Source organism: Nannocystis punicea (assembly GCF_026965555.1).
In the GTDB taxonomy this organism is placed as follows: Bacteria; Myxococcota_A; Polyangia; order Nannocystales; family Nannocystaceae; genus Nannocystis; species Nannocystis punicea.
Window position 1 is genome coordinate 8,925,182 of sequence record NZ_CP114040.1, and the last position, 57,671, is coordinate 8,982,852.

The window sequence follows — 57,671 nt, forward strand, 5'->3', positions numbered from 1 at the left end:
TCGATCCTGGCCGCGGCGATGACCCGTGACCTCCAGGACTACGTCGGCTTCGAGCTGCCCCAGAACATCGCCGCTCGCCACCCGACGATCGACGCGCTCGCGCAGGCGCTCGCCGATCCGTCGCTCCAGACATAGAGCGACCCGTCCGCCACACCGACCCCACGGGGCACGTCGTCCCGCCGCCGACCCCAGCCTGCGAGGGCGACCCCGACCGACCCCCTCGGCCACGTCGTCCTGCCTGCCGCCCCATCAGGCGGTCGCAGGCCACCACCGGTCGGACTCCGCCGCCCGGGACCTGTGATACGCTGCGACGAGCATGTGGGACGAGGACGGCGTCCCCGACGACGGGCGGGATGCGATCCAGTGGCTGAACGCCACGCCGTGGATGCGCGCGGCGTTTCCGGGCATGGCCGAGCGGCGTCGTCGCCTGTTGCAGGCGGTCGACTCCCGGCTGCAGGCCAGTGCCCCGGCGCTGGCGAGGCCGACGCGCGCGATCGTGGGTAGCGCCCTGGCCGACCTTCCGGGGGTGCATCACGACGCGGTGGCGCTGCTGATCCGGCGGCTGTCCGAGATCCGCCGGATCGGCGATTCGCTCGAGCTGCAACTGGTGCACTGTCTTATCGCGGCGCTCGACGCATGCACGCCTTCGGACGACGCTCATCCGCTGCTCGCGGGCCTGCGCGCGGCCGGGTGGACCGCCGTCCCGTCGCCGCTGGTCGGTGTCGTCGTCGAGCTGGCGCTGGCGCTGCTGCAATGGCGACAGGGGCGACGCGATGCGCCCGACGACGCGGCCGACGGCTTGCTCGACTTTCGAGGCTTCGAAGTGCAGCTGCATCGACTCGCCGGCGCGGCCGCGGAACAGGTCGGCGCGCCGCCGGGGCTGGCGTGGATCCGCGAGGTGCCCGCGGAGCCCGCCGCGCCCCGCCTCGTCCGCGACCTCCCGCCGGCGGCGCCGTTCCTGGCCGCGGCTCTGCGCGTCGTCTCGCCCGAGGACCCGAGGGCGCTGCCGCTGCTCGAGGCCTACGCCGACGAGTGCCTCCCTGACGAGGCCGAGTTCATCGAGGCGGCGGTGCTCTCGCTCGCGCGGAGCAGCAGCGCCGGCGAGGGCGACCCCTACCTGCGCGCGGCGTTGCGGGCGTGGCAGCGCGGCGACCCCTCGCGGGCCGACGCCCGCAGCGAGGCGGCCTTCTTCGCCGGCGAGGACCCGGCTCGCCGACAGACCGCCGCGGCGCTGCTCGGGCTGCTGCGGCGTCGGTCCGACCCGCAAGCGGCGCGGGCGTGGTGGCTGACGGCGAAGGCCCTGTCCGACGACCGCGACGACGCCTTCGTGCGGGGCCTCCGCGAGCTCCTCGAGGACCCCATGGCGCCGCTCGGGCTCTATTACCTGAGCAGGCCCGATTGGCGCGAGTTCGTCGTTTCGAGCTCGCCGGTTCCCGAGCCGCCCCGGTTCGTCGCCGACGACGGCGAGCTGCGCGAGATCTGGACCTCGCTGGTGCGGGAAGACCTGGGGGTGGCCTACCAGCGCTTCTCGGAGGCCCTCGCGCGGGTGATCGAGGCGCGCGACGTCGCCGAGACGGCCGTGATCTTCGAGGCCCGGCGCGCGACGTGGACGCAGGTGATGCGGGGCCTGGCACCCGATCCGGACGTCGCACTCGACGCCCGGACGCTGACGGCCACTCTGGCGAGCTGGCTGTGCGGCGCGCTCGCCGATCTCCACGATCACACCGGCGATCACGAGCGGTGGTGCAAGTACAAGCGGCGCCAGCTGGCGCTCGAGGACGAGGAGTGGGCGGCTCCCGAGGCGACGCAGAAGGACGCCGGCGCGTGGGTCATGATCAGCGTGGGGGACAAGGGCTTCGATCTCGCGGCGCGCGCTCGCCACTGCATCGAGGAGGCCCAGGACGCGCTGGCGGACGGCCGGTCGGACAAGGCGAGGTTCTGGACCTCGCAGGCCTCGCGTTACCGCGAGCGGTTGCGACGCGGCCCCTGACCACGGCGCCGGCGAGCGCGACGATTCGCCGGCCAAACGACATTACGGTCCGAAGATAGCAAACGACCCGGCGCCGACAACGGGCCGCGCCTGCGCCGGGGCGCACGCCGCCCCGTCGCACCGTATCGACGACATCCGACGAATCGTCGAGTGGTCCGAACGGTGGGCGGGGCGCCGTCCTTGACCGGGGTCCGGCAGCACACGCGGCTCGCTAAATCTCCGTCGTCCAACCGACCGTCAGTCGGAATCGCTCGTTCGATAATGCGCGGTCGACCGCTCGTTTGACCGCGGCAAATAGCCGATCCAAGTGATCCGACGCGGCCATGAACCGGCCGGGTGGAATAGGAGCGAAAATGGAGTTCAGGATCGAGAAATGTGGCGCGGTCGATCTTACTCGGCAGGGGCGCAGCATGGGAACCGGCCTTCTCTTCCGGCTCGACGGGCGCATCGATGCGGGAGGCGGTGACACTCGGCTGTTGCTCCGCCCGAACGACGCTCCCGAGAGATACAGGGGCTTCGTCGCCATGAGCGGGGACGCCGAGATGCGCGAGTGGGAGCAGACGGGCTTCTACATCGGTCGCAACGGCTGGGGCCTCGACTCGTACTTCAGCGTCACGCTGATCCTCTCGCTGTTGCCCGGCCGGAAGCGCACTGCGGTGGCGATGTCGACCTTCGCGCACACGGACGAGAGGGTCCTCGGCTACCATTATCACGGCTTTTGGGCCGACACTTCGACCCCGATCGACTTCCTCGGCATCTGGACCGTCGGGCCTGGCCGCGCGGTGGTCGAGGCGAAGTTCGACATGCCGGAGAACCCCTAGAGCCCACCCTCCCAATGCGGTGACGGGGAGTCGAGGCAGTTCACCGCCCGAAGCGCGCCGCTCTTTACCCGTCGAGGACCATCTCATGAGCCGTCCATCGCAAGGCCCGCCGTCGTTCGTCGGCCCGCTGACGCCCGGACCGGAGCTCGAGGGTGGCGACGGCGGAGACATGACCGTCGTGGACGCGCTCGTGCAGTGTCTGCGACAGCTGGGTGTGAGGCAAGCGTTCGGGGTCGTGGGCGCCGCGGTCGCGCCGTTCTGTGAGGCGCTCGCGCGCAGCTCGATCGAGTACCTCCACTTCCGGCACGAGGCGGGCGCCGCGTTCGCGGCGACCGAGGCCTCCCTGGCGGGTGACCGCGCGACGCTGGTGTTCGCAACCACGGGTCCGGGGCTGACGAACGCCCTCACCGGAATGGCGGCGGCGCGCGCCGAAGGGGCCACTGTGGTGCTCGTCTCCGCCAGCACGTCGCCTCCGCAACGCGGCCGCGGTGCGGCCCAGGAGACGCATGCATCGGTGGGTCCGGTGCCGGGGCTGTGCAGTGCAGGGCCGCTGTTTCACTACGCGCTCGCCCTGGAGCACCCCTCGGAGCTGCACCAGGCGGCGAGCAGGCTCGCGTGCGGCGTGCGGCGGGTCCAGGGGTTCGTCGCGCACCTGAGCCTGCCGGTCTCGATGCAGCGAGTCGCGGCCCCGGCGGCCCCGCACGTCGGGCTGGCGTCGTGGCACTGGCCGACGGCGCCCGGCGCTGCGATCGACGAATGCGTACGGCTGCTGGCACGCTCGCCGTTCGTGATCTGGGTCGGCCACGGGGCGCGGCGCGCGAGCGACCGCGTCCGTCAATTGGTCGACCTCACGGGTGCCCCCGTGATGTGTTCGCCGCGCGGCAAGGGCATCTTCTCCGAGAAGGACCCGCGCTTCATCGGAGTCACCGGCCTGGGCGGCCATGCGGAGCTCGAGAGCTTCATGCGCGAGGCTGCGCCGCAGAACGTCCTCGTGCTCGGGACGCGAATGGGCGAAGGCTCATCGTCGTGGTCGGCGAGCCTGGGGCCCCGGGGCTGCTTCGTGCACGTCGACGTCGACCCGGAGGCTTTCGGCGCCGCGTACCCCGGCGCCCGCACCGTGGCGGTCCAGGCGGAGATCGACGCGTTCCTCCGCGCCCTGCTGGCGGCGTGGCCCGCGGACGCCGAGCGGCAGCCATCGCGGCCGACTCGGCGCGGCGAGCCGAGGAAGAGCTCGGAGCGTGCGCCCGCGGGCGCGGTGCGTCCGCGCGTTCTGATGGCCGAAGTGCAGCACGTCGTCATCGACCGCAGCGACGCCGTGGTCCTGGCCGAGAGCGGCAATTCATTCGCGTGGGCGAACCACTGCTTGCAGTTCGAGAGGCCCGGGCGGTACCGGACCAGCCCGAGCTTCGGCGCGATGGGGCAGATGGCGACGGGGGTCGTCGGAGCGGCGCTCGCTCGCCGCGGCAAGGCGGTCGCGCTCGTCGGCGACGGAGCGATGTTGATGCTCAACGAATTGAGCAGCGCCGTGCAGTACCAGGCCGACGCGGTATGGGTCGTACTCAACGACGCACGCTACAACATGTGCCATCAGGGGATGCAGGCGGCGGGCTGGGAGCCGTTCGGTACGGCGCTCCCCCCGACAGACTTCGTCGCCTTGGCGCGCGCCGTGGGGGCCGATGGCATGCGGGTCGAGCGCGAGCCGGAGTTGCGCGCGGCGTTGGAGGCGGCGATGCGGGCCCGCGGGCCGTTCCTGGTGGACGTACGGATCGAAGTCGACGAGCTCGCGCCGCTCGGAGCGCGCAACCGGACGCTCTTCGGTGCGCCGGGGGACCTGACGTGGGATCGTGCGAGGGGAGCGCCGTGAACCGACGCGCGAGGTTGACAGCGATCGCCGTGGCAGTCCCTGACGCGGTGCGACGCAACGACTACTGGCGCTCCCGGCACGCGGATCTGGTCGCCGCCGCCGAGCGGGAGTTCATCAGCACCCCCTGGCGCGACGACGACGGCTCCGACGCGACACGAATCTTCGACGAAGAGATGCAGCCGTACCTCGGCGACCCGTTCCGCGGCGCCAGAGTTCGCCGCGTGCTGGGTCGCGGGGAGACGGTGCTGGGCCTCGAGTGCCGGGCGGCTCAGCGCGCGCTCGCCTGCGCCGGGGTCGCGCCGCGGGACGTCGACCTGCTCATCGCGTCGTCGTTCCTCTCCGATCAGATCGGGGTCGGGAACGCCGCATTCCTGGCGCGCGAGCTCGGGATGCACGGAGCAGCGTGGAACCTGGAGGCCACCTGCTCGAGCGCTCTGGTCGCCCTGCAGACGGCGTCCGGACTCGTCTGCGCGGGGCAGTACCGGCGCGTGCTGGTGGTGACGTCGTGCAGCTATTCGCGCACGATCGAGGAACGCAACATCCTGGCGTGGACAGTGGGCGACGGCGCGAGCGCTTTCCTGGTCGAGCCCGCCGGCGCCGGCGACGGACTGCTCGGGTTCCACACCATGCACACCGGGGCGACCTGCGGCGCCTTCTCGTACGAGCTGACGCTCGACCCGAGCGGAGCTCCGAGGATCACGATGACCGCGAGCCGCGTCGCCGGGCGAGTGTTGCGAGAGACCTCCGAGTACTATGTCCGCACGTGCTGCGCCCGCGCGCTGCGGGCCGCCGGCGTGGCGGTGCGAGACGTCGCCCTGCTCGTGTGCAACACGCCGACCGCGTGGTTCGCCCGGTTCGCCGCGCGCGTCCTGGGGATCAATCCGGACCACACGGTCGACACGTTCCCGCTCTACGGGAACCTGGGGCCGTCGCTGTGGCCGGTGAACCTGCATCATGCGGCGGCGACGAGGCGCCTTCGCTCCGGGGACCTGGTGCTCCTGTACGCCATCGGCAGCGCCTCGGCCGCGAGCGCGGCGGTGCTCCGTTGGGGTGATGTGCGCGTGGGACCGGCGCCGCAACCGGCTTGAGCCCGAATGCCGCGGCTGTCCGGACGTGAGGTCGACGCGGTGCTGGAGGCGCGACGAGGTCGACGGCTCGGGGCTCCACCAGGAGCCGACGAATGTGCTGAACGACCGCCCTCCCGCCGCGGAGGACGTGCCACGCCTCGCCTACACCCGACAGGTGCTCGAGGAGGTACTTCGGCTGCGTCCGCCGACCCACAGGCCGATCAGCAGCGGCAAGAACCCGTTGAGCACGTTGATGGCCAGCATCGCCTCGTGCGACAGCAGGCCGCGGCCGACCAGCAGGAGCGAGGCCATCAGAATCGCGTGCATCAGCACGCCGGTGACGACGACCCACACGCACTGCGCCGGCCGGATCACGCCCGCGCGGACGGCCGTGCGCAGCGCCCACAGGCTGAGCGGCAGGAACAGCACCACGCTGGTCAGCAGCCCGGGGCCGTAGGCCCGCTGCGCCAGCGAGCTGCCGATGTGGATGAGCCCGTTGATCAGCGGGACGCCCCACGCGCACGCGGCCACCAGCGGGTTGCGCCGGCGGAACACCCACGCGGTGACGAAGGCGATCTGGCAGCCGCCGACGTTGACCGCGCACATGGCCGCCTCGTCGGCGGGGCAGTGCGCCAGGTCGCCGCCGTACCCGAGAGTGCGACACAGCTCGGCGAGGAACGCGTAGCGCCGGCCGAGCAGATCGATCCCGTGCTCCTCGAATTGGTGCACCAGGTACATCGGCCACAAGAGCGCCAGCACCCACGCCGGATCGTGCCAGCGCGGGCCGCGGGCCGCGGGTCGCGGGAGCGCCAGCCAGACCACCAGCACGAGGGCGAGCCCGAGCCCGACGAACGGCCAACCGCGGAGGAACAGCTCCATGCGAAGATCCTCGCCCGCGGGCGAGGGCATGTCGAGCGACCCTGGCGCCCGAATCTCGGACCGATCGAGATTCGCGCGCGGCCAGGGTCTGTGGAGAGGTCTCGCCGCGCTCTCGGCCGCCCGGTCTTCGGCGAGCGGCGCCGTCGAGGTTGCGAAGAATACGCGAGGACCGTCCTTCGATCGCGGCGCGCGAGTCCGCGCGAGCGGCACTCTCACGGCACGTTGGCGGCCGCCGGCGTGAGGTTCTTGGTGAATTTCCAGTCGGTGGCCGAGTTGTTGCCGTCCTGGCCGTTGGGCAATCGCGCGAGAGAGCCGGCCCCCGAGGGGTTGTCGATCACGTTGTTGGGCAGCGCCGCGCCCTCGACCAGGCTGACGTTGCCGAGGCCGGCGATGTTGACCGAGGTGATCGGCCCGTCGTACGACAACGCGTCGACCAGCGTCTGGCCGCTCTTGTCGACGATGGCGATCCCGTCGGGGCTGGTGCCGCCGTTCTGGACGATGCCGTTGGCGATCGTGACCTTGAGGGCCGGCGCCGGGACTGCGAAGTTGGCGTTGGCGAGCACGAGGTACTGGCCGGGCTGGATGGTGCCGGCCAGGTTGATGGTCGCGTAGGTGGAGTTGTTGGCGCCGTTGACGAGCACGACCGCGTGGTTGCTCAGGTCGATCGGCGCGGCCGAGGTGTTGAGCAGCTCGATGAACTCGGCGTTGTCGTTGCTCGGCTGGTCGTAGTCGACCTCGTTGATGACGAGGCCGGAGGTCAGGCACGGCGCGCAGTCCGGCCCGCCGCAGTCGATGCCCGTCTCGCCGCCGTTCTTGACGCCGTCGTCGCAGCTCGAGCCGACGCACGTCCCGCCGGTACAGTCGTGGCCGACGCAGTCGCCGTCGACCTCGCACTGGAGTCCGTCGCCGCACGGGTCGCACGAGTCGCCGCCGCAGTCGACATCGGTCTCGTCGCCGTTCTCGGCCCCGTCGTCGCACAGCGGAATGGCGCACTGGCCCCCGTCGCACACGCCGCTCTCACAGTCCGGCCCGACCTCGCAGCCTAGCGCGTCGCCGCACGGGTCACACTCGGGCCCGCCGCAGTCGACGTCCGTCTCCTCGCCGTTGGCCACGCTGTCGTCGCAGGTCGGCGCCGCGCAGGAGCCGTCGACGCAGCTCTGCGTGGCGCAGTCGACGTCGACCTCGCACGCCTGCGACTCGCCGCAGGCCGGGCAGTCGGCGCCGCCGCAGTCGACGTCCGTCTCGGCGCCGTTCTTGGCCTCGTCGACGCAGGTCGCCGCCGGCGGCCCGCAGACCTGGTCGACGCAGCTCGCCCCGGCGCAGTCGGAGTCGGCGGCGCAGGCCGAGCCGTCGGCGCACGCCGGGCAGCCCGGGCCGCCGCAATCGACGTCGGTCTCGCTTCCGTTGTGCTGGCCGTCCTCGCACGATTCGACGACCCCCGTGGTCGTGCCGGTCGTCGCGTCCGTGCTCGCCTCCGTCGCCGTGGAGGTCGTGCTCGTCGCTTCGTCCTCGGTGGTGGCGACGCCCGTGGTGGGATCGATCGCGGTCGTCGATTCGTCGGACGTCGCCGACATCGAGGTCGTGGTCTGCGTCGCACCGACCGAGGTGATCATCGGCGCGGTCGCGGACCCCTGCGTGGAGTCCATGGAATCGTCGGTGCAGGCCGGCACGAGGAGTAACAACACAGCGAGGCGAGGGGGGAGCGTCGACATGCGCGCGAGCCTAATGGAAGCCGCGCGGCGACGCCCAAGCGCGAGCGCACGCCTTCGCTTCGAGACGACGTCGTGACGCCGTCGTGACCCGTCCTGCGATTGTGTGTCGCCCGGGAATGTGGCCTGTGAATTGCGCCAGCATCGTCGCGTCCGCCCGGGTCTCGCGAATCGGTCGGGCCCCGGGGGAGGCACCCGCGAGCGGTCGAGCTGCCCCGCAGAACGCCGCGAGGACCCGCTGCAGAGGGTCTTCCGGGCCGTCGGCGAGGCGCCGGTCTAGACTCGAAGTCGACGACATCCCTCGCATGTCCGACCTCGAGCTGCACATCCCACCGCCCCGAGAGCTCACGCGAGCGTGGCACCGCTCGGTGACGCTGACCGTCCCTCCTGCCGACGTGCTCGAGCACCTGCGGCAGGTCCTGCCGACCGTCGCGGACGGCCGCTACCGGCCCGTCTTGACGGTCGACGGCGAGACGTTCCGCTGGCAGCTGAGGCCCACGAAGGAAAAGCAGCTCGGGCTGGAGATCTTCGGCGTGCTCCACAAGCGCGACGACGGCGGCTCGCGGCTCGATCTCCACTGGGAGGGCCTGCTCCCCAAGCCCCTGCAGCTCCTCGCCGACCCGCTCCTGATGGGCGCAGCGCTGGCCGTGTTCCTGTTCCTCGCCCTGTCCTGGCCGTTGGCCATCGTGTTCGGCCTGCTCCTCCTCGTGCGAGCCGTGGTGGTGCTCGATCAGGACCGCAGCGACGTCCGCGCCGCGATCGCCGAGATGGTGCGCACGCTCGCCGTCGCAGTCCGACCGCTCGAGCTCCCGGCGGCTCCCGGCTCGTACCGCGAGGCGCACGAGGTCGGCCCCGAGAGCGAGCGAGCGCAACCTTGAAGAAGCTCGCCGGCGACGCGCAGGCCCGGCGGCCCGCGACGCACCAGCGCCGCTAGAACGTCTCCCCGAGGCCGAAGTGCACGGCCCACCGCTGCTGATCCGGCGCGTACTCGGACTCGTTGAGCCGCACGCCGAGGTCGAGGCGGAAGGTGCCGATCGGCGTGGTGAGGCGGACGCCTGGACCGGCCGAATAATTGAGGTGATCGAGGCGGAACTCGTTGATGCCGGCGCGGACGTCGCCGATGTCGAGGAAGGCGACTGCGCTCAGCATGTCCGTCACCTGGACGCGCGCCTCGAGGTTGGCGAGGATCATGGTATTGCCGCCGACGGGGATCGATCTGCAATCCGCTTCGCCGGGGGTGCACCCGACCGGGTACACCTGCGGCGACAGCCGTCGCAAGCCCCAGCCCCGGACGGTGTCGGCGCCGCCGAGGTAGAAGCGCAGGTCCAGCGGAGCGCCGCCCCGGGGGCCGAACGGAAAGATCCATCCGAGCTCGATCCGCCCGGCGAACGTCAGCCGCCGGTGAGGCGTCCAGTACAGGCGCAGGCTGGGGCGCACCCGGTGCGCAGTGAAGTCGCCGCCGAGCCCGCTGAGGTCGTAGATCAGGCCCAGGATCGCGCCGTTCTTCGGTTGCAGGACCGAGTCCGTCAGATAGAGGCGGACCGACGGTTCGATGTAGCTCAAGAAGTAAGGGTCGCGGAAATCGAGGCCGAGGATCGTGTCCTGGGAAGAGATCGTCGGAGAGACGTTGAAGAAGTCGACGAAGCGGAAGTTGTAGGAGATCTCGGTCTCGACGAAGCGGCTGAAGAACCGCGACAGGCCCGCCCGCAGCGTCGGGCTGTAGAACTGATATCCCTCCCAGATCCCGAGCTCGAAGGCCGGGGTCAAGGTCGCGGTCGTACGCTTCTCGATCAGCCCCTTCTGGCGGAAGCTCAGGTCCAGCTTGGCGATCGGGCCGTGCTCGCGCGGATTGAGCATGCTCGGGAGCTCCGCGTAGCCGGCGCGCGCGTTGAGGTCGAATCGCGTGAGGTTGGCGCCGAGGTTGCGGTGGGTGTAGAGCAGGCTGCCGCGCTGCTCCCACCGGACCGGGTCGAGGCCGAAGCCCGCGCCCAGCTTGATCGACTGCGGCCGGCTCGGGCGCGCCTCGACCACGAGGTCGAGCTTGTTCGTCCCCTGCGGCCCGTCGCGGGTGTGGACAGTGACGGTGTCGAACACGTCGAGGGCGTACACGGCCGACTCGACCTTGCGCACGAGCTGCGGCGAGTAAGGCCTGCCCGGCGCATAGTCGACTTCGTTGCGGACGAAGCGCTCGGGGATCGGGCCGAGGCCCTCGAAGCGGAGCTTCCCGACCCTGAAGAACCGCCCCGGACGCACGACGAACCGGACATCCGCGGAGCTGCCGGGCACCACGACGGCCGACTCTTTCACCTCGGCGTGCGCGTAGCCGGCCGCCTGAAGGGTCTGCTGCAGGTGATCGACCGAGCGGTTGAGGGCGGGGATCTCGAAGGTACGATCCTCGCGGAGCTCGATCTGCTTGCGCAGCGCCGACTCGGTGACCCTCCGGTCGCGCGGACCGGACGGCGGACCGGCGGGGAACTCGAGGCGAACGCTGCGAACCGGCGTCGGCTGCCCCTCCCGCACCTCCACCCGGATCGTCACGGCGTCGCGCCGTCGACACCGCCGGTGCCGTCGTCGCGGCGTGATCGAGACGACCTGGGCCTCGTAGTAGCCGTACGCGGCGTACACCGCGACGATGCGCTCGGCGTCGATCGGCAGGTTGGCCTCGAGGAACTCGAAGCGCTGCCTCCACGGCAACCGCGAGGTCTCGCCCATGTACAGGTATTTGAGGAGCTCCTTCTTCTTGAATCGCTCGACGCCGACGAACTCGATCGCGGTGATGTCGGCGGTCGAGCCGCGGACATCCTCCTTGTGCGCGCACGCCCCGAGCACGAGCGCCGCGCCGGCGAAGCAGGCCGCGATCGTGCGGTCCGCTCGCCTGCGTGGAGCCTCCGGCGAGCAGGCGGACGAGTTCGTCGCGCGCGACGGGGTCGTGGCTGTGACGCGATCCATTCGCTCGGTTGAACGCCCGGTCGAGCGGATACCTCGGCCCGGCCGTTTCGCAAGCGTGCGCGCGCCCCCGCGGTCGGGACCGACTTCGCCGAGCCGGTGACACCTCGGCGATGCACGAGGACGGCTCGGCTCGCTGCCTCATTCGCATGGCGCGCCGCTCTCCGCTGTGCGTAGCGCCGGCAGTGGGAGCGGCCGGCGCCGGCGCGCGGGCCCGAATGCGCAGCCACGAGGGAAGCCACCAGCCGCCGGGGAGGCCTGACGTGGCTTCATGATCGGGTCGATGTTCCTCATCGTTGCGTGCGCCGCGAATGCCGTCGAGCGCGACGGCCTTGTCCTCGAGCGGGACAACACGGAAGCGCTGCCAAGTGCGCTTATTCGCCGCGCGGCGTTCGACTTCAACGGCTACTGGATGCACCCGGACTTGCGGCCATCCAGCTCGTTGTCGGTCTCGAAGCGTGCGCTCTTCCAGCTGTTCACGCAGGTGGGGTTGGAGTCAGCCATGTCGAAGATCATGTTGCCCAGGGCAAAGTTGGCCAAAAGATCGTTATCGATGGCACCAGCGGCCAAGTCGATGCCAATGGCGCCGTTCTCCTCGGCGGTGTTGGCCTGGAGGACGTTGTCATCCCCGTCCACCTCGATCCCGTCATACCCATTGTTGCGGGCGAAGACGGCGTGAATCACGTTGTCGTGGCTGTGCTCGTCGACGAGGATTCCGTCGGCGCCGTTGAGGTCGTACGTACCGTTCCGGATGAGGACACCACTGCTGCCGAACAGAGCGATCCCGTTGAGTCCGTTCCCGGACGCGGCGACGGGTCCGAAGGTGACGTCGACGGAGCCGAACACGTCGATGCCATCCATGGCGCTGTCTTCGACCCTGGTGTTCATGACGGAGACGTGGCTCGCGTCCTCGATACGCATGCCGGTGTTGAAGCCCTGGACGAACATGTTGTGGATGACGACATCCGCCAGCGGCCCTTGCAGCACGATGCCGGCGCCGGTGCCCGTCGTGCTGGTAATCCGATGGTGGCCTCCGTTGAGCTGGACGTTGCCCACCGTGATGACGATGCCGTCCCCCTCACAGCTCAGGTCGTCGGTGAGCAGGTAAATCCCTGCCGTGTCGATCGTCGAGCAGCTCTCGATCTTCGTCACCTTTGCGCTGGCTGGGGCCGCGCTCAGCAGGATGCTCGCAAGCCCGGCGAGAATCGTCAGTCGCGGCGTGGTACGGTGGATGGCATTTCGTGCGCTGGTCCTCATTGCTTTCCCCTCCCTGTTCGCGGAGCCCGTAGTGACAGCATTCCGAGCCCTCCGCTCGCGGGTAGCAAAAGTTGTAGCCCCTCCGCTCGCCGTCAAGCCGGTTTGCCCGGAGTCTCCGGGAGCGAGAGATCGATGCATCCGTCAAGCATTGCGCCGCGAGTTCGACACGCGCGGACGTCAGGTGCGTGGTGCCCGCCGGGATGCGACCGGCCACGCGCACGTCATGATGGCGCGAGCGATCCAGCGGATCCGGCTCGGCGCGAGAAGACACAGATCCCGCGCCGGCACATGACATCGCGCACAGCCAGAGAGCGTCGCGCTGACGCCGTCCGCTTCGAGGCCGAAGTGCAACGCTCGCCGTGCGGGTGGCGTGAATGTCGAGAGCGGCATTGCGGCGACTGCATCACCGAAAGTCGCAGGCCGGGCGTTCGACGTCCTGCCATGACACCCGCGAGCCGTGAACGCGAGCCTCGCCGTGCTCGCGAGCGAGTCGTCGCCCGAGCCGTCGTCGGCGCTTCGCGTGGACCTCGCGGCCCACGCGTTCTCCGCCGCGCGGACGTCTCGGCGGCTCTCCGCCGCCCCGGCCGTCTGCCTGCGCACGCGCGGGCGACGTCGGCCGCGCCGCCGATCGCGGCTACCCTCCTGCCAGCGATGCCACGGCCCGACGACCTCGCCGCTGCCCCCTCCGCCATGCGCTGCGTCCGTGTGCGCGGCGCCCGCGAGCACAACCTCAAGAACGTCGACGTCGACGTCCCGCGCGACGCCTTCGTCGTCTTCTCCGGCGTGTCGGGCTCGGGCAAGTCCTCGCTCGCGTTCGGCACCCTCTACGCCGAGGCGCAGCGGCGCTACTTCGAGTCGGTCGCGCCCTACGCCCGCCGCCTCATCGATCAGGTGGGCGTCCCCGACGTCGACAGCATCGACGGCTTGCCGCCCGCGGTGGCCCTGCAGCAGCAGCGCGGCGCGCCGAGCGTGCGCTCCTCGGTCGGCAGCGTGACGACGATCTCGAGCCAGGTGCGGCTCCTGTATTCGCGGGCCGGCAGCTATCCGGCGAAGCAGCCGATGCTGTACGCCGAGGACTTCTCGCCCAACACCAGCCAGGGCGCGTGTCCCCACTGTCACGGCCTCGGTCACGTCTACGACGTCACCGAGCGTGCCATGGTGCCCGACGACAGCAAGTCGATCCGCGAGCGGGCGATCGCCTCGTGGCCGCCGGCCTGGCACGGCCAGAACCTGCGCGACATCCTCGTGACCCTCGGCCACGACGTCGACCGGCCGTGGCGCGAGCTGCCGAAGAAGGACCGCGACTGGATCCTCTACACCGAGGAGCAGCCGACGGTGCCGGTGTACGCCGGCTTCTCGCCGGCCGAGACGCGGGCGGCGCTGCGCAAGAAGCTCGAGCCGAGCTACCAGGGCACCTTCATGGGCGCGCGCCGCTACGTGCTCCACACCTTCGCCACCACCCAGAGCGCGCTGATGAAGCGGCGCGTCGCGCGGTTCATGACCGGCACGGTCTGCCCGGTGTGTCACGGCAAGCGCCTCAAGCCCGAGGCGCTGGCCGTGACCTTCGCCGGGCTCGACATCGGCGAGCTGTCGCAGCTGCCCCTCGATCGCCTGGCGGAGGTGCTCGCACCGGCCGCGGAGGGCCGCTTCGACGAGGCCCCTGCGGGCAAGAAGTCCGGCGTGAGCCGGGCGGCCGCGCGCCGCGACACCGCGCGACGTGTCGCCGCCGGCGGCTCGGCCCACGCCGGCGCGCCCGACGTGCGCCGGACCCCTGATTCGTCGCCCGAGAAGCGGCTCGCCGCCCAGCGCATCGCCCACGATCTGCTGGGGCGGATCGCCACGCTGCAGCAGCTCGGCCTCGGCTATTTGGCGCTCGATCGCAGCACCCCGACCCTGTCCTCCGGTGAATTGCAGCGGCTGCGGCTGGCGACCCAGCTGCACTCGAACCTGTTCGGCGTGGTGTACGTGCTCGACGAGCCGACCGCCGGCCTGCACCCGGCCGACAACGAGGCGTTGCTGCAGGCGCTCGAACAACTTCGACGCGCCGGCAATTCGTTGTTCGTCGTCGAGCACGACCTCGACACCATGCGGCGCGCCGACTGGTTGGTGGACGTCGGGCCGGGCGCCGGCGAGCACGGCGGCGAGGTGCTCTACAGCGGGCCGCCGGCGGGCCTCGCGGGCGTGTCCGGCTCGCAGACCGCCCGCTACCTGTTCGCGCCGCCGGCGGCGGAGACGAGGACGCCGCGCGAGCCGGTCGGCTGGCTCGAGCTGCGCGGCGTCACCCGCAACAACCTGCGCGGCCTCGACGTCCGCTTCCCGCTCGGCGCCCTGACTGCGGTCACCGGCGTGTCCGGTTCGGGCAAGTCGAGCCTCGTCAGTCAGGCGCTGGTCGAGCTGGTCGGCGAGCGCCTCGGCCAGGCGGTGGCCGCGGAGGAGGACGAGGACGACGCCGCGGGGCCGCGCGTGGCGACCGCGACGACCGGCAGGATCCACGCCGGCCTCGAGGGCCTGAAGCGGCTCGTGCGGGTCGACCAGCGGCCGATCGGTCGCACCCCGCGCTCGAACCTCGCCACCTACACCGGCCTGTTCGACGCGGTGCGCAAGCTGTTCGCCGCCACGCCGACGGCGCGATCGCGGCGCTACGACGCCGGGCGCTTCTCGTTCAACGTCGCCGGCGGCCGCTGCGACACCTGCGAGGGCGAGGGCTTCGTCAGCGTCGAGCTGCTGTTCATGCCGAGCGTGTACGCCCCGTGCCCGACCTGCCAGGGCGCGCGCTACAACGAGAAGACGCTGCAGGTGACGTGGGGCGGCAAGAACATCGCCGAGGTCCTGCGCATGACCGTCGACGAGGCGCGCGACTTCTTCGCCGAAGAACCCTCGGTGCACCGGCCGCTCGCGCTGCTTCACGACATCGGCCTCGGCTACCTCCGGCTCGGCCAGCCCGCCACCGAGCTGTCGGGCGGCGAGGCCCAGCGGATCAAGCTGGCGACCGAGCTCCAGCGGGCGCAGCGCGGCGACACCCTGTACGTCCTCGACGAGCCGAGCACGGGCCTCCACCCGGCCGACGTCGACAAGCTGATGGCGCGCCTGCAGGGCCTGGTCGACGCCGGCAATACGGTGGTGCTGGTCGAGCACGACCTGCGGATCGTCGCCGCCAGCGACTGGGTGATCGACATCGGCCCCGGCGCGGGCGAGGCCGGCGGCCGCGTGGTCGCCAGCGGGCCGCCGCAGGTCGTGTGCGCGGTGAAGGAGAGCCGCACTGCCCCCTATCTGCGGCGGCAGTTCGGCGAGGCGCGCGAGCGCGGCTGAAAGCGCCTCGCGGCCGCGCGGGCGATGACTCGGAGGACCTGGGGTCGTCGACACGCGGCCAGTTCCGCGCGGGACGACCGCGCCGGGCGATCGTATCGATGGATCCCGGCAGCTCCATGAAGCATGGCGCCGCCGAATCGACCGGTCCCCGGCAATTGTGCCGAACATTCAGCGAGTGGTCGAACGATCACGCCCGCTCGCGCATAGGGGGTCGATCCTGACGACGACGGCACCTCATCGAGATGCCCGGGCACCGGCGATTGTCGGGCGGAATGCAGCGAACGGTCGAACGATCGCGCCAGTAGGAGTAACGCCATCGGCGGCCTCCGAGACGCCCCGAGCGAATGGCGTGAGACGATCTGCAGGCGGCGGCGCGGCGATGCCTTGACTATCGTGCGTCGTCTGAAATAATCAATAAACCGTCGGGCGCGAATGGGTCGAGTCCGACGGCCTGACAGTGAATCTGGAGGTTATCATGCGTTTCCTTTCTCTCGTGTTGCCCGCTCTGACCATGGTGTTGGCTTTCGGCGCCCTCGGCCCGACGGAGGGCTCGGCCTCCGCGGCGATCTGTTGCGGCGCGACGGTCTGCCAGAGCCTCGATCCGCCCCCGATCTGCGAGACCTGCACCCCGACGTGCACCGACGACGAGCCGATGCCCGTCGCCAGTGAGATGGTCTACGACGCGGTCGAGGGCATCTGCTACGAATCGATCGATTCCGGCCCGACCCCGTGCGACTCCGCCGAGGGCGCGCAGAGCGACGAATCCGCCGAGTAGCCTCGCCGCCATCGGCCGAGAGCGCGGCGAATGACGCGTAGAAACTGACCTCGACCAGGCGCTCGTGCCTGCCGAGGGACGGTCGATCGTTCACAATGGCTGCGCCGGCGGGCCCTACACGACGTAGAGCCCGCCGGCCGCTTTCCGCTCGACGCTCGCCCGCCCTGGGCCATGGCCGGCCGTCACCCGTTCATCCTCGCCCGGCTTCGACCGCTCGCTCGCGGGCGCCGGGCCTCGCGATCCGTACAATAGACATAGCCGCACGGGCGCGCTCGACATCATGCAGTCGCACGAATTCTCGAGCCCGCGGTGGCCAGATCTGGACATCTGCTGGTCGTGTTCGAACTTGCGGCTCACCTCCGATCGGCCGTATCTTCTCCGCGATGAGGGTGGCTCGCAGTGATGTCATTGCGCTCGCGTCGCTGGCGGCCGGCGAGCGGCGGCGATTGTTCGACGACCTGTTTCGCGTCCACGAGGCGTGCTTCGCCGGCGCCAGCCGCGAGGCATTCGCCGCCCGGATCGGCGCCGCGAGGGGCGAGCGGCCCGTGATCGTCGTCCACCGCACCGCCGCCGGCGAGGTCGTCGGCTACTTCGCCGGGCATGAGTTCCGGCGCGAGCTCGGCGGACGCGGCTGCGCGATCCTCTGCGGCGACGGCGGCCTGCTGCGCGAGTACGGCGACGGCCTCGCGTTCGGCCTCGATCTCAAGACCGCGCGCACTCTGGCCCTGCAGGCCCCGCAGCGGCCGCTGGCCTACCTCGGCTGCCTGGTGCATCCGGCCGGCTACGAGCGGCTGGCGCGGTCCCTGGGCCCGATCCGGCCGGGCCCGGGGCGCGCGCCGGACGACGCGACGCGGGCGCTGATGGCCGAGCTGGCCGAGGCTTGCGGGCTCGCGCGGGTCGGCGACGATCCGCTGGTGCGCCGCGTCGGCTGGGCCGCGCGCGAGACCGAGGCCGAGCGGACGTTCTGGCGCCGCAGCGCGCGCCCCGACGTGCGCTTCTTCGTCGCGGCCAACCCCGACTACGACCAGGGCCACGGGCTGCTCGCACTGGTGCCGCTCGGCGTGAAGGACATCGCGGCGGCGACGGTCCGGTCCGCCGCGCAGGCGAGCTCGCGCGAGCTCGAGGCCGCCGCCGACCGGGCCCGCGGCCTGCCGCTGCTGTCGCGCTGGCTGGTCCCGGCCGCGATCGTCGGTCGGCTGCGCGCAGTGCCGCTGTTCGAGGGCCTGACGCCGGCGCAGCTGGAGAACCTGGCCGAGCGCGCGGAGCTCGTGCAGGTGCCGGCCGGGCGGGTGCTGGTCGAGCGCGGCGACAGCAGCGGCGACCTGTTCGTGATCGCCGGCGGCGAGGTGCTGATCGTCGCGCCGGGCGCGGCGAGCGAGGCGCAGGTGCTCGACCGCCTCGGCTCCGGCGAGGTGTTCGGCGAGATCGCGGCGCTCACCGGCGAGCCGCGCTCGATGACCGTGCGCGCCGCGACGCCGGCGACTCTGGTGCGGATCGCCCGCGCCCAGCTGCACGCGGTCATGGCCGCCGATCCCGCGCTGACGGCGAGTCTGTGGGGCCGCCTGAGCGAGCGCCGCTTCGACGACGTCACCGCCGGCGAGGCGGCGTTCGCCGGGACCACGCGCGAGTCGCGACGCGAGCACCTGCGCCGGGGCATCCCCGCGATCGTGGCCGCCGGCGAGTCGCAGGCGTGGCGCGGCGTCGGCCACGTGTTCGTCGCCGGCGGCGAGGTCGACTGCGAGCGCGGTCCGACCCGCATCCGCGGCCGCGCGCCGCTGCTGCTCGCGGTCGGCGACGAGCTGCGACTCACCGCACTCGCAACCGCGCGAATCGTCCGCCTGCCGGCGATGACCGCCCCGGCGGCGGAGTCCCGGCAATTCCGCGTGCACCCGCTGCTGGCACGATTGAGCGACGAGACCTTCGCGGCGCTGCTGGCCGCTGCGCGGCCGCTCCGGGCGCTGCGCGGCCAGAGCCTGTTCGCCGCCGGCGACGTCGCCGACGCGTTCTATCTGGTGCGCTCGGGCGCGGTGGAGATCTGCGTCGACGATGTCGTCGTCACCACCCTCGGCGCCGGCGAGTGCTTCGGCGAACGCGGCTTCGACCCCGCGCACTCGGGGCGACGCACCGCGAGGGCCCGCGTGGCCGCCCCGAGCGACCTGCTGCGCGTCCCCGGGCCGGTGTTCGCGACCCTGGCCGGACCGCAGCTGTTCGCCGCGGCACCGCCCGCGGGCGGCGTGCGCGACGATCTGGCGCCGCAGCTGCGCGCCGCGTGGGCCGACGCGCCCGCGAGCGCCGTGGCGATCCACCACCTGCCCGCCGGCGCGGTGATCATGCGCGAGGGCGAGGTCGGCGACGCGGCATGGTTCGTGGTCGAGGGCGCCCTGCGGATCGATCGCGGCGGGGTGACCGTCGATCGCGTCGGCCCGGGCGAGTGCGTCGGCGAGCGGGCGCTGCTGATGCACACGCCGCGCACCGCGACGGTGATCGCCGAGACCGCGGTGGTGGCCCACCGCGTCGACGCCGGCGAGTTCGCGGCCTGGACCGCCGGGCATTCGCGCCTGCGCGATCTGTTGGCGACCGTCTCCGCGGTCCACGGCGCCGGCGGGACGACCGTGCACTGCGGCTCGTACGAGGGACGCGCGAGCATGACCGCGGTGACTCGCTTGCCCGACGGCCGCCTGTTCACCGCGACCAAGCTGGTCGACGAGCCGCTGCTGCTGCTCACCGCGCACGACGGCGGCGGGCCGCCGACCGGTCAGCTCGAGCACGCGCGCGCCCCCGCAGGCTCGCGGCGACGGCTCGAGGTCCGCGGCGATCGCCCGCTGTCGCTGCTGCTCGAGGGCGACCTCGGGCCCGCGGCCGCGTACGGCGAGCGCCTGCGCAGCGACCGGCCGCTGACCCTCGGCGAGCTCGAGCGCTTCCGCTGGACCGGCGAGCTCGGCGCCCCGAGCTCCGGCCCGCGCCGGCTGCTGTGCGGCTGCGTCGGCCTCACCCGCGCCGATCTGCAGGTGCTTCAAGGGACAGGTTGCGACAGCGCCGAGGCGGTGTGCGCCCGCACCGGCGCGGGCGGCGTGTGCGGCGGCTGCGTGCCGCTGGTGCGCCGACTCCTCGCCGACCCGGCCACCGAGGCTCCGGCGGCCGCCGACGAGGTCGACCTCGACGGCCTCGAGGCCTCGCTCGACGCGCCGCGCCACGTCGACGGCGCGCGCAGCCTGGTCGGCCCCGAGTCGGCCACCTGGTCGGTGTACGGCGAATCGGTGGCGATCCTCGGCGGGGCGCGGGCGCTGCTCATGCAATTCGCCCACCCCGCCGCGCAGGGCTTCGCCGAGCACTCGAGCTTCCTCTCCGACGCCGGCCAGCGCTATCACAGCACCCTGCAATCGATGTACAGCCTCGCGTTCGGCGACGGCGCGACGCTGCTGCGAATGGCCCGCACGATCCACGAGAAACACGCCCGCGTGTCCGGCCGCTACGCCCGCACGTCCGGCCCGTTCCGCGCCGGCGATCGCTACTCTGCCAACCAGATCCCGCTGCTGCTGTGGGTCGCGGCCACGGTGACCGACACCACCGTGCACACCTACGAATCGCTGGTCGGCCCGCTGTCGCTCGCCGACAAGGACCGCCTGGTCGCCGAGGCGGCGCGGATGTACGGCCTGTTCGGGATCCCGCGCGACCGCCAGCCCGCCGACTGGCGAGCCTTCCGCGCCTATGTCGACGGCGTGCTCGCGTCCGAGATCCTCCATGTCAGCGAGCACTCGCGGAAGCTGGCGCGCGCGGTCCTCACCGCGCCGACGCGGGCGAGCGAGCCGGCCTTCGCGGTCCTGCGCCGGCTCACCGCGCGCTGGCTGCCGCCGACCCTGCGCACCGCCTACGGCATGGACGAGGGGCCGCTCGAGCGAGCCGCCGGCGCCGCGCTCGAGCGGGCCCTGCGAGCCGCGGTGCCCCGCCTGCCGCCGTCGCTGCGGATCTGCCCGGCCCGCCTCCACGCCGAGCGCCGCCTCCGCGGCGAGGACGGGCCCGATCCGGCCGGCGTGCGCGTCGAACAGCTCCTCGCCGCGGCGCTCGGCGTCCGCTGAGGCGCCGCTCACGGCGCAGCGGCGACGCCGAAGACCGCGGCCATCCGCTCGACGTCGAGGCGATCGACCAATCGACTCAGCGCGCGATGGATCACGAACGCGGTCGGCAACGACAGCGGCCGCCGCCACAGCGGGCGCGCCAGCGTGGCGAACGAGGGCGGCCGGCGGTGCTTCAGCAATTCGTCGTAGAAGGCGTGGCAGAGCTGAAACCCCAGACTCGACGCGCGCAGGCTGGCGAGCGAGTAGCGATCCAGCGGCGCGTCGAAGCCGGTCTGGAGCGCCTCGGCGATCGCCTCGCCCGCGATCCGCCCCGAGTGCAGCGCGATCGGGATGCCGGCGAAGATGATCGGCGTGTTGAGGCCCGCGGCGTCGCCGATCAAGATCAGCCGACCGTCGCGGAGGCGCGAGAGGTGGCGATAGGGGATCCGCGCCCCGTGCACCGCGGCGACCGGGAGGTCGCCGACGAGCGCCCGATAGCGCGGGCGCGCCAGCAGCTGCTCGAGCACCGCGCGCGGCTTGTCGACCGCGATCCCGGCGATACCGACGACCAGCAATTCGGGGTCCTTGGGGAACACGTAGGCGTAGCCGGTGCCGAGCAGGTCGGGCTCGACGTAGAAGTCGAGCGAGGTGATGCCGTGCCTCGTGCGATACCAGTGCTCGACCGCGATGCCGCACATCGACTCCGGCAATTGCTCGGGGAACAGCTTGCGCCGCACCGTCGACATGCAACCATCGGCGCCGACCAGGAACTTCGCCCGCGCCGCGCCCTTCGAGGTGCGCACGGTGAAGCCGTCGGCGTCGCGCTCGACGTCGAGGAGCATGGTGTCGAACAGCACCTCGGCGCCGGCCGCCCGCGCGGCCTCGGCCAGGTGCTCGTCGAAGCGGTTGCGATACACGGTGCGGTAGCGCATCGGGATCGTCAGCAGCCGCTGGACCGCGTCGCGCACCCGCACCTTCGGGGTCGAGAAGCCGAGCGCGCCCGGGATCCCGTAGGGCTCGAACAACACCTCGGGGATGCCGCCGCCGCACGGCTTGTGCCAGCCCGGGCTCTTCTTGTCGACGAGGAGGACCGAGGCCCCGCGCGCCGCCAGCTCGCGCGCGCAGGTGGTGCCGCTCGGGCCCCCGCCGACGAGGATCACGTCGTACTGCGCGCGCATCACGAGGCCTCCGCGGTCGGTCGCGCCTCCTCGAGCCGCGGCACGTGGACCGTGCGCGCGCGCGTCGTCGCCTTGACGACGGTCGACGGCGTCACCTCGACCACCACCGGCGCCTGCGCCGACAGCTGCGCCCCGCCCTGCTCGACCAGCACGTCACCGCTGGCGACGATCACGAACGCAGCGTCGACCACGGGCAGCCGAACGCCGGCCTCGAGCTCGGCGGTGCGGCCGCGCCGGGCCCACGCGAACCGCTCGTCGCGGCCGAGCTGGCGGTGACGGCCGACCGCGCGCAGGTGGTCGTCGAAGATCCGGGCCGCGAAGACCTCCCAGATGGCCTCGCCGAGCGGCGCGCGCTGCATCGCCGCGCGCAGGGCGGGCCCGGGGATCCGCACCAGAGTGGTGGGAATCACCGTGCGCACGGTGGCCCGGCGACGGCCGCCGGCCAGCACCGCGATCTCGCCGAACAGCGAGCCCGAGCCGAGCTGGTCGATCATCCCCTCGCCCTCGGCGGCGGTCGCCTGCACCGCCACCGCGCCGCGGGCCACGACGTACAGCTCGTCGCCCGCGTCGCCCTCGCGGAACAGGGTGTGCCCGGCGGGCAATGCCACGACCGACGCCAGCTCGACCACGCGTTGCAGGTCGGCGCCGTCCAGCGCGGCGAACAGCGGCACCGCCTGGAGCTGCCGCCGCACCGCGCGCGGTCGCAGCAATCGATCGACGAGCGGCAGCCGCTGCACCACCGCCAGCGTCCCCTCCATCAGCAACCTGGCCCGCTCGCGGGCGATCCGCGAGGCGATGCCCGTGAGCATCGAGGCGGTGATCGGGAACATCGTCACCAGGCCGTTGCCCTGGCTGTACGCCGGGTTCATGGCGATGAAGAAGCGCACCGCCGGCTTGTCGGAGCGCCGCCAGTAGTCGCGCTCCGCCTCGCTCTCGCGCGTCGGCATCGACCCGGCGCGGATCAGCGGCTGCTCCGCGTCGATCCGCCGCATCTGGAATTCGTCGGCCAGCTCGACGATGAAGTCGTGCATGTCCGGCGGCACCGGCTCCTCCGGCCGCGGCCAGAACACGTCGACGTAGCGCGCCACCTGCAAGTAGCTCGACGGGTGGACGAAGGAGCCCATGCCGTACATCGGCCGCCCCGGGTGCGCCAGCCGCTGCTTCAGCAGCACGCCGAGCGCCCAGCCGATGTTGGCGTTGCGCCCGCGATAGGCGCGGAGCATGCCGACCGACGAGCGGACCACGGTCGTCGGCACGCCGCGGAATCGACGCTCGAGGAAGTGAATGGCGAAGTAGCCGACGATCCGGTCCTCCGCGTTGCGGTGCAGCAGGATCGTGGTGAACTCCGACTTCGGCGAGACCATCCCGTGGACGATGTACTCGCGGGTCGCCCCGGCGAAGATCTCGGCGTAGACCGCGAGCAGCGCGTCGGCGAGCGCGTCACGCTCGGCCGCCGACATCGTCGCCGGGACCACCGCCTCGCTGCGGACCACCCGCTCGCGCCGCTTTCCGACCGGCGCGTTCACTGCCCGCGCCCCTTCGTCTTGAGCAGCTCGCGGTACACCTTGGCGCTGAGCGGCGCGAACATCTCGAGCACCCCGATCTCCTCGACCGTGAGCTCCGGGTGGTACGCCTTGAGCAGCAGGACCGCGCGCTGCTGGTCGGTCCGGTTCCAGGCCTCGTGGTCGAAGGTGTCGTCGAAGATCACCATGTCGCCGCTGGCCCAGCCGCGCGTCTCGTCGTCGACGCGGATCGCGGTGTCGCCCGGCGGCACCGCCAGCGGCAGGTGCAGCGTCAACTTGGCGTTGCTGCCGCCGAAGTGCGGCGGGATGTGGGTCCCGGGCTCGAGGACCGAGAGGAACAGCTCGAAGCGGTCGAGCTGGGCCGGGCCGAAGCGATCGGTGATCGCCTTGATCGTCGGCACGCGCTCCAGCAGCTCGAGATCGGGCTGATAGTCCTTGAAGAAGAACAGGTTCTTCCAGCCGCGGATCCGCTCCGGCTCGACGGACAGGTGATCATACGGCACGCCCATGCGCGAGGTGTCGAGCTCGCGGATCTCGGCCGCGATCGCCTCGCGCCCGGCCTCGAACGCCACGATCATCTCCGTGAGCCGCCCGCACTGCTCGCGCGTCCAGAACGGCCGCGCGGTCAGCCCCGGCGTGTGCACCCAAGTCGGCCGCTGCCGCTCGTCCGCGACGGCGGCCGATTCGAAGCTGGAGAGGGTGCTGGCCGCGATGCGGGCGACCGCGGCGGCGCCGTAACGCTCCGCTGCGGCGGCCGCGACCGCGGCGATGCCTCGATCGACCTCGGGAATTCCTGTTTTCATACGGATGATCGCCTGCTGACAGTTGTCTCGCGCGGGTGCCCAGCAACAATCGAGCCACCGCGGCCTGGACTCTACGGCGACGCCATTCTCGAGGCAAGCGGCGCGTGCAGCCCCGCGTTCGCTCGCGGCCGATCGGCGAGTCGGCAAAATCGGCCGGCAAAACTCGCCGGTCGATCCTGCCGACCCGGAGAAACACCCTTATCCGCGCGGCATGTCATTCGCGTCGAGCCAGGGCCGCGGCCCCGCCGACGCGGACGTCGACGGCACGCCGGCCGCGAACGCGCGCGAACGATCGGTGATGCTGCCGCTAGCGACGACCCGGCGGCCGTCCGCACTCGCTGAACCTCGCCAGCGCGGCGCGAACCCGCGGCGCTCCGCCGGCCGAGTGAGGACGGCTGCACGTGGCCGACCTCGTCACGAGCACGCCACGGTCCAGCGTCGGGTCCGTGCGCTTCGACGAGTCGCTCTCACGAACTTCGGCCGAGCCCCGCTCCCACCATTCGGGCGAGGCCTGCTCCCATGAATAGGGTGATTGCATTGTCGCTTCGCGGCGCGGGAGGTCTCCGGCGCGGAGGAGATTCGCCGAAACGAACACCTGTCCTATCGGCCAGCTTCCGCCTCGCCGGCGAACGACCGGCCATTTCGCGGCTCGCGCTCGGGGGGCCGCTGTTCGTCGCGTCATGGCGGGTCGCGGTCCGCGCGGCGCGAGAGGGAGCCCACGTTCACCGCGAACGCCGCGATGTCCGGTCGTGAGGCGAACCGGGATAGGGTCGCGCCGCGTGTCCCTCTCGACCGCCAACCTCGCGATCTTCACCGCGATCACCGCGGTGCTCGACGGCGTCGATCGCCGACCCGCGGCGCTGGCGACGGTGATCGGTCGCAGCGGTTCGGCGCCGCAGGTGATCGGCGCGCGGCTGTTGCTTCACGACGACGGCCAGATGTGCGGCACCGTCGGGGGCGGAGCGATCGAGGCCCAGGTGCTGGCGGCGTGCCGCGCGGTCCTGGACGACCGGCGTCCGCGGCGGGTCGCGGCCAACCTCGTGCGCGACCTCGGCATGTGCTGCGGCGGCAGCATGGACGTGTTCGTCGAATACCTGGCCCCGCCCGGCGCGGAGGACCATGTCTGAGCGCCGGTCCGCGCGGCTCCTGCGGCTGCTCGCCTGTCCGCAGCACTGCCTGACCTTCGCGGCCCTGACTGTCGGCGAGGCGTGGCTCTGCGTCCGCGCGAGCGCGCTCCCGTTCGTCACGTCCGCGGGCGCGTGGCTCGTCGGGCTCGCGCTCTGGACCCTCCTCGAGTACCTGCTGCACCGATTCGCCTTCCACCTGCCGCCGGCGCACCCACTCGCGCTGTTCGGGGCGCGCCAGCACTTCGACCACCACGCAGCGCCGGAGCGCACGCCGATCACCAAGCCACTCGTGCTCACCGCGCCCGCGCTGCTGGCGGGTCTCGCCGCGGCGAGCTGGCTGACCGGCTCCGACCTCGTCGCGCCGCTGTGGGCCGGCCTCGTCGCGGGTTACCTCGGCTACGAGGTGATGCACGTCGCCGCCCACGTGCTCGCGCCGGCGGAGCACCCGCTGTCGTCGTTCCAGCGCGCGCACCTCGACCACCACGTCGACATCCGCAGCAACTTCGGCATCACCAGCCCGCTGTGGGACGTGCTGCTCGCGACGCGCCGGCGCTGAGCCGTCACGTCGGCCGCCTGCGCCGCGGTCGCAGGTCGAAGCGATAGCCCGCCTGCACCACCCCGCGGGCCAGGAACGGCGCGCCCGCCAGCGGCGCCTGCAGCTCGACGGACAGCTCGAAGCCGCGGGCCGCGAAGGTGAGCCCCTGGCTGACGATCACCCGCGTCACGCCGTTGGTGTTGGCGTTGCCGACCGGCATCGCCCCGTACACGCCGAGCCGCAGCCACAGCAGGCGGTGCAGCTGGACCTGCGAGAACAGCGACGCCTCGACCTCGGACCGGTTCATCGGGTTGACGATCGGGGCCGGGCCGTGCGCGTGGTGGTCCCCGCCCGAACGGGTCAGCGCGCGGCCGAAGCCCGCGGTGCCGGAGAACTGCACGCGGCCGCGATCGACGAGCCACCAGAACTCGGGCATGAGCATGACGTGCCCCATGCCGAGGCCGGCGTCGGCGCTGCCGGTCGGGAAGGTGGCGCCGAGGCCGAGGCCCGCGGTGAGGTGATGATGCGACCACGAGGGGATCGGCGCGCGCACTGCGAGCGCGAGGTCGCCGATCCCGACGTGAGCCAGGCCGTTGCGCACCAGGCGATAGGCCGGCAGCGTCAGCTGGACCGAGACGCGCCGGTGGCTGTAGCCGAGCATCGGCGCGAGCCCCTCGAAGTCGCCCTCGTAGCTGCGGTTGCGATAGCCGGCCGCGTCCATGCGCACGCCGACGCTGAGGCCCGGGTTGCGCCAGGTGGTGCCGCTCCAGCCGTGACACTGCTCCGCCCGCGCCGGCGTGGCCCACAGCAGCGCCGCCGCGACGATCAGGGCGCGCCGCACGCGATCCACTCACCCAGCTGGCGCCGCTCGTCCTCGGTGGGCTGCGGATCGCCGATCGGCATCGCGGTGTTGACCGCGTCCGGGCCCGCGGCGGCCCCCTCGTCGATGTGCTCGAGCTGCTCCCGCACCAGCGCCGCGGTCTCGAAGTTGTGATCCGACGGCGCCCCGCTCCGCTGCGAGCCCGACAGCGAGGTGCTGTGACAGCGCGTGCAGTAGTTGCTCATGAAGTCCTTGCCGAAGCTGTCCCAGGTGAGCGTCGAGTCCTCGGGGCAATCGGCGCCCGACGGGGTGCCCTCGCCGTGATCGTGGCCGTGCTCGCAACCCGAGGTCACGAAGAGGACGAGCGCGGCGGTGAGGCCCAGCAGGAGACGGCAGCTTCGCATGACGCCAGGATGCCGAGGTCTCGCGCAGCGGCGCACGCCTGCGTCACCGTGTCGCACGTCGGCGCCTCCTCCACGAGCGAGGCCCATGCGGCAGATCGTCGCACTCCTCCTGGCCAGTCCCGCGGATGCGGTCGAGCGGGAGGCCGGGAATTCGCGGCCATCCTGTCCTCGCCGGGCCGGCGCCGCCCGCGGAGGGGTCTGCGGAGGTGACCGCGCCGGACGCGGTGGCGCGGACGACGGAGCGACCGCCGCCGCCCGCTCACGCCGAGCCATGAGCCCTGCCCCGAAACGCATGGCGAACTGGCGCAGCCCCTGCTCGGCCGGCCGCTGCAGGGAACATGTCTCGAGGGACAACCCCCGAGCGAGGGCGCAGCTCCGACGGACGTCCGCGGCGGGGCGCAATTCGACGGGTACCCTGGCGCGGTGTCCTGCTTGCGAGGAGCTCGTGCGAGCGTCGAGGTGGCGTTCTCGGTGAAATCGGGCGAGCGGGCGCGCGTGAGGCTGCCTCTCGACCCCGAGGATCCGGCCCCGCAGAGAATCACCCTTCTCGAGCGCACTCACGGGCGCTGCCGGCCGCTCGTGGCGACCGAGGACGAGCGAATGCGACGTCGATCGAACGAGCGCCCTCGGTGAGTGGAATCGCCGCTCCCTCGTCGCATTCGCCAGGTCGCCGTCACCCCGCTCAATTCGCGGCCCGCCGCCGCCAGGCCTGCGGCGAATGGCCGGTCCAGCGCTTGAATGCGCGGTGGAACGCGCTCGGCTCGGAGAACCCCAGCAAATAGGCGACCTCGGAGATCGACAGCCGGCGGTCCTCGAGGTAGCCGCGCGCCAGCTCGCAGCGCAGGTCGGCGAGCTGCTGCTGGAAGCTGGTGCCCTCGCCCTGCAGGCGGCGGTTCAGCGTGCGCACCCCGATCGCCAGGCGACGGGCGATCTGCTCGCAGGTCGGCGTGCCGCCGCGCAGCTCCTCGCTCAGCGCCTGCCGCAATTGTTGAGTGAGATCGCTGGCCGGCGGCAGGCGGGCGAGCACGGCCGCGGCGGCCCGCTCGAGCACCAGCCGCAGGCGGGCGTCGGCGCGCGGCTGCGGCAGCGCCAGCACCGACCGCGGGAAGCGGACCAGCGTCTCCTCGGCCTCGAAGCGCAGCGGGCACGCGAACACGCGCTCGTACTCGGCGAGGTGACCCGGGGCCGGATAGTCGAACCGGATCTCGGTCGCCGCGAAGCCGTCCCCGACGATCCCGCGGAAGCGGGTGAATATGCAGCCGAGCGTGAACTCCGTGGTGTACGGCACGACCAGTCCGAAGCTCGGCGGCAGCTCGAGCCAGAGGCGGCCCTCGTCGTCGTCCTGCTCGAAGCGCAGGTGGAAGTCGGCGCGGATGATGCGAAAGTAGCGGGCCAGCGCGGCGATCCCCTCGCCGAGGGTCGGCGCCTCGTTGGCGACGTAATCGACGACGTCGAAGTGGCCGAAGGGGACGGCCTCGGCGGCGTGCAGCGCCAGCGCGGGGTCGCGGCTGCGCTGCAACGATTCGCGCCACAGCGCCGCGCGCAGGGCCGGCGCCAGGCTGTAGTCGGCGTCGTCGGCGGCCTCGCGATCGATGCCGATGTCGGCGAGCAGCGCCTCGACGTCGACCCCGGCCAGCGCCGCGCCGATCAGCGGCGGGCAACAGGCGGTATTGAGCGGCACGTCGAAGTCGGCCGGCGGTCGCGACATGACCGCGGGTTTGTCGGACTCGGTCAAGTCTTTGACGCGGTCGGTCATCGCTGGGTTTGCCGCGCCCGGCTACGGTAACAGCATGCCCACGACCGATCCAGCAGCGCCTCGCGCTCCTTCGCTCGTCCTCGCGCTCGCGCTCGCGACTGCGAGCTGCGGCGTCGCCGATGCCAGCCCCCAGCACCAGGCGCCCGCGGCCGCACCGAACCCATTCCTCGCCCCGGGGACCGCGAGCGCCCCGCAAGCGCTCGCCGGGCACATCGAGGAGCGGCTGGTGGCCGGCTCCTACGTCTACCTGGCCGTCCGCGGCGGCGACGGCGAGCTGCGCTGGGCCGTCGTCCTCGGCGACGCGCCGCCCGTGGGCGCCGACGTCGCGCTCACCAGCACGGCCCGGCGCACCGACTTCCACTCACCGCGGCTCCGGCGCGACTTCGCCGAGCTGCACTTCGCGGTCCTCCGCTGATCTCAGGAGCATCACCATGTCGATTCATTCCTATGCCCTCCCCCTCTCCCTCACCCTCGCGCTGGCCGCCTGCGGCGACACGGAGGCCGACAGCGACAGCTCCGGCACCACCCACGCCGACGATTCGACCGGCAGCGGCGAAGCGGCGTGCGTCGAGGACGACCTCGATCCCATGCCCTTCGCCGGCCCCGGCTACGACGCCGACAAGGGCGGCCTGCAGGAGCCGCTGCAGGACAAGTACGTGGCGAGCACGACCTTCCTGGTGCTGCGGCCCGAGACGGCGCAGGACTTCGGCGCGACGGTGCAGGCGATGATCCCGGTGCTGACGTCGAACCCGGGCCTGGTCGGCTTCTCGACCGCGACCTCGGCGAAGTGCGGCACTGCGCGGACGCTGACCGTGTGGCGCGATCAGACGGCGATGATGAACTTCGTCGCCTCCGACGAGCACGTCGCCGGCATGACGCGGGCCCAGGAGTTCAGCACCACCGGCACCGTCACCTCGTGGGAGGTGACCCGCGCCGAGCTGCCCCTCGGCTGGGACACCGCGATCGCCCGGGCCACCGCGGCCACGCCGTCCTATTGATAACAGGACGACCTGCCGTCGCCGCGAACGCCCCGCCCGCCATTCGCGGGCGGGGCCCTGCGCCTAGAACGGCAGGTAGAGGCTGCAGAGGAAGTTGTCGTCCCACGTATGCGGGTCGGCGAACTCGTGCCATTGCACGCAGCGGTTGCCGCGGTCGGGCCCGTCGTACCTCCAGTTGAAGAACCACTTGCTGTTGACCGGGACGCACAGGTAATTGTCGTTCCAGGTGTCCGGATCGGCGGGCTCGACGATCTGCGTGCACCGCATGCCCGGGATCGGGCCGGACATCGACCACTGCGCGCCGATGTCCTTGTCGGAGCAGAAGTAGTTGTCGTCCCACGCGTACGGGTCGGCGTACTCGGCGACCTGAATGCAGTGCTTGCCCGGGATCGGGCCCCACGCCGACCACGAGAGCGTCAGGCGCTCGCCGTAGATCGACTGGATCCCCAGGACGTCGTCGTGCCGGAGGTTGGGCTTCGGATCCTGGTAGAACGCGTACATCACCGCCTCCGTGTCGTCCGAGTGATCCAGGCCCAGCGCGTGCCCGATCTCGTGGAGGGCGACCGAGCGCAGGTCGATCACCCCTGTGCCGCCGCCGAGCGCCCAGGTCTCGGCCTCGTCGAAGTGGATGTCGCCGCCGATGCCGCTCCCCGGCGGCCAGGCGTGGGCGAGCACGCTGCCCTGGCCGTCGAACGGCCAGTTGTCGCCGTGGTTGCCGGCGCCGAAGCTGATCTCGATGTCGGCGTCGCTGTCCTCGTAGAACAGCAGGTCGGTCACCGCGCTCCAGCGCGCGAACGCCTCGGCGACCGCGCCGCGGATGTCGTCCTGGGACAGGTCGGGGCTGAAGTTGCGGAAGCGGTACAGGACCTGATGGTCGCCCCACTTCTGGCCCGACGGGGCGTACTGCGCGGGCCCCTTGAGCGGCCGCGGCTGCGCGTAGTGATCGGGGAAGCCGCAGCGCGGCGCCGACATGAGCCGCTGGGTCTCCGCGTTCAACGTGCCGTCGACGACCAGACCGTGGGCCTCCTGGAAGCTCGCGACCGCCTCCTCGAGCGCCTCGTCGAACACCTGCGGGTCCTCCGGCTCGCGCTCCACCACCGGCTTCCAGCCCGGCAGACGCTCCAGCTCGGGGTTGGGGAAATAACCGTACTGCTTGAGATAGGCGTATGCGCGCGCGACCTGTTCGCCGCGATCGCCGACCGCCGGCTCGGGCACGGACACGTCGGCCAGCTCGTCCGCGACGGCGCCCCCCGGGGCGCCGTCGTCCTCGTCCTGCGCGGGCAGCTCGTCGTCGGCCACACACGAAACGGTGAAGCTGCAGCACGCGAGGGCCGCGAGGCCGCGTCGCACGAGACGGTGATGCAATGAAGAAACCATGGCAATACTCCTTATTCCTGGTAAGTGCCCCGATATCGCCGGGGCCGAGTCCATCCAATGTGCGGCGCGTCGACCCGGACCGGATCACCGCCGCCGTCGCATGACGAGACGGCACCCGGCGAAACCCCGTCCACGCGCCTCCGGCCCGACTCGGCGCCGCCCGTGGCAAACCGCACGCCCATCGCCAGCACGGCATGAAACCGCGGGTCCGATCGCGGTAGGTGCGGTGGACCGCGCGCCTGAACTCCGGTCAGGCACACGCTCACCGCTCATTGCACAATGGACGGTGAATCACCCCCGCGACGAGACGGCTCATTCGAATCGACCAGGCGCGGCGCCTTCGAGGTCGCTCTCCCGACGCCCTTCGCCGCCGCGCGCGAGGACCCCGGCCGCGCCTCTCGGCCACAATGGCCGAGAGGACATGTCCCATAAAACAGCTAGTTCGCCGGGACCACGGTGACGGTGTTGGCGAGCTGGACCAGCACGGCCACGCTGTCGTCCGCCTCCTGGTAGACGTAGGCGCGCGCGTACGTCCCCGGGGTGAGCAGCGGGAGGTCGAAGATCGCCTGCACGTCGCCGTCGGCCTCGGCGTCGAAGCCGATGGTGTACATCCCCGCCGGCACGTCGATCGCCTCGGGCGTCTCGCCGAAGCCGAAGTCGTCGACGAGCTGGGTGCCGAACGTCGTGCCGCCGTCCAGCAGGACGTAGATGTCGCCGCGCGTCACCTCGGGGGCCACGTGCGTGATCGGGACGCGGATGTCCGACTGCGCCAGCCCCGAGGCGTCGTCCGCGAGCACGAGCGCGCCGATCGAGGCGAGGTCGTCGTACGCGACGACAGTGTACGCGCGCCCGGGGAGGAGGCTGGCCTCGGCGTCGACGACGGCGGTCTCGACCGGCATGCCCGCGGCCGTGACGGCGAGCCCGAGCGTCCCGCTCGGCACCGTGAGGAACGTCGACTGGTCCTTGAACGCGAGGTCGGTGACGACGCGCTCGCCGCCCGCGTAGACGTCGACGTTCGGCGCGTCGCGCGAGAGGTGCAGCACCCGCACCTGCGACTCGCTGGCGTCGATCCGCGCCGTCGTGGCCCCGTCGAGCTGCGCCAGGACGAACGGCTGGCCGGCGTCCTCCTGCGTCACGTAGACGTTGGCGAGCGTCCCGCCGGGCAGCTCCGGCAGCTCGAAGTAGAGGTCGGGCTTGGCGTCGTCGTTCACGTCCACGCCGAGCGTATAGGCCCCCGGCGGCAGATCGAGCGGCTCGGCCGCGGCGCCGAAGTCGAGGTCGGAGAGGATGCCGGTCGCGCTGCCGTCGGCCGCGACCTGGTACACGTCGACCGGGCCGATGTCCGGTGCGCCGTGGATGGCCCGCACCCGGATCTCGCTGTCCTCGAGCCCCTCGCGGTCGTCCTTGAAGACCAGCGCGCCGAGCTCGGCGACCCGACCGATCGCCGCCGCCGTGTAAGAAGCCCCCTCCTCGAAGGTCAGCTCGGCGCTGAGCACCGACGTCGCGACCGTGCCGTCGGTCGTGATGTCGATCGTCCCCGACGGCACCGAGATGCTCGCATAGTCGGTGCTCGCAGGGAACGCGATCTCACCGAACTCGGCCGGCGCGGCGCCGGCGAACAGCGGCTGGACGGCCGGCGCGTCCGGGCTCAGATGGACCACGCGGAGCCGCTGCTGCGCCGCGTCGATCCGCGTCGTACCGTCCGGGAGCTGCGCGAGGAGGAACGCGGCGCCTGCGTCGTCGACGGTCGCGAAGACGTTGACGACGACGCCCGCCGGCAGACTGGGGATCGAGTAGAGCAGGTCGGGGTTGCCGTCGTCGTCGACGTCGAGGCCGGCGACGAACGGGTCCGTCGGCAGGTCGACGGGCTCGGCGGAGGTGCCGTAGCGCAAGTTCTCTGCGATCAGATCGGGCGAGCCGCTCGCGCCGATGGCATATACGTCGACGTTGCCGACGCCGGCGCCGGTGTGGACCACCCGGACCCGCACGTGGCCGCTGGCGAGCCCCTGGGTGCTGTCCTCGACGACGCTGACCTGCACCTCGGCGAGCTCGCCGAACGCGAAGGCGGTGTAGCGCCGGCCCTCCTCGAGCAGCGCCTCGGCGAGCGTCGCCACCGCGGCGCCGGCACCCGTACCGGCGGCCGCCACCTCGATGGAGTGCTGGCCGACCCCGACGTTCGCCGGCTGGCTGCCCTGCGTGAACGCGAGGTTCGTGACCAGAGTGTCCTGCCCGTCGACGAACGCATCGATGCTGGGCGCGTCCGGGCTCAAATGCACGACCCGCACCTCGGCCCCGGTCTCGTTCGCGGGATCGCGGGTGTCGTTCCCGCAGCCGAGCAGAGCGAGGGTGATTGCAAACACGGAGAGAGCGCGCGTGGGCCCCATCGTCGTGAGTCTCTTTCTAAACATGCGAGCAGCATGGCCGAGCCCGGGCGCGGCGGTCAATGCGAGCCCGCGGCGAGGGCGATGCGTCGCCCGAATTCGGCGGTACGAACGGCGCAGGGCCCCGGATCATGACAATCAGAAGGCGCGATCGCGGGCGCGGAGACGGAATCGCGCGAGCGCGCCGTCGTGGCCGCCGACTGGACGCAGAACGTCGATTCATCCGAGCACGGCCGGCCGGCTGCGCGGGGACGTCACGCGAAACATCATTCGTGAATGGGCCCAAGTGCGACGAATCGCGCGACACCCCGCTCGTCCCTCGCGTCGCCCTCGCCTTTCGTCGCCGACAGGGAGCGACGAGGCGCGCCCCTGCTCGGCGGATCCTCGGGAAGCGCTCGCCGGACAGCGCTTCGCCGGCCTTCATGGTGGCCAACAACCTGGTGAGGCCGTCCGTCATGCCCGCGTCGTACGACCTCTGCGGATCGAACCGCGCGTCGGCGTCCATCCGCGAGCGCCTCGGCGACCTCCGCGGCGGAGAGCGCCCGGGGCACCTTCAAAAAGCCCTCCGCCCGGTATCGTTCGACTTCAAGCTCGTTCAGAACCATGGGAATCCTCGCAGGCGAATCCTCGCGGTCGATTCAGGCCCGAAACGCGTCGGCGTGCTCGCGCGCCCAGGCGGCGAAGGTGCGGGCGGGACGTCCGGTCACCTGCTCGATGGTGGGGACGATCCGGGCCGCCTCTGCCGGAGGGTCGCGCGCCAGCCGGATCCCGAACTCGACGTAGTCCTCCGAATAGCCATAGGACCGGAGGCGCTCGCGCTCCCGGGCCTCGTCGAGCGCCTCGAAGGCGATCGGCCGGCCCACCGCCGCGGCGATCCGCGCCACGCGTTCGGCAGGCGTCAGCGCCTCGGGGCCGCTCAGCGAATAGCGCCGGCCCTCGTGGCCGTCCTGCGTCAGCGCCGTGGCCGCCACCGCCGCGATGTCCGCCTCGTGCACGACCGCGCTGGGCCAGGCGGCGAGCATGCGCACGACGCCGCCTTGCCGGATGCTCTGCGCCCACTCGAGCGCGTTGGCCATGAACTCGACCGGCTCGAGCCGGGTCCAGCCGATCGCGCTGCCCTCGAGCGCCCGCTCGACGGAGGTCTCGTCCCAGCCGCCCAGGACAGTGGCCCGGCGGACGCCCGAGCGCTCGGCGAGGCGGACGAGCTCGTCGCCGTCGACCAGCGACTCGCCCTCACCGGCGAAGGTGATCAGGTGGACCGCGCTCACCCCCGCGAACGCGCGCGCGAGCGAGGCCACGTCCGCGAGGTCGCCCGCGACGACCTCGACGTCGGGCGGGAGGTCGGCCTGCGCGGGGCGCCGCGACAGCGCGCGGACGCGATGGCCGGCGGCGACGAGCTGATGGACGAGGGGCCGACCGACGGTCCCGGTCGCGCCGGTCACCAGGATCGTGGCGGGGTGCTGCAATTGCGTGGTCATGGCAAAACTCCGTGCGAGCTTCGGCCGCCCGTCGGGCGGCGCCCGCAGGTGATACCGCCGCGCTCCTGACAGAACCTGTCAGCAGCGCGCCGGGCCTCGCACGGAGCCCCTCAGGCGGGCACGACGGCGGCGATCCGCGCCGGCAGGCGCACGCGGATCGTCGAGCCGACGCCGAACTCGCTGTCGACGAAGATCTCGCCGCCCATCATGCGGCACAGGCGGCGGCTGATGGACAGGCCCAGCCCGGTGCCGCCGTAGCGCCGCGTGACGTCGGCGTCGACCTGCGAGAAGCCGGCGAACAGGCGCTGCATCTGCGCCGTGGTCATGCCGATCCCGGTGTCGCGGATCGTGAACTCGACGCAGTCGACGCCGGGGAGCGGCATGGTCTCACCGGCAGTGTCGAAGTCGCGGCTGCACGCCTGCCGGCGCTCGACCAGCAGCTCGATGCTCCCGCGCGAGGTGAACTTGCAGGCGTTGCCGAGCAGGTTGAGCAGCACCTGGCGCAGGCGCGTCGGGTCCGACACCATCTCGCCCACCCCGTTGCAGCGGCAGCAATAGCTGTTCTCGTTCCTGCCGACGAGCGGGCGGATCGCCTCGTTGATCTCGACGATCAGGGCCTCGAGGTCGAAGGCGTGCGTCACCAGGTCGAGCTTGCCCGCCTCGATCTTGCTGAGGTCGAGGATGTCGCTGACGAGCGACAAGAGGTGCGTGCCGGCGGAGTGGATCCGCCGGACGTCGTCGGCGAGCTCCTGGTCGTGGTTCTCGACCAGCTGCTCGTGGAGGAGCTCGCTGTAGCCGAGGATCGCGTTGAGCGGGGTGCGGAACTCGTGGCTGACGCTGGCCAGGAACATGCTCTTGGCGTGGCTGGCCGCGGTCGCCTGGTTGCGCGCGTGCTGCAGCTCGGCGTTGAGCTCGCGCAGCGCCTTGAGCGAGCGGTTGCGCTCGACGGCGTAGCGGATCGATCGCTCGAGCTGGCGCGGGCCGAACTCACCCTTGACCAGGTAATCGACCGCGCCGGCCTTCATCGCCTCGACGTCGAGCGAGCGCTCGGACTGGCCGGTCAGCAGGACGATCGGGGTCGTGCAGCCGCGCGCGACCACCTCGCGCAGCAGCTCGAGCCCGGTCTTCTCGCCCAGGCGGTAGTCGAGCAGGCACAGGTCGGGCGCGCCCGTGAACAGCGCCTCGACGCCGTCCTCGTAGCAATCGGCCCACTGCAGGACGTAGGTCCCCTCGCCGATCTCCTCGAGCAGCTCGGAGGTCAGCAGGTAGTCGTCCCGATCATCTTCGATCAGCAGCACCGAGACCGATGTGTGCACCGCATGAACCTCCGCCGCCCCCGTCACGAGGGCCGATGCTCGCCCCCGGCCGCCCACCGGTCCGGGACCCACACGCGTAGCACCGACCGCCGCGCGCCCTCGGTCTCGACGAACAGCTCGCCGCCGAGCAATCGACACACCCGCCGACTGCCCGAGATGCCCGACTCCGTCCACGCGCCCCGCGGCGCCACGCCGGCGTCGGCCTGCGGGATGCTGGCGAACAGCAGCTCGAGCTGCGCCGGCGTCATCCACAGGCCGCTCGCGCGGATCGCCAGCTCCACGCCGTCGACGCCGCCCTCCGAGCGACGCGTCACCGACAGGTGAATACGGCCGCGGCGCGCGAACTTGCAGGTGTTCGCGAGCAGAGTGAGCAGGACCCGCCGCAGGTGCGCGGGGTCCGTCTCGATCGCGCCGATGTCGTCCGCACAGCTGACCTCGAGGGTGTTGTCGTTGTGCCCGACCAGCGGGCGGACCGCCGCCACCACCTCCTGGATGAACGGCGCCAGCGCCAGCGACCTCGGCTGGACCACCGGCGCCTCGCTCGCGCTGGGGCTCATGTCGAGCACGTCCGTCAGCAGCCGCTCCAGCGTCCGGCAGGCCTCGCGGACCTCGCGCGCGTAGCCCTCCGCGACCGCATCACGCCCGGCGAAGCGGGCCTCGAGGGCGTCGTTGCAGGCGACGATGGTCCCGAGCGACTCGCGGCAGGTCTGGCTCACCGCGGTGAGGACGTCGTTCTTGGCCTGGTTGGCGCGCACCGCCTGGTCGCGGGTCAGCTCGAGCTCGCGGTTCAGCAGCCGCAGCGCCGACAGCGAGCGCGCCCGCTCGAGCGCGTAGCGGATCGACCGCTCGAGCAGGTCCGCGCGGATCCGGCTCTTCACCAGGTAGTCGGCCGCCCCCAGGCGCGTGGCCTCGACGTCGAGCCGGTGCTCGTCCTGCCCGGTGAGGAAGATGATCGGCACCTCGACCCCGGCCGTCGCGCTCTGCGCCAGCAGCTCCATCCCGGTCCGCTCGCCCAGCGCGTAGTCGAGGAGACAGACGTCGAACGACCCGTCGACGAGGCGCGAGAGCCCCTCCTCGAAGCTCTGCGCCCACGTGAGGTCGCATTTCGGTTCGTCGATCTCCGAGAGCAGCGCCTGGGTCATGATGAAGTCGTCCTCGTCGTCCTCGACGAGCAGCACCGAAATTCGTCGCCTCATAGTCGCCGGCCTCGTCGCCCAGACTACCCTCCTTCCGCCGACCGCGGGCGCGGCCCGGGCCGGCGGACGGCTGTCCGCGTTGCCGCTCGCCTGCCGGCGGGGCGGCCGCTACGAGGAGGGGACCTCGACGATCTCGAACCAGTATGCGCCGAGGATCTTCATGATGCCGACCAGCGAGTCGAACGTGACCGGCTTGATGATGAACGAGTTCACGCCGAGGTCGTACGTGCGGTAGATGTCTTCCTCGGCTTTGGACGTGGTCAGGACGACCACCGGGATCCGGCGCAGCTCCGCGTCGCCCTTGATCACCTTGAGCGCCTCGCGGCCGTCCATGCGCGGCATGTTGAGGTCGAGCAGGATCATGTCGGGCCGCGGGGGATCGCTGCCGGCGTAGGCGTTCCGCCTGTACAGGTAGTCGAGCAGGTCCTCGCCGTCATCGACGAAGCGGATGTCGTTGACCAGGCGACTCTCGCGGAGCGCCTCCTCGGCCAGCATGCGATCCTCGGGGTCGTCGTCGGCGATGAGGATGGTGATCGGTCGACGGCTTCTCACGTCCGCTGGCTCCTTTCGGGCTGCCGGATCGGCAGCAGGATCGTGAAGGTGGTCCCCTCCCCCGGCACGCTCGCGACCTTGATGTAGCCGCGGTGCTGCTCGACGATCTTGCGACACACCGCCAGGCCGACGCCCGTGCCCTCGTACTTGCCGCGGCCGTGGAGGCGCTCGAAGATGCTGAAGATCCGGTCGTGGTGGCGCGGCTCGATGCCGATGCCGTTGTCGGTGACGTGGATCTTCACCATCTCCGGGTCGTCGGGCCCGCGCTCGGCCGGCGGCACCGGCTCCCAGGTGACCTGGACCACCGGCTTCACGTCGGGCCGCGTGAACTTCAGCGCGTTGCCGATCAAGTTCTGCAGCAGCTGCCGCATGTGCACCGGGTCGGCCTCGATCGTCGGCAGCTCGCCGAGCTTGACCTCGGCCTCGTTCTCCTCGATGCGCACCTCGAGGTCGGACAGCACGCTCTTGGCGATCTTCGTCAGGTTGACCTTCGCGTAGGCCTGCTCCTTGGCCGAGATCCGCGAGAACATCAGCAGGTCGTTGATCAGGTCCTGCATCCGCTTGGCGGCGCTGCGGATCCGCTCGAGGTAATCGCGGCCGGTGTCGGCCAGCGCCTCCTCGAACTTGTCGCGCAGGCGGTCGCTGAACGCCTGGATCTTGCGCAGCGGCTCCTGCAGGTCGTGCGACGCGACCGAGGCGAACCGCTCGAGCTCGCGGTTGCTGCGCTCGAGCTGCTGCATGTAGTCGCGCAGCTGCTGCTCCGCGTAGCGCTTGGCCTCCTCGGCCTGCCGCTCCTGGGTGACGTTGCGGGTGATCAGCACGACGCCGATCGAGCGGTCGCCCTCCATGATCGGACCGAGGCGGCTGGCGTAGTTCTCCTTGCGGCCGTCGGGGTACATCGCGACCGTCTCGTACGCGATGAGCTTGCCCGTCTCGCGCACCTCGTCGTAGCGGGCGCGCATCGGCTCCTGCTCCTCCGGCGCGGCGAACGCCAGCATCGGCGTGCCGATCGTCTGGGCCACGGTGAGGCCCGGCGGGACCCGATTCACGCCGTTGAGCACGCCGTGCTCGTCGGTCGTGAAGACGATGTCGTGCATCGTCTCGAACACCGCCGCCAGCCGGCGCCGGGCGTCGTCCCGCTGGTGCCGCAGCTCGTCGAGGTCGGTGAGCTCGCGGACCGCGATCACCAGCAGCTCGAGCGAACGGTCGCGGCCGCACCGCAGCGTCACCGCGCGATAGCTGGCCCCGGCGCAGCGCAGTCGGCACGTCAGCTCGACGGTGATCCCGTCCTCGTTCGCCCGCTTCAGCCCGGTCGACACCCGCTCCCGGTCGTCGGGATGGACCTGATCGGCCAGCGATTGGCCGAGCAGCTGGGCGCTCGTGCTCTCGAGAAATTGCGCCGCGGCTTGATTGACCACGGCGAGCCGGCCCTCCCTATCAAGGCAGATGAACGGCTCGTGGGCGAGAGCAAACAGCGCAGGATAGTCGGGCAACTAATCCCCCTCGGGTTCCGTCCTCTATACCAGCGTTCCGCGGGGCCGAGAAGCGCCGAACCGACGTACTCGAGTGCGGTGGGTCGCAGCGCCTCAGCGCGCTTGCGACGACCCTGACCTCCGCCGGCCGCGCGGCTCAGAGCGCTCAGCGACCCGCGCCGCGCAAGCGCGCGTAGATCGGACGATCGGGGTGCACCGTCGCGGTCGGGCGGATTCCGACGTGCTGATCCGGCAGCACGTCGATTCGAAATCGGGACAGGATCAGGACCAGCGCGGTGCTCAGCTCGTAAATCGCGTAACGCTTGCCGATGCACGCGCGCGCCCCCGCACTGAATGGGATGTGTGCATACCGGTGGCGAGCCCGCACCTTCTCCGGCGCGAATCGTTCAGGGCGGAAAGCCTCCGGCTCGTCCCAGAACGCGGGGTGATGGTGGCAGAAATACGCCGAGAACATGATGAAGCTGCCCGCCGGGATCCGCCGCGCGAGCAGGACGTCGTCCTCGCGCACCTCCCGAGTCTGCGCCCATATCGGCGGCCGCAGACGCATGACCTCGTCGAAGACCATTCGCGTGTACGTGAGACGATCGAGGTCCTCGATGGTGGGCACGCCCGTCAGCCCGAGCCCCGCGATCTCTTCGCACACCTTCGCGTACACGTCCGGATGCTGGCCGAGCAGCCAGAACGTCCAGGTGAGGATCAGCGCCGTCGTCTCGTGGCCGGCGACGTACTGCGTGACGATCTCGTCGCGCAGCTGCCGGTCGCTCATGCCGTCGCCGGTGCCGTCGTCGCGCGCCTCCATCAGCAGCCGCAGCAGCGTCGGCTGCGACTCGGGCCCGGCCTTCCGCGCGTGACCGATGATGTCGTAGACGATGCCGTCGAGGGTCCGCAGCGCCCGACGAAAGCGCAGATTCGCCGGCGTCGGCACCGACAGCGGCAGCGCCATCGCCCCCCGGTTCATCCGCTGTCCGGCGATCTCGAGGCTCTCGGTGACCGCCCGCGACGAGGCCCCCTCGCGATCGCTGAGGTCCATGCCGAAGAGGGTAAAGCCGACGATGCGCTGGGTGAGGTGCATGATCTCCGCGTGCAGATCGAGCACCGCGTCGTCGCGCCGGCGCGCCTCCCACTCGACGAGCATGTCGTCGACGCAGCGCGCCATCACCGGCACCATTCGCCGCAGGTTGTCCATGTGGAACGCCGGCTGGGTCAGCTTGCGCTGGCGGACCCAGAAGTCGCCGGTGCTGGTGACGAGGCCGTTGCCGAGCAGCGGACGGATCGGGTCGTAGCCCTTGCCCTTGTAGTAATTGTCGACCCGCGTGTGGAGGATCCGCTCGATCGCGTCGGGGTGGGCGGTGAAGATGATCCGGCTGCGACCGCCGGTGGGGATCTGGAAGAAATCGCCGTACTCTCGCCAGCAGCGCTCGACGTACTCGAAGATGCCTTCGCGCAGGATGGCAGGGAGGGCGCCGACCAGCGGATAGCCGGCAGGCCCGGGCAACCGGAGCAGCTGCTCCGCTCGTGGATGGAGGAGTGTATTCATGTCACCTCGCTAGGTCCGTCTCGAAGCGGAGCGGACCGGTGGCGTACCATCGATGAATGCAACGAACGAGTCGGGACAGCGTGGCCGCGAACGGATCGCGGGCCCCGAGGCGATCGAGGTTGTGCTGCAAGAGCCGCTCGTAGCCCTGCCGCTGCGCCTCGACGAACGCGCGCGCCTGCGCGGGCGAGAGGTCGCGCTCCAGCAGGAGGACCGCGTTCGACACGCGCCCGGCGTGCCCCTCGCGGCGCTCCTTCTCGGCACTCTGGAGGTCGTTGAGCAGCCGCTGCGAGAGGTAGAGGTAGCGCTCGACGTTGGCGATCCGCGGGTCGTCGTGCCGCCGCGGCCGATCGAGCCGGCGCACCAGATAGGCGGCGGTGAGGATGCTCGGCAAGGTGGTGCTGTGCGCGCCCGTCTCGATGCACTCGACCAGCGAGCGCGCCTCGGCGTCGCGCGACATCCGCTCCTCGGCGAACATGGCCCGGAACACCTTGGCCGAGCCGACGCGGAACCATCGGTGCTCGTCGCGGCTGCCCGCGAGCGGCGCGAGCAGGTCGCACAGGCGCTGAAAGAAGCGGACCTCCGGCGTGTCGGCGCCGCCGCGCGGCGGCTCGTCCTCGCCGTACGCGATCAGCGTGTCCCAGTCGACCGGCGTCTGCTGCTCGCGCAGGAACTTGTCGCTGCGATCGTCGAACCAGAACCAGTAGGCGCTGACGAGGGCGATGAGGAACACCTCCTCGCGGCCGTCGACCTGGGGGTCGACGCAGGCCTCGGCGACGTACAAGCCGTCGGCCGCGTGGTGCACTGCGAAGTCCTCGAAGTCGGCGGCCCACGCCATGATGCGGGCCAGCAAGACCTGGTCGACGGCGGCGGCGATCCGGCTCATGTCACGCGGCTCCTTCCGGCACTGCGGCGACGCGGACCGGCCACGGCCAGTTGCGGCGCAGCGCCGCCCGGATCCCGCCGACCACGAAGGCCTGGGTGTGGGTGATGAAGTGGCTGAGCAGCGGCCGCGGTCCGAACATGTCCGGAGTGCCAGGCCAGGTCCCGTCGGCCCGCTGGGCGTCGACCAGGTATTGCAAGGCCCGATCGACGCGCCCCGGGTGGCGATCGACGATCGCCTGCAGCGCCAGACCGGTCGCGCTCGCAGTGCTCGCCCCGCCGGCCTCCGGCGACCAGCCGCCGTCGTCGTTCTGCCGCGCCGCCAGGGCGTCGACGCCGCGGCGCGTCAGCGGGTGGTCCGGCCCGAGCGCGCGCCCGATCTCCGCCACCGCGTACGGCACCCCGCGGTACCAGCTGGCCGACCACACGCCGCGCCGCTCGACCTCCTCCGCCAACCATTGCCGCGCCGTCCCCACCGCGAGCCGGTGGCGCCCGCGATACGCGTCGAGCGCCGACAACACGTGCGCGACGACGTCCTCCACGGGCGGATCGTCGCGGAATTGCCAGGTCCGCCACAGGCCGTTCGCCATCTGCACCCGCGCGAGGTAAGCCAGCGCCCGGTCCTTCGTGCGCTCGCCCTGCATGGTGCCGTGCAGCGCCAGCATCACCGCGCCGGTGCTGTCGTTGTCGGATTCGACGCCCGAGCGGAAGGGCCACCCGCCGTCGACGTTCTGCGTCGCCTGCAAGAAGTCCAGCGCCGGCTGCAGCGCAGTCTGCACGAATGTGGGGTGCCCGGCGAAAGCGCGGACGATCAGCGAGGTGTCCCAGACGTCGCTGGTACAAAAGCGCCAGCTGCCGTCGGCCTGTTGATGGTCGAGCAGCTGCGATCGAAGCACGAACCACGGGTCGGAGGTCGGCGCCGCGATGCACAGGGCGATGTAGGCCAGGGCCGTGCTGATCGGGTTGAAGAAGAAGCCGGAGCGCGGCGCCTGCACGTGCACCAGGTCGAAGCCCGCCGCCTCGACCGCGGTCTGCCGACCGGCGCGCGCCTGCAGCAGAATGTGGAGGGCGATCAGCTCGACCTTGCTCCACTGCTTGTGCTTGGCCTGCGTGCAGCGCTCGTACTCCCGCGCGACCAGCTCCCGCAATTCGTCCTCGGACCGGCGCGCCCGCACCTCGAGCCCGGCGTGCAGGGCCAGCGTGTGCAGCAGCATCGTCCGGCTGGCCAGCACCGGCCCGTCGAGCTCGGGCGCGGTCAGGTCGACCACCCCGCCGGCGCCGACGAGGATCCGCCGCAGCGTATCCTCCAATAGAAAGGACACCGGGTGATGATCCTGCGGCGCCGCCGATTCGACCCACGCCCGCGCCCGCGCCACCGCCCGCCGATCGAGCCGACCCGGCGTGTGGGCCAGGGCGTACCCCGCCAGCGCGGTCTCGAAGATCCGCCCGTCCGGCGCCACCTCCCACGATCCGTCGGGCCGCTGCAGCGAGATGCAATGCTCGACCGCCAGGCCCAGGCACGCCGCCACCCGCTCGGCCAGCGGGTGAACGAGCCGCGATGATGATGATGATAATAACCCCTCGCCGTTCCGTTCGGCGGAAGGAGATTCGTGCCGAATGGCGCTGCCGCGAGGACTCCGCGCTTTTATTGTCACGTGATTGTCCTATCGCATGGGTGGTTCGGAGCTGTCAAGCAATTCGCCTCAGTCGTCGAGCGAGTGCAATGTTTGTTGCGTAACGAGTCCAAACGCTATGCTTCACTCCAGCGCAGCGGCACGGCGAGTCGCATCGACCCGCCCCACCCTCCGCACACTCTTGATAGTGATCCAAATGTCGCCACGGATCACGTCCCGTCGAACAATTTTTTGTCGTCCCACGAATACAGCGCCAACGCCGCGCGAGCAGAGAGATTCGCGGTCGCCCGCCACGGGCGTGAACCATGTCCTATGAACAATGTTCGAATGACGTTCATCTGCACCGCGCCGCGATCCGGCGATTGCTCGGCGAGGCCTCGACGCGGCGGCGCTCGCCCCGCGATGGCAGATGTCGGCTGACGTCATTCATGATGCCAATCCCCGCGGCTGCACCTCCGTCTACAGGGACTGCCCGATCCTCGCCCGCGAGTCGAATCTCGCCGCAAGCCTCGTGCTCCATGTAGAATGAATCGTCGGGCATCCAGCGGAGCCTGATGCCGACTCGGGTTCACCCGCGAGAACCTTTGTCGAGCCCCCGCCCGTCACCCCGTCAGACCTGCCGCAGACCGCCCTGCGAGGCCCGTGAAAATCGCGCACTTTGCGGGTAGTCGCGGTGCATCCAGGTCGCGAACCACTCGCCGGCGGTCCGCGATCGTACGCCGTTCACAACGGCGGAAGCATTGATCAATCGTACTGTGCGCATTCACCGTCGGAGGGCCGGCCCGGCCCTGACCGAGTGGGGAGCCGTTCGCTGCTTCCGCACGGTGAGATCTGGGAGCCGGCGAATCGACGGCGGCTCCCCTTCCGATCCGACCCGGACCTCCGAGGGGGACGCCGGGTGACATCGAGGGAGTCGTCAATCAGGGACTGCGTCGAGCCGGAGGAGTCTGCCGAGGATCGGCGCAGACCCGGGCGGCGGGGCAGACTGCGAGTACGCCGTCGCAGGTCCGCTCGCGGGGAGGTGCGCCGGCGAGATCGCAACCGCGTCCGTCTGTCGCGCCCGCGACGGCGTCGCGCGCCGGTCCGCGTGCGAGCGGCGGAACCAACGGCGCCCCGACAAGCTTGCACGCCGCATGACATCTTGGACATGTGCTGCTCGCTGCGGGCGGCGGTCGGCACGCGCGTGTATCGTCACACGCCATGGCGGCCGACCTCGTGCACTACGTCCGTGATCTCAGCATCATCCTCGGCACGGCCGCCGCGACGGGGCTGATCTCCCAGTCTCTGCGACAACCGCCGGTGCTCGGCTACCTGATCGCCGGAATGCTCATCGGCCCGCACGTGCCGGGCATCGTGCTCGGCGGGCCCGACAGCCTCGAGATGACCCAGGACCTGTCGGAGTTCGGGGTCATCCTGCTGATGTTCAGCGTCGGGCTCGAGTTCAGCCTGCGAAAGATCGCCCGCATCGGCCCGGGCGCGGGCCTGACCGCGGTGTTCGAGATCGGGCTGATGATGACTCTGGGGTTTTTGGTCAGCGCGCTGCTCGGCTGGAGCACGATCGAGAGCCTGTTCCTCGCCGGTTGCATCTGCAGCTCGTCGACCATGATCGCCGCCAAGGCCTTCGAGGAGCGGAAGCTCCGCGGCGGGTTCGTCGAGCTGACGTTCGCCATCCTGGTGTTCGACGACATGACGACCATCCTGGTGTTCGCGGTGCTGACCGCGATCGCGTCCGGGGCAGGCCTGGGGCCGGGGGAGTTCGCGCTGTCGGTCGGCCAGCTGTTCGGCTTCTTGCTCGCCCTGCTCGCCGGCGGCCTGTTCGTGGTGCCGCGCGCGCTGCGGGCGGTGGTCCGACGCGAGCGCGACGAGCTGACGCTGCTCGCCGCGATCGCGGCCTGCTTCGGGATGGCGTCGCTGGCGGCGATGGCCGGCTACTCGGTGGCGCTGGGGGCCTTCATCGCCGGGATCCTGGTGTCGGAGTCGGGCGAGGGCGGGCGGATCGAGCCGCTGGTGCTGCCGGTCCGCAACATCTTCGCGGCGATCTTCTTCGTCGCCATCGGCATGCAGATCGATCCGCTGCAGATCGTCGCCAACTGGCCGCTGGTGCTGATCTTCACCGCGGTGGTGCTGGTCGGCAAGGTCCTCGGCGTGTCCCTCGGCGCGTTCCTGTCGGGCAACGGCTTCAAGGCGTCGGTGCGCGCCGGCATGAGCTGCGCGCACAACGGCGAGTTCTCGTTCATCATGGCCTCGTTCGCCATCTCGAAGGGGATCCTCGGCGACTTCGTGTTCCCGGTGGCCGTCGGGGTGTCGGTGCTGACGCAGCTGACCGCGCCGATGATGATCGGCCGCTCGGAGTCGGTGGCGCTCGCGCTCGAGCAGCGGCTGCCGGCGAAGCTGCAGACGTTCATCACGTTCTACCAGTCGTGGATCGAGCAATTGCGCTCGGCGCCCCGCACAGTCTCGGTGTGGTCGCAGATCCGCGGCGACGCGGTGGTGCTGGCGCTCGACGCGGCGCTGCTGTGGGCCGTGCTCGCCGGCTCGAACCTGGTCCACTGGTGGGTCGTCACCGAGCTCACCGAGCGGTTCACGCTGCCGCCGTGGCTGGTCGAGTTGACGTGGCTCGGCGGCACGCTGCTGCTCGCGGCGATCTTCCTGCTCGGCGTGCTCCGGCGCGCGGCGGCGCTGGCCCGCAGGCTGGCCGAGATCGTGATCCCGGTCCGCGGCGGCAAGCTCGACCTCGGCTCCGCGCCGCGCCGCGTGTTCGTGGTGGCGCTCGAGCTGGCGCTCTGCCTGGTGGTCGGTCTGCCGCTGGTCGCGCTGGTCCAGCCGTTCCTGCCGCTGAGCTCGGCGCCGCTGGCGTTGCTGGTGGTGGTCGTCGCCCTGATGATCAGCGGGTGGCGAAACATCGCGCACCTGCAGGGGCACGTGCGTGCCGGCACCGAGCTGATCGTCGAGGTGCTGGCGAAGCAGAGCCGCGAGGGCGACGCGACGGTCCAGGCCTCGCTCGACGACGTCCAGGCGTTGCTGCCGGGGTTCCCGGACATGACTCCGGTGCGGCTGCAGGACGGGAGCGCGGCGGTCGGCCTGACCCTGGCGCAGATCAACCTGCGCGTGCGCACCGGGGCGACGGTGCTGGCGCTCAGCCGCGACGGCGCCGGCGCCGAGGTGCCGTCCCCGCGAGACACGCTGCGCCCGGGCGACATCCTGACGTTGACGGGCTCGGAGGCGGCGATCGCCGTGGCGAGGACGCTGCTCCACGAGGGCCCGGCGGCCGACCCCGTGCAGGTCGAATCATAGGACTCTTTACAAGTCGGCGTCGCGGCGCTTCGGCGCGCGATTCCTATGAGGGAATCGCCGTGGCGAGCCGTACCGCCGAATGTCGACAGTCCGACACGACCGGCGCAGCTCACCCGGCGAAGCCTCGCACCGCGGCGACCTCGCGCCACTGCGCCAGCTCGGCGGCCACGGCGGCGTTCTTGCTCTCGACGCGGGCGAAGGCGTCGGCGCCGACCGGCACGCGCACGGGCGGCTGCTCGGCCGCGACCACCTTCAACATCACCTGCGCGAGCTGCTTCGGGTCGCCGGGCTGCTCGCCGTCGTGGCCGTCGGCGAACTCCCGCACTGTGCCCACGGTCGCGGCGTAGTCGGCGATCTCGCGCTTCACCCGGCCGAGCGAGCCGCCGGCGAGGAACTCGGTGCGGAAGAAGCCGGGCTCGATGACGGTGGCGTGAACGCCGAGCGGCGCGAGCTCCTGCGCGAGGGCCTCGGTGATGCCCTCGACCGCGAACTTGGTGGCGCAATACAGGCCCCAACCCTGGCCCGAGGCGTAGCCGCCGAGCGAGGACATGTTGAGCACGTGGCCCGAACGCTGGCGTCGCATGTGCGGCAGGACTGCGCGCGTCACTGCCAGCAGGCCGAACACGTTGGTGCGGAACAGCGCCTCGACCTCGTCGGCGGCGCCTTCTTCGACGGCGCCGAGGAGGCCGTAGCCGGCGTTGTTGACCAGCACGTCGATGCGACCGAAGCGCTCGACCGCGGCCGCGGCGGCCGCCTGCGCCTGCGCCTCGTCGCGCACGTCGAGCTTGACGAACATCCGCCGCGGGTGCTCGGCCATCGCCGCGGCCGCCCGCTCCGGGTCGCGCACGGCCGCCACGACGATGTCGCCGGCCGCCAGCGCCGCCTCGGCGATCTCCAGCCCAAGTCCCCGCGAAGCCCCAGTGATGAACCAAACTTTCGCCATGATCCTGCTCCTCTTTGCGGCCGGCGCCCGCCCCGTGCGGGCGCCTCGTTGGCCGCTCACGTCGAGGAATATGGGGGCTTCCCGCGTGAAGAAAAATGGGCTTATCATTCTCGGACTGTGAATCAAGGCTTCACAATCGATTCGACCAATCCGGCCCGCCCAGCGCACGAGCTGTCGACATCGGCGGTGCCCCCGAGCGTCCTCCTGGTGGGTCGCGCGACTGTTCTGCCGCTGGACCGGGCGGGTCTGGTCGGGACTCTCGAGCAAGGTCGTGCAGCAGTGGAGACCGCGGCCGTGCGCTCGTGACAGCGGCGCCCAGCCGCCGCCGCGCCGCCGTCTGCGCCGCACGCTGCACGCCGCACGCTCGGCCGACCCGGCCGTCGTGCCGCGAGCCGCCGGCGTTCGCCTCTGCCGCGAACTGGCACCGCGAGCCGACGGGTCCATCCTTGCGCGCGGAGACGCATGAAACCGAAGGACAGCGACAGGATCACCCGGCGTCAAATGGTCGGCACGATGGGCGTCGGGCTCGCGGCGGCCACCGTCGCTGGCTCGGCCCCTGCTACCGCCGCGCCCGCGGGCGCCGGCGAATCCGCGACGACGGCCCGACTGCAGAACCCGACCACGCAGTACCCGCGCCCGCCGTTCCCGGCGCAGCAGCAGCCGTGGCCAGGGTTGGCCAGCAAAATGACGCCACGGCCGGACCACGGCGAGATGAGCTACCGCGGGTCCGGCAGGTTGGCCGGGCGCAAGGCGCTGCTGACCGGCGGCGACTCCGGGATAGGCCGCGCCGCGGCGATCGCCTTCGCGCGCGAGGGTGCCGACGTCGCCATCAACTATTTGCCGGTCGAGGAGTCGGACGCGCAGGAGGTGATCGCGTTGATCCAGGCCGAGGGGCGCAAGGCCGTCGCTGTCCCCGGGGACATCCGCGACGAGGCGTTTTGCAAGCAGCTGGTCGCGGCCGCCGTCGAGCAGCTCGGCGGGCTCGACATCCTGGTCAACAACGCGGCCCGGCAGCAACAGCGCAAGTCGATCCTCGAGCTGACCACCGAGGACTTCGACGCCACCTTCAAGACCAACGTGTACGCGATGTTCTGGATCACCAAGGCCGCGCTGCCGCACCTGTCGGCCGGCGCGTCGATCATCAACACGGCGTCGGTCCAGGCCGTCGATCCGTCGGCCCACCTGCTCGACTATGCGCAGACGAAGGCGGCGATCGTCGCCTTCTCCAAGTCGCTGGCCAAGCAGCTCGCACCGCAGGGGATCCGCGTCAACGCGATCGCGCCCGGGCCGTTCTGGACGCCGCTGCAGCCGAGCGGCGGCCAGCCTCCGGACAAGCTGGTGAACTTCGGCGGCGACACCCCGCTCGGCCGCCCGGGCCAGCCGGCGGAGATCGCCCCGCTATACGTGCTGCTCGCGTCGGAGGAGTCCAGCTATTGCACCGGGCAGGTGCTCGGCGCCTCGGGCGGGACCGGAAAGTAGTTTTTTAAAAATTTGGCCCGGCGCGAGCCGGCAAGTCCGTCGTCGGAGGTCTCGGCCGCTCGGTCGTCGACCGCGCGCCCGCCCGGCGAGAGCGGCCGCAGAGCGCGGTGCGAGTCGATCGTCGCGAGCGCCGGGGTCCGCGGACTTGAAGGTCTCCTACGAGTGCTCGAGCTCGCCGTTCGATTGCGGGTAGCCGGGTGAGATGCGATCTCGAGGCCGACCCGTGCATCGAGAGGGACACCTCGGCGCTGGAGGCGGGACACGCGGGTCGCTACATTCACCGAGACAATGAGCCTTCAACGTGCATTCGTACGACCGCGAACGGACGCTTCATCGAGGCCCTCGATGCGACGGGCCATCATCAGAGCAGCGGACGTCGACCGCGAGCGGCCGCCCGAGAATGCACCCGGCAAAACGGCCGCGACGACGCGATTCTCCCGAGGGGTCGGCGTCGCCCGCCGTTCATCGGCCGCACATCGGGCGCCGCGGACGATGCGGACTGCGCCACACCTTTCGCGACGCGACCGCCTTCTGCGCGCTCTTGCAGCTCTCCTCGGCGAGGAAGCGCTGCAAGAGGTCGTCCGGCGCGCCGCGCGAGCGAGCCCACGTCGTTCACGCGCGGGGCCGATGCCCGGCCGAGCGAGCCCACGTCGTTCACGTGCGGGGCGCGGGCTCACGACGAGCGCGCGCGGGCGTGGGCGAGCGTGGTGACGCGCGCAAGGACGCGGACGAACGTACGTGCGGCCCGACGGCGACCTGCAGGTCGCGCCGCGGCCCCCGCGCCGGCGACGCCATCGCCGCACCTCGAACGCGCCCCACCGAGCCCGGGTTGGGGTACAAAGCCGCCCGCACGATGCCAACCAGCGCACCCAGAGTCGGGATCGACTTCGGCACCTCGAGCTCCGCGCTCGCCCTCGTCGACGCCGAGGGTCGGGTCCGCTTCGCCCAGCTGCCGACGCTCGGGGTGCTCGGGCCGAGCTGGCGGACGCTGCTGTTCTTCGACCCCGACGATCAGGAGGTCCAGCAGCCGCTCCAGTACACCGCCGGGGGCGAGGGCATCGAGGCCTACCTCGAGTGCATGGGCGAGGGCCGCCTGCTGCAGTCGTTCAAGACCCACCTGACCACCGAGTCGATGGGTCGCACGCAGGTCGCCCACCACGCGATCGGGCTCGACGACATGATCGCGCTGTTCCTGCAGCGGCTGCGCGAGCGCGCCGAGCAGCACCTGGGAGTCGCGCTCGACGCGGCCACGATCGGCCGGCCGGTGCACTTCGCCGGCGGGACCACGCCCGAGGCCGACGCGCTCGCGGCCGAGCGCCTGCTGGCCGCCGCGCGTCGGGCCGGCTTCCGCGACGCCCGCCTCGAGCTCGAGCCCGTCGGCGCCGCGCATCACTACGAGCGCACGCTGACGCGCCCCGAGCTGGCGCTGGTCGCCGACTTCGGCGCCGGCACCACCGACTTCTGCCTGATGCGCATGGGCCCGACCGGCCACGGCAGCACGCGCGCGCGCGACATCATCGGCACGGGCGGCGTCGGTGCGGCCGGCGACGACCTCGACGCCGCCCTCATCGAGCACCTCGTGTGCCCTGCCCTCGGCAAGGGCGACACCTACGTCGAGATGGGCGTCGAGCGCCAGATCCCCGGCTCCTACTATTATAAATTGGCGCGCTGGCATCACCTGCCGTTCCTCGCCGGCGCCCGCGTGCGCGCCGAGCTCGAGCGCCTGCGCCGCGGCGCGCGGCACCCCGAGCGGATCGCCAAGCTCATGCACATCATCGCCACCAACGGCGCGTTCCACCTGCACAAGGCGGTCGAGCGCACCAAGGTCGAGCTGTCGGGCCGCAAGCAGGCCACCTTCGACTTCAGCGACGGCGAGATCGACATCCACGCCGCCGTGTCGCGCCGCGACTTCGAGCGCTGGATCGCCCCGATCACCGCCTCGATCGCGGCCTGCCTCGACGACACCCTCGCCCGCGCCGGCGTGACCGCGGGCGAGGTCGACTGCGTGTTCATGACCGGCGGCACCGCGTTCGTGCCGGTCGTCCGCGCGCTGTTCGAGGCCCGCTTCGGCGCCGCGAAGCTGCGCAGCGGCGACGAGCTGATGTCGATCGCGTCCGGGCTGGCCCTGCGCGCGGCGGCGCCCGACGGGGGTTGACCGCCGGCGTCGCCCGCTGCAGGGTCTATCGGACATGCCCTCCTGGACATGTTTAATTGAACATGTCTGATGTGACATTCCCGAAGAGACATTCTCTGTTCGACCCCCCGTCTCGCCGGGTGTATCGCTGAATTCGCCGCGCCGTTATTTCAGCCGGATGCGCGGCCAGCCGGCCGCGGACGGCGGTCCGATTGGACATGTCCGAAGAGACATTCTCGGCCCTCCGCCCGGGCTCCGGCCGCTGTCGCTGAAGTCGGCGAGCCGCGGGCATCGTCCTGCCCGGGCAGACGTCCGATGGGACATGTCCGAAGAGACATTCTCTCTTCGACCCTCCGCCTCGCCCGGCCTCTCGCGGAACCCGCCGCGCCCGCGCTATTTCGGGGGATGCGCGGCCAGCCAGCTGCGGACGGTGGACTGCTCGGGCAGGTAGGCGGGCCCGAGGCCTTGCAGGACGCGCAGGGCCTGCTCGACGAGCTCGCGATCGACGGGCCCGAGGACGCCGGACTCCGTCGTGCGGGCGCGGGCGAGGCCGAAGCGGGCGAGCGCGAGCTCGAGGGTGTCGTGGTCGCTCAGCACGCTGTAGATGGCGACGGCGCGCTGGAAGTGATCGCGGGCGGCGGCGAGGTCGTTGCGCGCGAGGGCGAGGTCGCCGAGGCGGAGGCGGATCAGGGCCGCCTCGGCGCTCTGGACCGTCGAGCCGCGCTCGCGCAGGCTCTGGGCCTGCTGCAGGGCCTTCGCCGCCTCGTCGAGGCGGCCGGCGATCCGGTGGACCTCGGCGATCCGGCGCAGCGAGTCGGCCAGCAGCGGCGCGCCGGCGGGCAGGCGCGTCTGGCGGATCTCCAGGCCGCGCTGGTACTGCACCAGCGCCGCGTCGGCGTCCCCGGCGCGCAGCAGCATGTCGCCGTGCAGATCGTCGATCTCGGCGCTGCGCAGCTCGTCGGCGCCGAAGCTCTGCTCGGCGATCCGGTGCACGTGCTCGAAGTGGCGCCGGGCAGCGGCGAAGTCGCCCCGGCAGGTCGCGACCTTCCCGAGGCCGAGCAGGGCGTTGATGGCCGCGGGGTCGAGCGAGGTCTCGCTCGCGCCCAGCACCTGCAAGGCGCGGCGGTAGTGGGCGTCGGCGTCGTTGCAGCGGCGCTGGTCGACCGCCAGGTCGCCCGTGGCCGTGAGCACCCAGTGCAGGTCGGCGGCGTCGGGCCCGAGCAGCTCGCTCTGCAGGGCCAGCGCGCGCTGGAAGTAACCGGCGGCCTCGCCGAAGCGGTGCAGCCCGGTGAGGCCGATGCCGAGGTTGATCGCCAGCAGGGCCACGTGCGGGTGTTTGGGGCCGAGGCTCGACTCGGCGGCGGTGAAGGCGGTCCGTAATTGGCGGACGCCCTCGGGCGCGTCGCCGCCGCTGAGCAGCACCAGGCCGAGGTTGCCGAGCGCGTACACGACCTGCGGGTGCTCCTCGCCGAGGACCGCCCGGCGGGCCTCGATCGAGGCGACGAAGTACTCGCGCGCCGCCGGGAACTCGCCGAGCACCGCGTGGGCGATGCCGAGGTTGTTGAGGTGATCGCCGCGCAGCTCGCGACCCTCGCGGGTCGACTCGACGCGCGCGACCAGGCCGTCGATCAGCGGGGCGTCGGTGAGGACCTCGCGGCTCTGCTGCAAGCGGGCCGCGCGGACGAAGTCGCGGCGGGTGGCGATGGCCGCGGCGACGACGTCGTGGCCGCTGGCGAGCGCGACCTGCAGGGCCTCGGTGAGCTCGCGGAGGGCCTCCGGGTGGCGACCGGCCTCGCTGAGCAGGCTGCCGCGTCGCAGGCCGATCTCGGCGACCAGGGGCGAATAGGCGAGCTCGCCCAGCTCGAGGCCCTCGACCAGGGCGAGGCCCCGGGTGAACTGACCGGCGAGCTCGTGGGCCTGGGCCTCGGCCAGGACGCCGCGCAGGCCGGCGACGCGGGCGGCGCTGGCGGGGTCGTCGGGCGGCGGGACGGCCTCCGTCAGCGCCCGCGTGTCGTCGCAGCCGGCCAGCGCGGGCAGGTTGGCGGCGGCGGCCCCCGCGTTGCCGACGACCTCGACGTCGGCGCGCTGGAGGATCGCCACGAACGCGGCCAGGCTCTCGCGCCGCTGGTCGAGGCACGCGGTCCGCAGGTCGAACAGGCGCGTGGAGGCGCGGCCCTGCTGGTGGGCCCGGCAGGCGTCGACGCGCATGCCGACGAGCTCGCCGGCGTACGCGTCCAGGCGGGCCTTCACGCGCGTCCACGTGTCCTCGGCGAAGGGCACGCCCGTCTTCAGCAGGCCGTCGCGCGCGGCGACGGCGGCGGGCGCGTCCCACAGGCCGGCGAGCTCGTTGCCGGCGCCCTCGCAGGCGTCGCCGGTCGGGTAATACGAGGCTGCAGCGAAGCCGGCGGCCGTGAGCATCCCGGCCATGCCGAGGGTCGCGAACCACGGGGCGCGCCGGCGCTCGAGGGTGCGCTCGAGCTCGGCCAGGAGGGCGGGCATCGACGGGAACCGGCGCTGCGGATCGACGGCGAGGCCGCGCGTGATGACGTGCAGCACCGCGGCGGGGACGTGGCTGCCCGACGGCGGCTCGCGGACCGCCCCGTGGGTCACCGAGTCGGTGAGCGCCAGCAAGCTGCTGGTGTCGAACGGCGAGGCGTCGTAGAGCGCCTCGTAGAGAGTGACGCAGAAGCTGAACTGATCGCTCTTCGCGGTCGCCGACCCGCCCATGAGCTGCTCGGGGGCCATGTACGCCGGCGTCCCGACGATCGCGCCGGTGAGCGTGATCTGGTGGTCGAGGGAGCTGATCAGCGTGCTGCGCAGCGCCGGCGCCTCCTCCTCGACCTCGCGGTCGACGGCGCGGGCGAGGCCGAAGTCGAGGACCTTGACCACGCCGTCGCTGCCGACGAGCACGTTGGCGGGCTTGAAGTCGCGGTGGACCAGACCGGCGGCGTGGGCCACCGCGAGGCCGCGGCCGGCCTGCAGCAGGGTCTCGACGCGGGCCCGCCACGGCCGCGCCGCCGTCAGCCAGTTGGCCAGGGTCTGCCCGCGCACGAACTCCATGGCGACGAACACCTCGCCGTCGTGGTAGCCGACCTCGTGGACCGCGACGATGTTGGGATGCGAGACCCGGGCCATGGCCTGGGCCTCGCGCAGCAGGCGTTCACGGGCCTGCGGCTCGCGCCGGCTGAAGTCGTTGCGCAGGACCTTGACCGCGACCTTGCGGTCGAGCTGGTCGTCGTACGCGGCGTAGACGATGCCCATCGCGCCCTCGCCGAGCCGCTCGAGGATGGTGAAGCGGCCGATGTGGGCCAGGAGCGAGGGGATCGCGGCGACGGCCGACGGCGGCGGCTGCTCGCGGCTCGCCGCATCGCCGACCCTCACGGTCGCGGTCATGTCCCGCCCCGCGTGTTCGAGGGGCCCGCGCGACTCGGGCGGGGCGACCAGAGTGGGCGGGGGCGCGAGGGCGGTTCGATCGAGTGCGGTCTTTGGCGTCGCCATGAAGGGCTGGCGCCGGCGGGCGCGTCCCGAGGATAAGTGGCGCATGGTTGATGAATCGGCAACGATTTACAGGCAACTCACCGTGTAATGCAGAGAGCATTTTCGCACCCGTCAAATTCTTCTAAAAATAAAGTTATTTTCAGAAGTTAAACCTAAAATACCCATGAACATAAAGTAACAATTATCCTCTTTCTGCTCAAAAAATATCATCTTTGAAAGTATTCGAGAAATCGACGTCGGGGCGCCAAATTTCGCTGGCCGGACCCGGAGGAGGCCCCATGCACAGACCACGAGCCCCGATTCGGAGAACCCCCATGAACGTCCGCGACCTTGTTCCCTTCGTGATCTTGAGCCTCGGTTTCGTGCCCGCCTGTGACGAGCTGGACGAGTTCGACGCCGTCGATGAGGACCTCGGCGCGGTCATGCTGCGCCCCGGCAGCGGGACCTCCGGCGGCGTGTGGCTGAATACCAGCACGATCGGCGCCACCCCGTTCTCCGAGCTCGACCTCTCGGGCCAGGTGCACGCGGGGGTCCAGTTCACGGGGGCCCAGCTGCTGCGGCCCGGCAACGCGTGGCTGGACGTCACCAGCGGCGCGGTCAACCAGGGCACGCTCGAGGCGAAGGTCGGCAGCACGATCTACAAGGGCGCCGACCTGGTCGGCTCGCGCTGGCAGTTCACCCTCTTCAACGCCGACACCGACGGCGACGGCGACCACGACGCGGACGACGACCCGGAGGTGCCGGTCGAGATCTGGATCGCCTCGTACCAGCAGATCTCGCCGAAGGAGGCCCACTACACCTTCGAGACCTACGACGACGACGGCAACGTCGTCCCGGTGTGCGAGGCCGACGCGGCGGGCAGCCGCGCGATGGTGCCGATCAAGGACATCACGGTGAACGAGGTCACCGGGAAGATGACCAAGCGCAGCAACACGCTCTACCTCGCGTGTACCTCGGGCGCGGTCGGCAAGGCGGTGCAGTGGGGCTATCGCCCGTGGGAGCGGTCGCTCGAGGACTTCGAGGTGGCCACCCGCATGGTCCGCGCCGACTACTGCTTCACCGGCCACTCCTTCACCCAGAACGGCACCCACCTGCAGGTCCAGGACCGCTACAACATCAACACCTTCCTGCACTCGGACGACGCGACCGAGGCGGTGTGGTCCAAGTCCGGGGTCCGCTGCCTCAACACGCCCCGCAACGCGACCTACACCGCGCCGCAGGTGCAATGCAACGGCCAGACCCTGCCGACCTGCCCGACCAATACCACCATGACGACCTACTCCGACACCCTGTTCTGGACCAAGATCGACGCGGCGATCTGACGCCCGTGCGAGCAGTCGCGCGGCCCTCCGCGAGACCCTCGCTGTTCACGCCGCCCGGGGCGCTGGTCCGGGACCCCTTATAAAAACTAAAATAATCGATGTTGGCCTCGGGGCGCTCCCCCGCGACGATGCGCGCGCTCGGCACGAGACAATGCGTCCGATGAGAATGTGCGCACCCCGTCGGATCACGCATTCGGCGATTCTCTCGACGATCGGCACGAGCTCGTCGCAGGGCCCGCAATGGACGTCCCCCACGGCGCCGACGCAAATTCGCCGGTGGCATCTTCGCCCCGCGTGAATGCGCACAGTTCAATTCGAAGATGCGACGCCGAGGCGTTCCCCAGGATCGGCCGACGCGCGAGCGGGGGCGCCTTCTGCGACCCTTCATCACGGTCGTCGAGCACGGCGCCGGGCCCCGTCTCGCGGCCGCGCGCTCGTCTCATCGTCACGCCGCAGGCCATCCCGCGCCGATCGCGCCTCCCGCGCCCGCGGACGGAGTCGTGAAGCGAACCGCGCACTGTCAGGGTGGCGCCGCGATGGCCGTCGACAGGCGCCGGGCGAGCGCCTGGGCCTCCCTTCGCCTGCGCCCCGCGCTTGACAAGGCCGAGCACGCGCGCTCTCATCGACACGTGATCGGGAAAGCGCTCGTCTTCACCCTCGTCCCGCTCGTCCTCGCCTCCGCGGGCACGATCCGCGAGAACGCGCTCCAATGGCTGCGGGTGAAGTCGAATGTCCATGGCTCGATCGTCGCGGACAATCAAAACACCGACGAATTCAGCCCGAACGTCTGGCAATATACGATCACGACGTCCTCGGAGTGCACCCTGGTCGTGACCCGGCTGGCGGGGAAGCTGTACACGCCGCGCGAGAACTGGCTGAAGAGCGAGATCATCGTCCCGCTCGGGAAGCTGTCGCCGCGCGACACGGCGCTCGTGCCGTTCATCTTGCCGCACAATTTCCAGTACGTTCACAACACCGAGGGGTGGTGCGTCCGGATCGAGAGCCCCAGCCAGGAGATCGTCGGGCGAATGGGCGAGAGCGAATGGAACAAGTACTCCGACGAGATCTGCTTCGGCAGCAAAGACATTGCGACGCGGAGCATCCCTGCATTGCAAGATGCAGCCCGCGCCTGCGGGGCGGTCGACCTCGCGGACAATTACTGAGAGCGACCGCGCCGTGAACAGCCCGCCGCCGCGCCGAGGCGTCCTAGACGGCCTTCAGCACGTCGCTGCACGTGATCGTCGCCCGCGCGGCCGGCATGCCCGGCCCCGCCCCGGGCTTCGCCGGGTGCCCTTCGTTCGTCGCGGACTCGCACTCGGTCAGGGTGCCTGAATGCGACGAC

General features: G+C 71.3%; 41 protein-coding genes (2 of these 41 running past the window's edge). 18 read left to right on the plus strand and 23 right to left on the minus strand.

The window, feature by feature from the left end; translation table 11 throughout:
• From O0S08_RS34125 to O0S08_RS34145, 5 genes are all read left to right on the plus strand, one after another.
• Positions 1 to 135, plus strand: the 3' portion of a protein-coding gene (locus O0S08_RS34125) for an acyl carrier protein (protein WP_269033616.1). Its footprint begins 114 nt before the window's first position; the window shows 135 of its 249 coding nt (coding positions 115–249); its start codon lies beyond the left edge, outside the window; its stop codon occupies positions 133 to 135.
• Positions 136 to 316: 181 nt separating this feature from the next.
• Positions 317 to 1,990, plus strand: a complete 1,674-nt coding sequence (locus O0S08_RS34130) for a hypothetical protein (protein WP_269033617.1) — start codon at positions 317 to 319, stop codon at positions 1,988 to 1,990.
• A 524-nt stretch (positions 1,991 to 2,514) separates the two neighbouring features.
• Positions 2,515 to 2,811, plus strand: coding sequence for a hypothetical protein (locus tag O0S08_RS34135; protein WP_269033618.1), 297 nt, complete (start codon positions 2,515 to 2,517; stop codon positions 2,809 to 2,811).
• Positions 2,812 to 2,980: 169 nt separating this feature from the next.
• On the plus strand, positions 2,981 to 4,675 hold the full coding sequence (locus tag O0S08_RS34140; RefSeq protein ID WP_371879567.1) for a thiamine pyrophosphate-dependent enzyme: 1,695 nt from the start codon (positions 2,981 to 2,983) through the stop codon (positions 4,673 to 4,675).
• A 47-nt stretch (positions 4,676 to 4,722) separates the two neighbouring features.
• Positions 4,723 to 5,763 carry a 3-oxoacyl-ACP synthase III family protein gene (locus O0S08_RS34145; protein WP_269033620.1) on the plus strand — a complete coding sequence of 347 codons (1,041 nt, stop codon included), beginning with the start codon at positions 4,723 to 4,725 and terminating at the stop codon, positions 5,761 to 5,763.
• Positions 5,764 to 5,904: 141 nt separating this feature from the next.
• On the opposite strand, the gene O0S08_RS34150 is transcribed toward O0S08_RS34145, so the two are convergent.
• Together O0S08_RS34150 and O0S08_RS34155 are read right to left on the minus strand one after the other, a co-directional pair.
• Complete coding sequence (locus O0S08_RS34150; RefSeq protein WP_269033621.1) at positions 5,905 to 6,621, minus strand: HXXEE domain-containing protein; 717 nt, start codon at positions 6,619 to 6,621, stop codon at positions 5,905 to 5,907.
• 212 nt (positions 6,622 to 6,833) lie between these two features.
• Positions 6,834 to 8,333, minus strand: a complete 1,500-nt coding sequence (locus tag O0S08_RS34155) for a lamin tail domain-containing protein (RefSeq protein ID WP_269033622.1) — start codon at positions 8,331 to 8,333, stop codon at positions 6,834 to 6,836.
• Positions 8,334 to 8,635: 302 nt separating this feature from the next.
• Here O0S08_RS34155 and O0S08_RS34160 point away from each other — a divergent pair, with 302 nt between their 5' ends.
• Positions 8,636 to 9,208 (plus strand): hypothetical protein, encoded by a 573-nt coding sequence (locus O0S08_RS34160; RefSeq protein ID WP_269033623.1) that lies wholly within the window; start codon positions 8,636 to 8,638, stop codon positions 9,206 to 9,208.
• 52 nt (positions 9,209 to 9,260) lie between these two features.
• Here O0S08_RS34160 and O0S08_RS34165 read toward each other — a convergent pair whose 3' ends face one another.
• Both O0S08_RS34165 and O0S08_RS34170 read right to left on the minus strand, forming a co-directional pair.
• Positions 9,261 to 11,279: a BamA/OMP85 family outer membrane protein gene (locus O0S08_RS34165; protein WP_269033624.1), complete on the minus strand. Its 2,019-nt coding sequence runs from the start codon at positions 11,277 to 11,279 to the stop codon at positions 9,261 to 9,263.
• A gap of 402 nt (positions 11,280 to 11,681) precedes the next feature.
• On the minus strand, positions 11,682 to 12,533 hold the full coding sequence (locus O0S08_RS34170) for a right-handed parallel beta-helix repeat-containing protein (protein WP_269033625.1): 852 nt from the start codon (positions 12,531 to 12,533) through the stop codon (positions 11,682 to 11,684).
• 651 nt (positions 12,534 to 13,184) lie between these two features.
• Between O0S08_RS34170 and O0S08_RS34175 the strand changes: the two genes are divergently transcribed.
• The 3 genes from O0S08_RS34175 to O0S08_RS34185 all read left to right on the plus strand — a co-directional run bounded on the left by O0S08_RS34175 (position 13,185) and on the right by O0S08_RS34185 (position 20,693).
• Positions 13,185 to 15,842, plus strand: coding sequence for an excinuclease ABC subunit UvrA (locus O0S08_RS34175; RefSeq protein ID WP_269033626.1), 2,658 nt, complete (start codon positions 13,185 to 13,187; stop codon positions 15,840 to 15,842).
• A gap of 475 nt (positions 15,843 to 16,317) precedes the next feature.
• On the plus strand, positions 16,318 to 16,617 hold the full coding sequence (locus O0S08_RS34180) for a hypothetical protein (RefSeq protein ID WP_269033627.1): 300 nt from the start codon (positions 16,318 to 16,320) through the stop codon (positions 16,615 to 16,617).
• Between the two features lie 383 nt (positions 16,618 to 17,000).
• A complete protein-coding gene (locus tag O0S08_RS34185) occupies positions 17,001 to 20,693 on the plus strand; it encodes a cyclic nucleotide-binding domain-containing protein (protein WP_269033628.1) in 3,693 nt (1,230 codons plus the stop codon).
• Positions 20,694 to 20,701: 8 nt separating this feature from the next.
• Here the strand turns inward: O0S08_RS34185 and O0S08_RS34190 are convergent, their stop codons facing one another.
• From O0S08_RS34190 to O0S08_RS34200, 3 genes are read right to left on the minus strand one after another with little or no spacing between them, the layout of a single operon-like run.
• Positions 20,702 to 21,850, minus strand: coding sequence for an FAD-dependent oxidoreductase (locus tag O0S08_RS34190; RefSeq protein ID WP_269033629.1), 1,149 nt, complete (start codon positions 21,848 to 21,850; stop codon positions 20,702 to 20,704).
• Positions 21,850 to 23,376: a cyclic nucleotide-binding domain-containing protein gene (locus O0S08_RS34195; RefSeq protein WP_269033630.1), complete on the minus strand. Its 1,527-nt coding sequence runs from the start codon at positions 23,374 to 23,376 to the stop codon at positions 21,850 to 21,852. Before O0S08_RS34195 ends, O0S08_RS34190 begins: the two co-directional genes overlap by 1 nt.
• Positions 23,373 to 24,176, minus strand: coding sequence for an aspartyl/asparaginyl beta-hydroxylase domain-containing protein (locus tag O0S08_RS34200; RefSeq protein ID WP_269033631.1), 804 nt, complete (start codon positions 24,174 to 24,176; stop codon positions 23,373 to 23,375). Before O0S08_RS34200 ends, O0S08_RS34195 begins: the two co-directional genes overlap by 4 nt.
• A 779-nt stretch (positions 24,177 to 24,955) precedes the next feature.
• Between O0S08_RS34200 and O0S08_RS34205 the strand changes: the two genes are divergently transcribed.
• Together O0S08_RS34205 and O0S08_RS34210 are read left to right on the plus strand one after the other, a co-directional pair.
• Positions 24,956 to 25,303, plus strand: coding sequence for an XdhC family protein (locus tag O0S08_RS34205; RefSeq protein WP_269033632.1), 348 nt, complete (start codon positions 24,956 to 24,958; stop codon positions 25,301 to 25,303).
• The gene (locus tag O0S08_RS34210) at positions 25,296 to 25,859 is read left to right on the plus strand and encodes a sterol desaturase family protein (protein ID WP_269033633.1); all 564 of its coding nucleotides are present in this window, start codon (positions 25,296 to 25,298) and stop codon (positions 25,857 to 25,859) included. The genes O0S08_RS34205 and O0S08_RS34210 overlap by 8 nt, the downstream gene beginning before the upstream one ends.
• A gap of 4 nt (positions 25,860 to 25,863) precedes the next feature.
• Here O0S08_RS34210 and O0S08_RS34215 read toward each other — a convergent pair whose 3' ends face one another.
• The 3 genes from O0S08_RS34215 to O0S08_RS34225 all read right to left on the minus strand — a co-directional run bounded on the left by O0S08_RS34215 (position 25,864) and on the right by O0S08_RS34225 (position 28,770).
• Positions 25,864 to 26,679 carry a hypothetical protein gene (locus O0S08_RS34215; protein ID WP_269033634.1) on the minus strand — a complete coding sequence of 272 codons (816 nt, stop codon included), beginning with the start codon at positions 26,677 to 26,679 and terminating at the stop codon, positions 25,864 to 25,866.
• On the minus strand, positions 26,664 to 27,062 hold the full coding sequence (locus O0S08_RS34220; RefSeq protein ID WP_269033635.1) for a hypothetical protein: 399 nt from the start codon (positions 27,060 to 27,062) through the stop codon (positions 26,664 to 26,666). Before O0S08_RS34220 ends, O0S08_RS34215 begins: the two co-directional genes overlap by 16 nt.
• Positions 27,063 to 27,744: 682 nt before the next feature.
• Positions 27,745 to 28,770 carry an AraC family transcriptional regulator gene (locus tag O0S08_RS34225; protein WP_269033636.1) on the minus strand — a complete coding sequence of 342 codons (1,026 nt, stop codon included), beginning with the start codon at positions 28,768 to 28,770 and terminating at the stop codon, positions 27,745 to 27,747.
• A gap of 82 nt (positions 28,771 to 28,852) precedes the next feature.
• Here O0S08_RS34225 and O0S08_RS34230 point away from each other — a divergent pair, with 82 nt between their 5' ends.
• Together O0S08_RS34230 and O0S08_RS34235 are read left to right on the plus strand one after the other, a co-directional pair.
• Entirely contained in the window at positions 28,853 to 29,233 is a 381-nt protein-coding gene (locus O0S08_RS34230; RefSeq protein ID WP_269033637.1) for a hypothetical protein, read from the plus strand.
• A gap of 16 nt (positions 29,234 to 29,249) precedes the next feature.
• Entirely contained in the window at positions 29,250 to 29,816 is a 567-nt protein-coding gene (locus tag O0S08_RS34235) for an antibiotic biosynthesis monooxygenase family protein (RefSeq protein ID WP_269033638.1), read from the plus strand.
• 63 nt (positions 29,817 to 29,879) lie between these two features.
• On the opposite strand, the gene O0S08_RS34240 is transcribed toward O0S08_RS34235, so the two are convergent.
• The 10 genes from O0S08_RS34240 to O0S08_RS34285 form a co-directional block, all read right to left on the minus strand.
• Positions 29,880 to 31,193, minus strand: coding sequence for a matrixin family metalloprotease (locus O0S08_RS34240; RefSeq protein WP_269033639.1), 1,314 nt, complete (start codon positions 31,191 to 31,193; stop codon positions 29,880 to 29,882).
• Positions 31,194 to 31,630: 437 nt separating this feature from the next.
• Positions 31,631 to 33,601 (minus strand): DUF4397 domain-containing protein, encoded by a 1,971-nt coding sequence (locus O0S08_RS34245; RefSeq protein ID WP_269033640.1) that lies wholly within the window; start codon positions 33,599 to 33,601, stop codon positions 31,631 to 31,633.
• A gap of 611 nt (positions 33,602 to 34,212) precedes the next feature.
• Entirely contained in the window at positions 34,213 to 35,052 is an 840-nt protein-coding gene (locus O0S08_RS34250; RefSeq protein ID WP_269033641.1) for an NAD(P)H-binding protein, read from the minus strand.
• A gap of 110 nt (positions 35,053 to 35,162) precedes the next feature.
• Positions 35,163 to 36,368, minus strand: coding sequence for an ATP-binding response regulator (locus O0S08_RS34255; protein ID WP_269033642.1), 1,206 nt, complete (start codon positions 36,366 to 36,368; stop codon positions 35,163 to 35,165).
• A gap of 23 nt (positions 36,369 to 36,391) precedes the next feature.
• Positions 36,392 to 37,564, minus strand: a complete 1,173-nt coding sequence (locus O0S08_RS34260; RefSeq protein ID WP_269033643.1) for a hybrid sensor histidine kinase/response regulator — start codon at positions 37,562 to 37,564, stop codon at positions 36,392 to 36,394.
• Between the two features lie 108 nt (positions 37,565 to 37,672).
• Complete coding sequence (locus O0S08_RS34265) at positions 37,673 to 38,116, minus strand: response regulator (RefSeq protein ID WP_269033644.1); 444 nt, start codon at positions 38,114 to 38,116, stop codon at positions 37,673 to 37,675.
• On the minus strand, positions 38,113 to 39,609 hold the full coding sequence (locus tag O0S08_RS34270; protein ID WP_269033645.1) for a sensor histidine kinase: 1,497 nt from the start codon (positions 39,607 to 39,609) through the stop codon (positions 38,113 to 38,115). Before O0S08_RS34270 ends, O0S08_RS34265 begins: the two co-directional genes overlap by 4 nt.
• A gap of 145 nt (positions 39,610 to 39,754) precedes the next feature.
• A complete protein-coding gene (locus tag O0S08_RS34275) occupies positions 39,755 to 41,146 on the minus strand; it encodes a cytochrome P450 (protein WP_269033646.1) in 1,392 nt (463 codons plus the stop codon).
• Position 41,147: 1 nt separating this feature from the next.
• Complete coding sequence (locus O0S08_RS34280) at positions 41,148 to 42,029, minus strand: terpene synthase family protein (protein ID WP_269033647.1); 882 nt, start codon at positions 42,027 to 42,029, stop codon at positions 41,148 to 41,150.
• Position 42,030: 1 nt separating this feature from the next.
• Positions 42,031 to 43,554, minus strand: a complete 1,524-nt coding sequence (locus O0S08_RS34285; RefSeq protein ID WP_269033648.1) for a prenyltransferase/squalene oxidase repeat-containing protein — start codon at positions 43,552 to 43,554, stop codon at positions 42,031 to 42,033.
• Positions 43,555 to 44,859: 1,305 nt separating this feature from the next.
• On the opposite strand from O0S08_RS34285, the gene O0S08_RS34290 reads away from it, so the two are divergent.
• Positions 44,860 to 46,953 (plus strand): cation:proton antiporter, encoded by a 2,094-nt coding sequence (locus O0S08_RS34290; RefSeq protein WP_269033649.1) that lies wholly within the window; start codon positions 44,860 to 44,862, stop codon positions 46,951 to 46,953.
• A gap of 109 nt (positions 46,954 to 47,062) precedes the next feature.
• Here the strand turns inward: O0S08_RS34290 and O0S08_RS34295 are convergent, their stop codons facing one another.
• The gene (locus O0S08_RS34295) at positions 47,063 to 47,896 is read right to left on the minus strand and encodes an oxidoreductase (RefSeq protein WP_269033650.1); all 834 of its coding nucleotides are present in this window, start codon (positions 47,894 to 47,896) and stop codon (positions 47,063 to 47,065) included.
• Between the two features lie 462 nt (positions 47,897 to 48,358).
• Here O0S08_RS34295 and O0S08_RS34300 point away from each other — a divergent pair, with 462 nt between their 5' ends.
• Together O0S08_RS34300 and O0S08_RS34305 are read left to right on the plus strand one after the other, a co-directional pair.
• Positions 48,359 to 49,375, plus strand: a complete 1,017-nt coding sequence (locus O0S08_RS34300) for an SDR family oxidoreductase (protein WP_269033651.1) — start codon at positions 48,359 to 48,361, stop codon at positions 49,373 to 49,375.
• Positions 49,376 to 50,228: 853 nt separating this feature from the next.
• The gene (locus O0S08_RS34305; protein WP_269033652.1) at positions 50,229 to 51,530 is read left to right on the plus strand and encodes an Hsp70 family protein; all 1,302 of its coding nucleotides are present in this window, start codon (positions 50,229 to 50,231) and stop codon (positions 51,528 to 51,530) included.
• Between the two features lie 372 nt (positions 51,531 to 51,902).
• On the opposite strand, the gene O0S08_RS34310 is transcribed toward O0S08_RS34305, so the two are convergent.
• Positions 51,903 to 54,902: a serine/threonine-protein kinase gene (locus tag O0S08_RS34310; protein ID WP_269033653.1), complete on the minus strand. Its 3,000-nt coding sequence runs from the start codon at positions 54,900 to 54,902 to the stop codon at positions 51,903 to 51,905.
• Positions 54,903 to 55,321: 419 nt separating this feature from the next.
• Here O0S08_RS34310 and O0S08_RS34315 point away from each other — a divergent pair, with 419 nt between their 5' ends.
• Together O0S08_RS34315 and O0S08_RS34320 are read left to right on the plus strand one after the other, a co-directional pair.
• Complete coding sequence (locus O0S08_RS34315) at positions 55,322 to 56,329, plus strand: ADYC domain-containing protein (protein WP_269033654.1); 1,008 nt, start codon at positions 55,322 to 55,324, stop codon at positions 56,327 to 56,329.
• A gap of 320 nt (positions 56,330 to 56,649) precedes the next feature.
• Complete coding sequence (locus O0S08_RS34320; protein ID WP_269033655.1) at positions 56,650 to 57,492, plus strand: hypothetical protein; 843 nt, start codon at positions 56,650 to 56,652, stop codon at positions 57,490 to 57,492.
• Between the two features lie 43 nt (positions 57,493 to 57,535).
• On the opposite strand, the gene O0S08_RS34325 is transcribed toward O0S08_RS34320, so the two are convergent.
• Positions 57,536 to 57,671, minus strand: the 3' portion of a protein-coding gene (locus O0S08_RS34325; RefSeq protein ID WP_269033656.1) for a GNAT family N-acetyltransferase. 1,184 nt of this gene lie beyond the right edge of the window; the window shows 136 of its 1,320 coding nt (coding positions 1,185–1,320); its start codon lies beyond the right edge, outside the window; it ends in the stop codon at positions 57,536 to 57,538.

Coding starts and splice junctions, on each gene's coding strand:
- O0S08_RS34280 (WP_269033647.1), bottom strand. CDS start 42,029: ATGAGCCGGATCGCCGCCGCCGTCGACCAGGTCTTGCTGGCCCGCATC.
- O0S08_RS34300 (WP_269033651.1), top strand. CDS start 48,359: ATGAAACCGAAGGACAGCGACAGGATCACCCGGCGTCAAATGGTCGGC.
- O0S08_RS34230 (WP_269033637.1), top strand. CDS start 28,853: ATGCCCACGACCGATCCAGCAGCGCCTCGCGCTCCTTCGCTCGTCCTC.
- O0S08_RS34245 (WP_269033640.1), bottom strand. CDS start 33,601: ATGTTTAGAAAGAGACTCACGACGATGGGGCCCACGCGCGCTCTCTCC.
- O0S08_RS34140 (WP_371879567.1), top strand. CDS start 2,981: ATGACCGTCGTGGACGCGCTCGTGCAGTGTCTGCGACAGCTGGGTGTG.
- O0S08_RS34180 (WP_269033627.1), top strand. CDS start 16,318: ATGCGTTTCCTTTCTCTCGTGTTGCCCGCTCTGACCATGGTGTTGGCT.
- O0S08_RS34200 (WP_269033631.1), bottom strand. CDS start 24,176: ATGAAAACAGGAATTCCCGAGGTCGATCGAGGCATCGCCGCGGTCGCG.
- O0S08_RS34130 (WP_269033617.1), top strand. CDS start 317: ATGTGGGACGAGGACGGCGTCCCCGACGACGGGCGGGATGCGATCCAG.
- O0S08_RS34290 (WP_269033649.1), top strand. CDS start 44,860: ATGGCGGCCGACCTCGTGCACTACGTCCGTGATCTCAGCATCATCCTC.
- O0S08_RS34250 (WP_269033641.1), bottom strand. CDS start 35,052: ATGACCACGCAATTGCAGCACCCCGCCACGATCCTGGTGACCGGCGCG.
- O0S08_RS34150 (WP_269033621.1), bottom strand. CDS start 6,621: ATGGAGCTGTTCCTCCGCGGTTGGCCGTTCGTCGGGCTCGGGCTCGCC.
- O0S08_RS34235 (WP_269033638.1), top strand. CDS start 29,250: ATGTCGATTCATTCCTATGCCCTCCCCCTCTCCCTCACCCTCGCGCTG.
- O0S08_RS34315 (WP_269033654.1), top strand. CDS start 55,322: ATGAACGTCCGCGACCTTGTTCCCTTCGTGATCTTGAGCCTCGGTTTC.
- O0S08_RS34135 (WP_269033618.1), top strand. CDS start 2,515: ATGAGCGGGGACGCCGAGATGCGCGAGTGGGAGCAGACGGGCTTCTAC.
- O0S08_RS34275 (WP_269033646.1), bottom strand. CDS start 41,146: ATGAATACACTCCTCCATCCACGAGCGGAGCAGCTGCTCCGGTTGCCC.
- O0S08_RS34225 (WP_269033636.1), bottom strand. CDS start 28,770: ATGTCGCGACCGCCGGCCGACTTCGACGTGCCGCTCAATACCGCCTGT.
- O0S08_RS34295 (WP_269033650.1), bottom strand. CDS start 47,896: ATGGCGAAAGTTTGGTTCATCACTGGGGCTTCGCGGGGACTTGGGCTG.
- O0S08_RS34210 (WP_269033633.1), top strand. CDS start 25,296: ATGTCTGAGCGCCGGTCCGCGCGGCTCCTGCGGCTGCTCGCCTGTCCG.
- O0S08_RS34160 (WP_269033623.1), top strand. CDS start 8,636: ATGTCCGACCTCGAGCTGCACATCCCACCGCCCCGAGAGCTCACGCGA.
- O0S08_RS34170 (WP_269033625.1), bottom strand. CDS start 12,533: ATGAGGACCAGCGCACGAAATGCCATCCACCGTACCACGCCGCGACTG.
- O0S08_RS34240 (WP_269033639.1), bottom strand. CDS start 31,193: ATGGTTTCTTCATTGCATCACCGTCTCGTGCGACGCGGCCTCGCGGCC.
- O0S08_RS34155 (WP_269033622.1), bottom strand. CDS start 8,333: ATGTCGACGCTCCCCCCTCGCCTCGCTGTGTTGTTACTCCTCGTGCCG.
- O0S08_RS34305 (WP_269033652.1), top strand. CDS start 50,229: ATGCCAACCAGCGCACCCAGAGTCGGGATCGACTTCGGCACCTCGAGC.
- O0S08_RS34190 (WP_269033629.1), bottom strand. CDS start 21,850: ATGCGCGCGCAGTACGACGTGATCCTCGTCGGCGGGGGCCCGAGCGGC.
- O0S08_RS34175 (WP_269033626.1), top strand. CDS start 13,185: ATGCCACGGCCCGACGACCTCGCCGCTGCCCCCTCCGCCATGCGCTGC.
- O0S08_RS34310 (WP_269033653.1), bottom strand. CDS start 54,902: ATGACCGCGACCGTGAGGGTCGGCGATGCGGCGAGCCGCGAGCAGCCG.
- O0S08_RS34320 (WP_269033655.1), top strand. CDS start 56,650: ATGCGACGCCGAGGCGTTCCCCAGGATCGGCCGACGCGCGAGCGGGGG.
- O0S08_RS34185 (WP_269033628.1), top strand. CDS start 17,001: ATGAGGGTGGCTCGCAGTGATGTCATTGCGCTCGCGTCGCTGGCGGCC.
- O0S08_RS34165 (WP_269033624.1), bottom strand. CDS start 11,279: ATGGATCGCGTCACAGCCACGACCCCGTCGCGCGCGACGAACTCGTCC.
- O0S08_RS34220 (WP_269033635.1), bottom strand. CDS start 27,062: ATGCGAAGCTGCCGTCTCCTGCTGGGCCTCACCGCCGCGCTCGTCCTC.
- O0S08_RS34260 (WP_269033643.1), bottom strand. CDS start 37,564: ATGAGGCGACGAATTTCGGTGCTGCTCGTCGAGGACGACGAGGACGAC.